The 55,831-nt window shown below is 65.4% G+C and carries 52 protein-coding genes and 2 tRNA genes (2 of these 54 running past the window's edge); 25 read left to right on the plus strand and 29 right to left on the minus strand.

The genetic code is table 11. From position 1 onward, the window contains the following. The 5 genes from C7H85_RS00260 to C7H85_RS00280 all read left to right on the plus strand — a co-directional run. Positions 1-91, plus strand: the end of a protein-coding gene (locus C7H85_RS00260; RefSeq protein ID WP_106727727.1) for a Gfo/Idh/MocA family protein. It extends 1,082 nt beyond the left edge of the window; 91 of the gene's 1,173 nt are visible here — the last part of the coding sequence; its start codon lies beyond the left edge, outside the window; the stop codon is at positions 89-91. 66 nt (positions 92-157) lie between these two features. Further along, entirely contained in the window at positions 158-1,003 is an 846-nt protein-coding gene (locus tag C7H85_RS00265; protein WP_106727728.1) for a helix-turn-helix transcriptional regulator, read from the plus strand. 196 nt (positions 1,004-1,199) lie between these two features. After that, the gene (gene iolB, locus C7H85_RS00270; RefSeq protein ID WP_106727729.1) at positions 1,200-2,021 is read left to right on the plus strand and encodes a 5-deoxy-glucuronate isomerase; all 822 of its coding nucleotides are present in this window, start codon (positions 1,200-1,202) and stop codon (positions 2,019-2,021) included. A gap of 60 nt (positions 2,022-2,081) precedes the next feature. Continuing rightward, the gene (gene iolG / locus C7H85_RS00275) at positions 2,082-3,068 is read left to right on the plus strand and encodes an inositol 2-dehydrogenase (protein WP_106727730.1); all 987 of its coding nucleotides are present in this window, start codon (positions 2,082-2,084) and stop codon (positions 3,066-3,068) included. 485 nt (positions 3,069-3,553) lie between these two features. After that, positions 3,554-4,369 carry a TIM barrel protein gene (locus C7H85_RS00280; RefSeq protein ID WP_106727731.1) on the plus strand — a complete coding sequence of 272 codons (816 nt, stop codon included), beginning with the start codon at positions 3,554-3,556 and terminating at the stop codon, positions 4,367-4,369. Between the two features lie 64 nt (positions 4,370-4,433). Here the strand turns inward: C7H85_RS00280 and C7H85_RS00285 are convergent, their stop codons facing one another. The 8 genes from C7H85_RS00285 to C7H85_RS00320 form a co-directional block, all read right to left on the minus strand. Then, positions 4,434-5,315, minus strand: a complete 882-nt coding sequence (locus C7H85_RS00285) for a DMT family transporter (protein ID WP_106727732.1) — start codon at positions 5,313-5,315, stop codon at positions 4,434-4,436. Positions 5,316-5,351: 36 nt separating this feature from the next. Then, complete coding sequence (locus C7H85_RS00290) at positions 5,352-6,371, minus strand: substrate-binding domain-containing protein (RefSeq protein ID WP_106727733.1); 1,020 nt, start codon at positions 6,369-6,371, stop codon at positions 5,352-5,354. Next, positions 6,371-7,282 carry a ribokinase gene (gene rbsK / locus C7H85_RS00295; protein WP_106727734.1) on the minus strand — a complete coding sequence of 304 codons (912 nt, stop codon included), beginning with the start codon at positions 7,280-7,282 and terminating at the stop codon, positions 6,371-6,373. The genes C7H85_RS00290 and rbsK overlap by 1 nt, the downstream gene beginning before the upstream one ends. Before the next feature lie 310 nt (positions 7,283-7,592). Then, complete coding sequence (gene rbsB / locus C7H85_RS00300) at positions 7,593-8,474, minus strand: ribose ABC transporter substrate-binding protein RbsB (RefSeq protein WP_106727735.1); 882 nt, start codon at positions 8,472-8,474, stop codon at positions 7,593-7,595. A gap of 32 nt (positions 8,475-8,506) precedes the next feature. Beyond that, on the minus strand, positions 8,507-9,475 hold the full coding sequence (gene rbsC, locus C7H85_RS00305; RefSeq protein WP_106727736.1) for a ribose ABC transporter permease: 969 nt from the start codon (positions 9,473-9,475) through the stop codon (positions 8,507-8,509). Beyond that, on the minus strand, positions 9,472-10,974 hold the full coding sequence (rbsA, locus tag C7H85_RS00310; protein WP_210433523.1) for a ribose ABC transporter ATP-binding protein RbsA: 1,503 nt from the start codon (positions 10,972-10,974) through the stop codon (positions 9,472-9,474). The genes rbsC and rbsA overlap by 4 nt, the downstream gene beginning before the upstream one ends. Before the next feature lie 7 nt (positions 10,975-10,981). Then, positions 10,982-11,401, minus strand: a complete 420-nt coding sequence (gene rbsD / locus C7H85_RS00315) for a D-ribose pyranase (protein ID WP_106727737.1) — start codon at positions 11,399-11,401, stop codon at positions 10,982-10,984. Positions 11,402-11,578: 177 nt separating this feature from the next. Next, positions 11,579-12,595 carry a GGDEF domain-containing protein gene (locus tag C7H85_RS00320; RefSeq protein WP_158260042.1) on the minus strand — a complete coding sequence of 339 codons (1,017 nt, stop codon included), beginning with the start codon at positions 12,593-12,595 and terminating at the stop codon, positions 11,579-11,581. Positions 12,596-12,740: 145 nt separating this feature from the next. Here C7H85_RS00320 and miaE point away from each other — a divergent pair, with 145 nt between their 5' ends. Next, positions 12,741-13,505 carry a tRNA isopentenyl-2-thiomethyl-A-37 hydroxylase MiaE gene (gene miaE / locus C7H85_RS00325; protein ID WP_245879521.1) on the plus strand — a complete coding sequence of 255 codons (765 nt, stop codon included), beginning with the start codon at positions 12,741-12,743 and terminating at the stop codon, positions 13,503-13,505. A 14-nt stretch (positions 13,506-13,519) separates the two neighbouring features. Here the strand turns inward: miaE and C7H85_RS00330 are convergent, their stop codons facing one another. The 10 genes from C7H85_RS00330 to pspF all read right to left on the minus strand — a co-directional run bounded on the left by C7H85_RS00330 (position 13,520) and on the right by pspF (position 26,349). Further along, positions 13,520-14,125, minus strand: coding sequence for a TetR/AcrR family transcriptional regulator (locus tag C7H85_RS00330; protein WP_106727740.1), 606 nt, complete (start codon positions 14,123-14,125; stop codon positions 13,520-13,522). After that, positions 14,125-15,522, minus strand: a complete 1,398-nt coding sequence (locus tag C7H85_RS00335) for an efflux transporter outer membrane subunit (protein WP_106727741.1) — start codon at positions 15,520-15,522, stop codon at positions 14,125-14,127. The genes C7H85_RS00330 and C7H85_RS00335 overlap by 1 nt, the downstream gene beginning before the upstream one ends. Continuing rightward, on the minus strand, positions 15,515-18,673 hold the full coding sequence (locus C7H85_RS00340; protein WP_106727742.1) for an efflux RND transporter permease subunit: 3,159 nt from the start codon (positions 18,671-18,673) through the stop codon (positions 15,515-15,517). Before C7H85_RS00340 ends, C7H85_RS00335 begins: the two co-directional genes overlap by 8 nt. A gap of 10 nt (positions 18,674-18,683) precedes the next feature. Beyond that, positions 18,684-19,847 (minus strand): efflux RND transporter periplasmic adaptor subunit, encoded by a 1,164-nt coding sequence (locus C7H85_RS00345; protein ID WP_106727743.1) that lies wholly within the window; start codon positions 19,845-19,847, stop codon positions 18,684-18,686. A 259-nt stretch (positions 19,848-20,106) separates the two neighbouring features. Beyond that, the gene (locus C7H85_RS00350; RefSeq protein ID WP_106727744.1) at positions 20,107-20,904 is read right to left on the minus strand and encodes a peptide ABC transporter ATP-binding protein; all 798 of its coding nucleotides are present in this window, start codon (positions 20,902-20,904) and stop codon (positions 20,107-20,109) included. Next, positions 20,901-21,905, minus strand: a complete 1,005-nt coding sequence (locus C7H85_RS00355) for a peptide ABC transporter ATP-binding protein (protein WP_106727745.1) — start codon at positions 21,903-21,905, stop codon at positions 20,901-20,903. Before C7H85_RS00355 ends, C7H85_RS00350 begins: the two co-directional genes overlap by 4 nt. Beyond that, positions 21,905-22,798, minus strand: a complete 894-nt coding sequence (gene sapC / locus C7H85_RS00360; protein WP_106727746.1) for a putrescine export ABC transporter permease SapC — start codon at positions 22,796-22,798, stop codon at positions 21,905-21,907. The genes C7H85_RS00355 and sapC overlap by 1 nt, the downstream gene beginning before the upstream one ends. Then, on the minus strand, positions 22,782-23,744 hold the full coding sequence (locus C7H85_RS00365) for an ABC transporter permease (RefSeq protein ID WP_106727747.1): 963 nt from the start codon (positions 23,742-23,744) through the stop codon (positions 22,782-22,784). Before C7H85_RS00365 ends, sapC begins: the two co-directional genes overlap by 17 nt. Positions 23,745-23,746: 2 nt before the next feature. Beyond that, a complete protein-coding gene (locus tag C7H85_RS00370) occupies positions 23,747-25,348 on the minus strand; it encodes an ABC transporter substrate-binding protein (protein ID WP_106727748.1) in 1,602 nt (533 codons plus the stop codon). 2 nt (positions 25,349-25,350) lie between these two features. Further along, positions 25,351-26,349 (minus strand): phage shock protein operon transcriptional activator, encoded by a 999-nt coding sequence (gene pspF / locus C7H85_RS00375; RefSeq protein WP_106727749.1) that lies wholly within the window; start codon positions 26,347-26,349, stop codon positions 25,351-25,353. A gap of 213 nt (positions 26,350-26,562) precedes the next feature. Here pspF and pspA point away from each other — a divergent pair, with 213 nt between their 5' ends. From pspA to C7H85_RS00405, 6 genes are read left to right on the plus strand one after another with little or no spacing between them, the layout of a single operon-like run. Further along, positions 26,563-27,228: a phage shock protein PspA gene (gene pspA, locus C7H85_RS00380; RefSeq protein ID WP_106727750.1), complete on the plus strand. Its 666-nt coding sequence runs from the start codon at positions 26,563-26,565 to the stop codon at positions 27,226-27,228. Beyond that, positions 27,228-27,461 (plus strand): envelope stress response membrane protein PspB, encoded by a 234-nt coding sequence (gene pspB / locus C7H85_RS00385; RefSeq protein ID WP_106727751.1) that lies wholly within the window; start codon positions 27,228-27,230, stop codon positions 27,459-27,461. Before pspA ends, pspB begins: the two co-directional genes overlap by 1 nt. Continuing rightward, positions 27,446-27,835: an envelope stress response membrane protein PspC gene (pspC, locus tag C7H85_RS00390; protein ID WP_106727752.1), complete on the plus strand. Its 390-nt coding sequence runs from the start codon at positions 27,446-27,448 to the stop codon at positions 27,833-27,835. The genes pspB and pspC overlap by 16 nt, the downstream gene beginning before the upstream one ends. Next, positions 27,832-29,235 carry a YcjX family GTP-binding protein gene (locus C7H85_RS00395; protein ID WP_106727753.1) on the plus strand — a complete coding sequence of 468 codons (1,404 nt, stop codon included), beginning with the start codon at positions 27,832-27,834 and terminating at the stop codon, positions 29,233-29,235. The genes pspC and C7H85_RS00395 overlap by 4 nt, the downstream gene beginning before the upstream one ends. Next, positions 29,232-30,230 (plus strand): YcjF family protein, encoded by a 999-nt coding sequence (locus C7H85_RS00400; protein WP_106727754.1) that lies wholly within the window; start codon positions 29,232-29,234, stop codon positions 30,228-30,230. The genes C7H85_RS00395 and C7H85_RS00400 overlap by 4 nt, the downstream gene beginning before the upstream one ends. 10 nt (positions 30,231-30,240) lie before the next feature. Beyond that, positions 30,241-30,885 carry a tellurite resistance TerB family protein gene (locus C7H85_RS00405; RefSeq protein WP_106727755.1) on the plus strand — a complete coding sequence of 215 codons (645 nt, stop codon included), beginning with the start codon at positions 30,241-30,243 and terminating at the stop codon, positions 30,883-30,885. Positions 30,886-30,889: 4 nt separating this feature from the next. On the opposite strand, the gene C7H85_RS00410 is transcribed toward C7H85_RS00405, so the two are convergent. After that, positions 30,890-30,965, minus strand: a tRNA-His gene (locus tag C7H85_RS00410). A gap of 6 nt (positions 30,966-30,971) precedes the next feature. Next, positions 30,972-31,048, minus strand: a tRNA-Arg gene (locus C7H85_RS00415). 184 nt (positions 31,049-31,232) lie between these two features. Between C7H85_RS00415 and folD the strand changes: the two genes are divergently transcribed. Together folD and C7H85_RS00425 are read left to right on the plus strand one after the other, a co-directional pair. After that, positions 31,233-32,090 (plus strand): bifunctional methylenetetrahydrofolate dehydrogenase/methenyltetrahydrofolate cyclohydrolase FolD, encoded by an 858-nt coding sequence (folD, locus tag C7H85_RS00420; protein ID WP_106727756.1) that lies wholly within the window; start codon positions 31,233-31,235, stop codon positions 32,088-32,090. A gap of 9 nt (positions 32,091-32,099) precedes the next feature. Beyond that, positions 32,100-32,915: an ion transporter gene (locus C7H85_RS00425; RefSeq protein ID WP_106727757.1), complete on the plus strand. Its 816-nt coding sequence runs from the start codon at positions 32,100-32,102 to the stop codon at positions 32,913-32,915. Positions 32,916-32,959: 44 nt separating this feature from the next. On the opposite strand, the gene C7H85_RS00430 is transcribed toward C7H85_RS00425, so the two are convergent. The 3 genes from C7H85_RS00430 to cysS form a co-directional block, all read right to left on the minus strand. Beyond that, the gene (locus C7H85_RS00430; protein WP_106727758.1) at positions 32,960-33,361 is read right to left on the minus strand and encodes a hypothetical protein; all 402 of its coding nucleotides are present in this window, start codon (positions 33,359-33,361) and stop codon (positions 32,960-32,962) included. A 307-nt stretch (positions 33,362-33,668) separates the two neighbouring features. Further along, entirely contained in the window at positions 33,669-33,950 is a 282-nt protein-coding gene (locus tag C7H85_RS00435; RefSeq protein ID WP_146140392.1) for a hypothetical protein, read from the minus strand. A 110-nt stretch (positions 33,951-34,060) separates the two neighbouring features. Continuing rightward, positions 34,061-35,440, minus strand: a complete 1,380-nt coding sequence (cysS, locus tag C7H85_RS00440) for a cysteine--tRNA ligase (protein WP_106727760.1) — start codon at positions 35,438-35,440, stop codon at positions 34,061-34,063. Between the two features lie 146 nt (positions 35,441-35,586). On the opposite strand from cysS, the gene C7H85_RS00445 reads away from it, so the two are divergent. From C7H85_RS00445 to C7H85_RS00455, 3 genes are all read left to right on the plus strand, one after another. After that, the gene (locus C7H85_RS00445) at positions 35,587-36,084 is read left to right on the plus strand and encodes a peptidylprolyl isomerase (RefSeq protein WP_106727761.1); all 498 of its coding nucleotides are present in this window, start codon (positions 35,587-35,589) and stop codon (positions 36,082-36,084) included. A gap of 71 nt (positions 36,085-36,155) precedes the next feature. After that, positions 36,156-36,893, plus strand: coding sequence for a UDP-2,3-diacylglucosamine diphosphatase (gene lpxH, locus C7H85_RS00450; RefSeq protein WP_106727762.1), 738 nt, complete (start codon positions 36,156-36,158; stop codon positions 36,891-36,893). Further along, the gene (locus C7H85_RS00455; RefSeq protein WP_281257563.1) at positions 36,887-37,258 is read left to right on the plus strand and encodes a diacylglycerol kinase; all 372 of its coding nucleotides are present in this window, start codon (positions 36,887-36,889) and stop codon (positions 37,256-37,258) included. The genes lpxH and C7H85_RS00455 overlap by 7 nt, the downstream gene beginning before the upstream one ends. A 217-nt stretch (positions 37,259-37,475) precedes the next feature. On the opposite strand, the gene tyrR is transcribed toward C7H85_RS00455, so the two are convergent. Continuing rightward, the gene (tyrR, locus tag C7H85_RS00460) at positions 37,476-39,032 is read right to left on the minus strand and encodes a transcriptional regulator TyrR (protein WP_106728578.1); all 1,557 of its coding nucleotides are present in this window, start codon (positions 39,030-39,032) and stop codon (positions 37,476-37,478) included. 231 nt (positions 39,033-39,263) lie between these two features. Between tyrR and C7H85_RS00465 the strand changes: the two genes are divergently transcribed. The 3 genes from C7H85_RS00465 (at position 39,264) to ccoG (ending at position 42,812) form a co-directional block, all read left to right on the plus strand. Beyond that, positions 39,264-39,824 carry an acyl-CoA thioesterase gene (locus C7H85_RS00465; RefSeq protein WP_106727764.1) on the plus strand — a complete coding sequence of 187 codons (561 nt, stop codon included), beginning with the start codon at positions 39,264-39,266 and terminating at the stop codon, positions 39,822-39,824. Between the two features lie 25 nt (positions 39,825-39,849). After that, on the plus strand, positions 39,850-41,283 hold the full coding sequence (locus C7H85_RS00470) for an aminotransferase-like domain-containing protein (protein WP_106727765.1): 1,434 nt from the start codon (positions 39,850-39,852) through the stop codon (positions 41,281-41,283). Between the two features lie 131 nt (positions 41,284-41,414). After that, positions 41,415-42,812, plus strand: a complete 1,398-nt coding sequence (ccoG, locus tag C7H85_RS00475) for a cytochrome c oxidase accessory protein CcoG (RefSeq protein ID WP_106727766.1) — start codon at positions 41,415-41,417, stop codon at positions 42,810-42,812. Between the two features lie 102 nt (positions 42,813-42,914). Here the strand turns inward: ccoG and C7H85_RS00480 are convergent, their stop codons facing one another. The 4 genes from C7H85_RS00480 to betI form a co-directional block, all read right to left on the minus strand. Then, complete coding sequence (locus C7H85_RS00480; protein ID WP_106727767.1) at positions 42,915-43,181, minus strand: DksA/TraR family C4-type zinc finger protein; 267 nt, start codon at positions 43,179-43,181, stop codon at positions 42,915-42,917. Positions 43,182-43,263: 82 nt separating this feature from the next. Then, the gene (gene betA, locus C7H85_RS00485) at positions 43,264-44,946 is read right to left on the minus strand and encodes a choline dehydrogenase (protein WP_106727768.1); all 1,683 of its coding nucleotides are present in this window, start codon (positions 44,944-44,946) and stop codon (positions 43,264-43,266) included. 130 nt (positions 44,947-45,076) lie between these two features. Further along, complete coding sequence (betB, locus tag C7H85_RS00490) at positions 45,077-46,540, minus strand: betaine-aldehyde dehydrogenase (RefSeq protein ID WP_106727769.1); 1,464 nt, start codon at positions 46,538-46,540, stop codon at positions 45,077-45,079. After that, a complete protein-coding gene (gene betI / locus C7H85_RS00495; protein WP_106727770.1) occupies positions 46,531-47,133 on the minus strand; it encodes a transcriptional regulator BetI in 603 nt (200 codons plus the stop codon). The genes betB and betI overlap by 10 nt, the downstream gene beginning before the upstream one ends. 291 nt (positions 47,134-47,424) lie before the next feature. Between betI and fdhA the strand changes: the two genes are divergently transcribed. The 5 genes from fdhA (at position 47,425) to fdhD (ending at position 54,637) form a co-directional block, all read left to right on the plus strand. Continuing rightward, on the plus strand, positions 47,425-48,624 hold the full coding sequence (gene fdhA / locus C7H85_RS00500) for a formaldehyde dehydrogenase, glutathione-independent (RefSeq protein WP_106727771.1): 1,200 nt from the start codon (positions 47,425-47,427) through the stop codon (positions 48,622-48,624). Between the two features lie 326 nt (positions 48,625-48,950). Further along, positions 48,951-49,442, plus strand: a complete 492-nt coding sequence (locus C7H85_RS00505; protein ID WP_094039493.1) for a formate dehydrogenase subunit gamma — start codon at positions 48,951-48,953, stop codon at positions 49,440-49,442. Further along, on the plus strand, positions 49,442-50,983 hold the full coding sequence (locus C7H85_RS00510) for a formate dehydrogenase beta subunit (RefSeq protein ID WP_106727772.1): 1,542 nt from the start codon (positions 49,442-49,444) through the stop codon (positions 50,981-50,983). The genes C7H85_RS00505 and C7H85_RS00510 overlap by 1 nt, the downstream gene beginning before the upstream one ends. Continuing rightward, positions 50,983-53,832 (plus strand): formate dehydrogenase subunit alpha, encoded by a 2,850-nt coding sequence (gene fdhF, locus C7H85_RS00515; RefSeq protein ID WP_106727773.1) that lies wholly within the window; start codon positions 50,983-50,985, stop codon positions 53,830-53,832. Before C7H85_RS00510 ends, fdhF begins: the two co-directional genes overlap by 1 nt. 13 nt (positions 53,833-53,845) lie before the next feature. After that, the gene (fdhD, locus tag C7H85_RS00520) at positions 53,846-54,637 is read left to right on the plus strand and encodes a formate dehydrogenase accessory sulfurtransferase FdhD (RefSeq protein WP_106728579.1); all 792 of its coding nucleotides are present in this window, start codon (positions 53,846-53,848) and stop codon (positions 54,635-54,637) included. A 307-nt stretch (positions 54,638-54,944) separates the two neighbouring features. Here the strand turns inward: fdhD and C7H85_RS00525 are convergent, their stop codons facing one another. After that, positions 54,945-55,831: the 3' portion of an HAD family hydrolase gene (locus C7H85_RS00525; protein ID WP_106727774.1), read on the minus strand. It continues 178 nt past the right edge of the window; 887 of the gene's 1,065 nt are visible here — the last part of the coding sequence; its start codon lies off the right edge, out of view — the gene reads right to left on this strand; the stop codon is at positions 54,945-54,947.

The raw sequence follows: 55,831 nt of genomic DNA on the forward strand, positions 1-55,831 counted from the left end.
CGGCATCGAGGCCGGGGTGGCAGGGGTGCGCTGGGTGGAAAACTGCGTGCGCTCGGCGGACCAGGGCGCGGTGTGGGTGGATTACCGCTAGGGGTGGGCTTGCGCCGCGCGCTCCCCGGGGACAAGATAAGCGGGTGTGCCCACCAGGAGAGACGGCGTGATACAGCATTTTGTCAGCGGCAAACGCCGGGGCCGGCTGGAGCTGGAGCAGCCGGCCGAGCTGATGTACCTCTGCCTGGCCGACGCCGGCGATACCCGGCTGCCCCGCGCCATGCACCGGCACGACGACCGGGTGGAGATCGTCTTTATCCGCGAGGGCAGCGGCACCCATGTCATCGACGGTCGCGCCTACCGTACCGGGCGGGGCGATCTGCTGATCTACAACGGCGGTGTGTTGCATGACGAGTCCGCCAACCCGGGCGAGGGCATGAGCGTCTACTGCTGCGCCTTCACCAACCTCAAGCTTAAAGGCCTGCCCAAAAACACCCTGAGCCGCGGTCGGGTGCGGATCCCCACCGGCGAGCGCCATGGGGAATTCGACGGCCTGTTCGGGCTCTTGCATGCCCAGATCCGTTCCGAGCACAAGCTCAGCCTGGCCTGCTGCGATCACCTGCTGCAGGCGCTGCTGCTGATGGTGTTCAGCCTGATCGACGAGCAGGACGCGGAGGAGGAGGCGGCCCGCTACGAGCTGGGCGAAAGCGTCAAGCGCTATATCGACCGGCACTACCAGGACGAGCTGGATCTCGGCCGCCTGTCCGAGGCGCTCAACATCAGCCCCTATTACCTCGCCCACCGCTTCAGGCAGAGCGTGGGTTGCTCGCCCATCCAGTACCTGATCCGCCGGCGCATCGGCGAGGCCCAGACCCTGCTGATCAACACCGGGCTCAGCGTCACCGACATCGCCCTGCTGGTGGGCTACGACAACCCCAACTACTTCAACACCGCCTTCCGGAAGGTGGTGGGCATCCCCCCCGGCCGGTACCGCCGGCAATACCTGGAATAGCCTTCCCGCGCGCCGGCCCCGTGCCAGCCTGCTCCAAACCGGCCCGCGCCGGCCGACGAGGTTAACGAATTGTGTCGCCAGTCACAGTTCCGCCAAAGAGCGTTTGGATTTTTAAATTCACAATTTCACCAAACGAAATAAATGTTTTATTATCACTTCCAACAGAATCAGTCATTCACCAACCAGGGGGAAGCGGATGTCCAAATTATTATCCAAGCGCCGACAAGCGGACGGCCAGGGCGCCATCCAGCGCATCACGCCAGAGTCGGCCGGCTGGGGCTATGTGGGCTTCGAGGTGTATGAGCTGGAAGCCGGCCAGAGCCTGAGCCAGGAGACCCTGGACCGGGAAGTCTGCCTGGTGCTGGTGGCGGGCAAGGCCAGTGTGCGCACAAAAGAGCTGAACGTCGGCTCCATCGGCGAGCGGATGAGTCCCTTCGAGCGCAAGAAGCCCTACGCGGTTTATGTGCCCAACGACGATCATTTCACCGTCACCGCCGACACTAAAGTAGAGCTGGCGGTATGCAAGGCGCCGGGTTTCGGTAACTACCCGGCGCGGCTGATTGCTCCCGCGCAGATCGATGCCGAGCATCGCGGCAAGGGCCACAACCAGCGCTATGTGCACAACATCCTGCCCGACACCGCCGAGGCGGACAGCCTGCTGGTGGTGGAGGTGTTCACCGACGAGGGCTGCACCAGCTCCTACCCGTCCCACAAGCACGACCGGGACGCCGAGCCGGGCGAAACCTACCTGGAAGAGACCTATTACCACCGCTTCGATCCGCCCCAGGGGTTTGCCCTGCAGCGGGTCTATACCGACGATTTCGAGCTGGACGAGTGCATGGCGCCCTACAACCAGGACGTGGTGCAGGTGCCGAAAGGCTACCACCCGGTGGCCACCATCGCCGGTTACGACAACTACTACCTGAACGTGATGGCCGGGCCCACCCGCAAGTGGCGCTTTACCTGGGAGGCCGATCACGCCTGGGTGAATTCCGATAACTATCCCAGAACCAAGTAAGTTGCCCAACAGCAACTCACCCAAAACAAGCAAGTCAACACAAGGACAAGGAGAGGGTAAATGATTAATGTGGCATTGATTGGCGCCGGCCGCATCGGCCAGGTGCATTCGGCGAATATAGTGGCGCATCCCGAGAGCCGGCTGGTGGCCATCGTGGATCCCTTTCCGGAGGCGGCCCAGAGCCTGTCCGAGAAAACCGGCGCACCGGTGAAGACACTGGAAGAAGTGATGGCCGACCAAAGCATCGACGCCGTGGTCATCGGCTCGGCCACCGACACCCACGCCGACTTTATCGAGCTGGCGGCGCGCAGCGGCAAGGCCATCTTCTGCGAGAAGCCGGTGGATCTCAGCCTCGAGCGGGTGCAGGCCTGCCTCGAGGTGGTGGAGGAGTGCAAGGTGCCGCTGCTGGTGGGTTTCAACCGCCGCTTCGATCCCAACTTCGCCGCCGTGCGCAACCGCTACCAGCAAGGCCAGATCGGCAAGGCCGAGTCGGTGCTGATCGTGTCCCGGGATCCGTCGCCGCCCCCGGTGTCCTACATCCAGCGCTCCGGCGGCCTGTTCCGCGACATGACCATCCACGACTTCGACATGGCCTGCTACCTGGTGGACGAGCCGGTGGTGGCGGTGACCGCCCGCGGCAGCTGCGTGGTGGACCCGGCCATCGGTGAGGCCGGCGATATCGACACCGCCGTGGTCACCCTGGAGTTCGCCTCCGGCGCCCTGGGCACCATCGTCAATACCCGCCGCTCCGGCTTCGGTTATGACCAGCGCATCGAGCTGCTGGGCGCCGAGGGCATGCTCAGGGCCGAGAACCAGCTGGAAAACACCGTGCTGCTGGCCAACGAGCAGGGCACCGGTGTGGCCAACCCCCAGTATTTCTTCCTGGAACGCTACAGCGCCGCCTACAAGACCGAGTGGGCCCACTTCGTGGACGTGGCCCTGGGCCGGGCCCAATGCCTGAGCGGCGGCAAGGAAGGCGAGCAGGCCCTGCGCCTGGCCGACGCGGCGGTGGAGTCCTACGCCACCGGCAAGACGGTTCGCCTGTAAGGAAAGGGCCCGCGCCAGATAACCGGTGTGCCGGCCCCATCCGTAGGGTCGACTTCAGTCGACCAAAATACGGCGCCGGGGCCTGGGCTGGTCCCATGTAGGGTCGGCTTCAGTCGACCAAAATACGGCGGAGGGGCCTGGGCTGGTCCCATGTAGGGTCGACTTCAGTCGACCAAAAAACGGCGCCGGGGTCTGGGCTGGTCCCATCCGTAGGGTCGACTTCAGTCGACCAAAAAACGGCGCCGGGGTCTGGGCTGGTCCCATCCGTAGGGTCGACTTCAGTCGACCAAAATACGGCGCCGGGGCTGGGCTGCCCCTATCCGTAGGGTCGACTTCAGTCGACCAAAAAACGGCGCCGGGGTCTGGGGGGGGCCACTGAAGTGGACCCTACAGCGGACTCTGCAGCGGCTCCCATGGGTCATTTTGCTATCGGTTGCAAAAGGGCCGGGTGGCGGGATTTATTTTTTATTATCAGGAGTAAACACATGACCATGGATGTTTCCCAGCCCTTTACCCTGGCGGTCTGTGCCGAGATGGTGTTTCTCGATCTGCCGGTACTGGAGCGTATCAAACATATTCACCAGCAGGGCTTCCAGGTCGAGATCTGGGACTGGACCCGGCACGACATCCCGGCGCTGGCGGCGAGCGGGGCGACCTTCTCCTCCATGACCGGCTATGTCACCGGCACCCTGGCGGACGACGAGGGCGCCACCGAGCTGCTGCGCACCGCCGCCCAGTCGATACCGGTGGCGAAAGAGCTGGGCATTCCCCGGTTGAACCTGCACGGCACCGGCCTCGACAACCAGGGCCTGCCGGTCAAACCCTGTGCGCAGGTAACCGGCGCCATGTGGCTCAAGGCCGCCGACACCCTCAACCGGCTGGCGGATCTGGGAGAACGGCACGGGGTGACCTTCGTGCTGGAAAACCTCAACACCGAGGTGGACCACCCCGGCGTGCCTTTCGCCAAGGGCCAGGAGGTACTGGAGCTGGTGGCGGGGGTGAACCGGCCCCGGGTGAAGATGATGCTCGATCTCTATCACGCCCAGATCGGCGAGGGCAACCTGATCGAGCTGATCCGCCGCAGCGCGCCCCATATCGGCGAGATCCAGGTGGCGGACGTGCCCGGCCGCTGCGAGCCCGGCACCGGCGAGATCAACTATCCCGCCATCGCCCGGGCGCTGTATGAGGTGGGTTACCGGGGCAATATCGGCCTGGAAGCCTTCGCCTCCGGCGATTCGGAACTGGCCCTGCGCCGCTTCCGCGAAGCCTTTACCCTGCCGGCGGAACTGCTGTCCCGCTGAGGCGATGCGTTATTGAGTCTGTTTTTTGTTTCTCGATGGGTTTCAGATCGTTTGGGTCTGAGTTTTACGCCTGCTCTGTGAGCAGGCGCTTTTTTTGCGCCCGCCGGTCGAGCACGCTTTTTACCCCCATCGCCAGCAGCACCATGGCGCCGCCCAGCAGGCCCTGATCCGTGGGGCGCTCGGCCAGGAACAACCATACCAGCAGGGTGCCGAAGACGGTTTCCAGCAACAGCAGCAGGCTCACTTCCGCCGAGGGCAGGTACAGCGGCCCCTGCTGGATCAGGGTGAAGCCCGCCGGCATCAGCACCAGGCATAACAGCAGCAGCCAGCCCAGGTTGGCGGCGTCGGGCAGCATCACCCCGCCGCTCCAGGCCAGGGCCAGCAGGGCGGTGGCCAGGCCGCCCAGGGTCAGCATGGGGCTCATGTCCACCCCGGGCCGGCTGCGCGCCAGGGTCAGGTTGCCGGCCAGTCCCACCGCCGCCATCAGTGCCAGGGCATTGCCGAGCAGGGAGCCTTCGCCGGTTTCGTCGAGCACGATCAGCGAAATCCCCGCCAAGCAGGCGCCGATGGCCAGCCAGGTGCGCAGGGGCAGCCGTTCATGCAGGAACACACGGCTGAGCAGGGCGGCGATCAGCGGCGCCGAGGCCAGGATCACCAGCACGTTGCCGGCCCTGGTAAAGTGGTTGCCGAGCACAAAGCCGATGGTGCTCATGCTGAACAGCAGGGCGCAGCCCAGGCCCGCCGGGCCGCAGGCCAGGTAGGCGCGAAACCAGTGGCGGCGGTAGCGGGCCACCACGATAAGCCAGAACCCCAGCACGTTGAGCAGCCCGCGCCACAGCACCAGCTGATCGGCGGGAATACTGATGATGCGCAGCAACAGGGCGTCAGGGGAGATGATCAGCACCCCCAGGGCGGTGAGCAGCAGTCCTTTCTGATGGTGGTCCATAACCTGGATTCATTAGTGGCCGGCAAAGCAGCGATGCTACCCAAGCCGGCGGGGAATGGCCAGTGCGGCACTGCTCTCCCGCACCACCAGCTCCGGGGTCAGGGTCAGTACCCGGCGGGGGCTGTCCGGCGCCTGGATACGGGCCAGCAGGGTGTCCACCGCCAGGGCGCCCAGTCTGGCCTTGGGCTGCTCTATGCTGGTGAGCGCCGGCACCAGGTAGCGGGCCAGCTCGATATTGTCGTAGCCGACCAGGGACATGTCCTGCGGCACCTTGAGGCCCGCATCGGCCAGGGCCCGCAGGGCGCCCACCGCCATCATGTCGTTGCCCACGAACACCGCCGTGGGCCGCTCGGATCTCTCCAGCAGCCGGGCCATGGCCGCCTTGCCGCCGGCCAGCTCGAAGTCGCCCTCGGCTATCCACTCGGGGCGCACGGCCAGGCCGGCCTGCTCCATGGCGGCCCGATAGCCCGCCAGCCGCTCCTCCGCCGCCCGCTTGCCCGTGGGACCGGTGATGCAGCCGATATGACGGTGGCCGAGGCTGATCAGATGCTCGGTGGCGAGCCGTCCGCCCTGCTGGCCCGAGTCCTGGATCAGATCCGCCCCCAGATCCATGGGGCCCCAGTCCGCCAGCACCAGCGGTACGCTGGGGTAGCGGTCGAACACCTTCGCCCCCAGGTGGGCCTGGGTACACATCAGGATGACGCCGTCCACCCGCTTTTGCAGCAGCATCTCCATGCTGGCGTTGAGCCGGGCCTTGTCGCCCCGGGTGTTGCACAGCACCAGGCTGTAGCCGAGCTCGAAGCAGCGTTGCTCCACCCCCTGCACCACCTCGGCGAAGAAGGGATTGGCGCTGGTGGTGACCAGCATGCCTAAAGTTCGGGTCTGGTTGACCTTGAGGCTGCGCGCCAGCGCCGAGGGGGCGTAGTGGAGGGTCTCTATGGCCGACTCCACCCGTTCGGTGATCTCCGGGCTGACGAAGCGGGTCTTGTTCAGCACATGGCTGACGGTGGAGGTGGATACCCTGGCGAGCTTCGCCACGTCCTTGATGGTGGCCATCAATGTTGCTCCAGCAGGGCCTCGATCTCGGCCCTGAAAGGCACCGAGGTCTGGGCGCCGGGGCGGGTCACGGAAATGGCCGCCGCCGCCTGGGCGAAGCGCACCGCCTCGGCCAGCGGCCGACCCTGTTGCAGGGCGGCGACCAGGGCGCCGTTGAAGGTGTCGCCCGCCGCCGTGGTGTCCACCACCTGCACCGAAAAGCCCGGCACCCGCCGGCCGTCGCCCCGTTCGCTCAGCCAGACGCCGCGTGCGCCCAGGGTGACGATGACGACCTCGATGCCCTTGGCGTGCAGCGCCCCGGCCGCGGCGGCCGCGCCGGCGTCGTCGTTCACCGCCACCCCGGTGAGCCGTTCGGCTTCGGTCTCGTTGGGGGTGATGAGGTCCACCAGCGCCAGCAGCTCGTCCGGCAGGGAGCGGGCAGGGGCGGGGTTGAGCACCACCCGGGCGCCGTGGGATTTGGCGGCGCGGGCGGCGGCCAGGTTGGTCTCGAGCGGGATCTCCAACTGCAGCAGCAGTTGCTCGCAATTCAGGGCGGCGGCGTGGCGTTGCAGCCGGGACGGGGTCAGCTCGCCGTTGGCGCCGGCGGCCAGCGCTATGGTGTTTTCGCCGGCGTCGTTCACCTGGATCAGCGCCACCCCGGTGTTGACGCCCTCGACGGTGTCGATGGCGGCGGTGTCGATGCCGTCGGCGGCGAAGCCGGCCACCAGGCTGTCGGCCAGGGCGTCCTCGCCCACGCAGGCGACGAAGCGGGTGGTTGCACCGGCGCGGGCGGCGGCCACCGCCTGGTTGGCCCCCTTGCCGCCGGGCACGATGCGGTAGTCGCGGCCGGTGAGGGTTTCACCGGGACGGGGAAACTGGGGCAGCCGGATCACATGATCGATATTGATGCTGCCTGCTACGGTCAGGGTCATGGTTGTTACCTTGTAGTTAGGGGGATGGCAACATCGTCTGTGCTCTCCCTATCGGTCGACCAAAGGGCCAGCGCCACCGACACGCCGCAAGTACGTCCATGTAGGCTCGCACATGCCATCTGACCGCCAGGGATGGCGGGAATGCCGAAAATGCAGGAGCAATTTTCGGCCATGGCATGTGACTGTCGGTGGAGCCGGTCCCTTTGCCCGCCTGTTTTAGCATGGGTGTTGCCTGCTGGTGTGCACTACCTGAGGTATTCCACCGTGGCAGCTCCGGCGCGGGCGGCCAGGTCTTGCCCGGCCGGCCATCTTACTGGCTGATCACCTGCAGCGGAACCGGGATATGGTCGGCCACGGTCTCGCCCTTGAGCACCTTGTCGGCGGTTTCCACCGCGATGGCGCCGATGGCGTCGGGCTGTTGGGCGATGGTCGCCGCCAGTCGGCCGCCTTCCACCGCCTTGATGCCGTCCTCGGTGCCGTCGAAGCCGACGATCAGCACGTCTTTCTTGTTGGCGGCCTGCAGGGCGCGCATGGCACCCAGGGCCATTTCGTCGTTCTGGGCGAACACCGCCTGCACGCCCGGGTTACCGGTGAGCAGGTTTTCCATCACATTCAGGCCCTTGGTGCGGTCGAAGTCGGCGGGCTGGCTGGCCAGCAGGGTCAGGCCATGCTCGGCCACCGCCTGGGCGAAACCTTCGCCGCGCTCGCGGGCGGCGCTGGTGCCGGCGATGCCTTCCAGCTGGATCACCTGGGCGTCGAGGCCCACCTTGTCGGCGATAAAGTCACCGGCCATCTTGCCGCCGGCCACGTTGTCGGAGGCGATATGGGACACCACCTCGCCCCGGCTGGCGGCGCGATCCAGGGTCAGCACCGGCAGGCCGGCACCGTTGGCCAGGCGGATGGCGTTGGCCACGGCGTCGGAGTCGGTGGGGTTGATCAGCAGCGCCTTGGTGCCGCGCACGCCCAGGTCTTCCACGTTGGCCAGCTCCTTGGCGGGATCGTTCTGGGAGTCGAGCACGATCAGCTTATAGCCGAGCTCGGCCGCCTTCTGCTCGGCCCCTTCCTTCATGGTGACGAAGAAGGGGTTGTTGAGGGTGGAGATCACCAGCGCCAGGGTGTCCTGGGCGTAGGCGCCGGCGGTCAGGGTGGTGCCGACGAGCGCGGTGGCCAGCAGGGTGGTCAGTTTTTTCATGGTTCGGCTTCCTTTTCTTGTGTTGCGTAGGGTTACTTGTTCTTGTTGTCCACCAGCACCGCCAGCAGGATCACCGAGGCCTTGGCGATCATCTGGTAGTAGGAGGAGACGTCCAGCAGGTTCAGGGCGTTGTTGAGAAAGCCGATGATCAAGGCGCCGATCAGGGTGCCCATGATGGCGCCCTTGCCGCCGGCCAGGCTGGTGCCGCCCAGCACCACGGCGGCGATGGCGTCCAGCTCGTAGGTGGTGCCGGCGGTGGGCTGGGCCGAGGACAGCCGGCTGGTGACGATGATGGCCGCCAGCGCCGACAGCATGCCGCAGATGGCGTACACCCCCATCTTGACCCGGGCCACGTTGATGCCCGAGAGCCGCGCCGCCGCCTCGTTGCCGCCCACCGCGTAGATATAGCGGCCGAAGCGGGTGTGGTTGAGCAGATACCAGGCGCCGAGGAAGGTCATGCCCATCAGCCACACCGGCACCGGAATGCCGAATACATAGCCGGTACCGAACCAGGCGAAGAGGTCGGCCTGATCGGTAAAGCCGGTGGAGATGGGCCGGCCGTCGGTATAGACCATGGTGACGCCGCGCAGCAGGGTCATGGTGACCAGGGTGGCGATAAAGGCCTGCACCCGGCCCTTGGCAACGATAACGCCGCTCACCCCGCCCAGGGCAAAACCGGCCAGCAGCACCGCCGGCAGGGTGATGAAGATGGACAGCTCCATCGATACCATGCTGGCGGCGAAGGCGCCGCACAGGGCCAGCACCGAGCCCACGCTGAGATCGATGCCGGCGGTGAGGATCACCAGGGTCATGCCCACGGCGATGATGGCGTTGACCGAGGTCTGGCGCAGTATGTTGAGCAGGTTGTCGAGGGTGAAGAAGTTGGGACTCAGCATGGAGACCACCGTAATCAGCACCAGCAGGGCGATCAGCGACTTTTGGGCGATCAGCCATTCCTTGCTGAACCAGCGGCGATCGGAATTGAGGGCAGGGGCGTTCATGGGGTTACCTCTTGTTGGGCCTGGCCGACGGCGGCGGCCAGCAGTTGTTCCTGGGTGGCCCCGAGGGCCGGGAATTCGCCATTGATGCGGCCTTCGCGCATCACCAGAATACGGTCCGAGATGCCCAATACTTCCGGCATGTCGGATGACACCAGCAGAATGGCCATGCCTTCCTGTTTGAATCGGTTGATAAGCTGATAGATTTCCTTCCTGGCGCCGACATCCACGCCGCGGGTGGGCTCGTCCAGGATCAGCACCTTGGGTCGGGTCATCAGTCCCTTGGCGATGGCCACCTTCTGCTGGTTGCCGCCGGAGAGGTTGCCGATCAGCTGCTCCCGGCCCGGGGTCTTGATGTTGAACAGCCGGATGAAGTCGTCCACCGCGGTGCACTCGGCGTCGTGATCGAGCTGCGGCCCCCGGCTGAGTTCGGCCAGGGCCGACAGGCTCATGTTGACCTTGACCGACAGCCCCAGGATGAGACCGTCGCCCTTGCGGTCTTCCGAAATATAGGCAATGCCCGCCGCCAGCCCCTGTTGGGGTGTTTTGGCATGATAGGGCCTGCCCGCCAGCCGCACGCTGCCGGCGGTGCGGGGCAGGGCGCCGCACAACAGTTTCATCAGCTCGGTACGGCCGGCGCCCATCAGCCCGGAAAAGCCGAGGATCTCGCCCTGGCGCAGGGAGAAACCCGCGTCCTTCACCCCGGCGCCGCACAAGCCGCCCACTTCCAGCACCACCGGCCCCGGCGGCACGGCCAGGCGCGGGTACTGCTCGTCCAGCCGCCGGCCCACCATCATCTCGATAAGGCGGTCCTCGTCGATGTCCGCCACCGCCTCCTCGCCGATCCACTTGCCGTCGCGCAGCACCGTCACCCGGTCGCAGATCTCGAAGATCTCCTTGAGGCGATGGGAGATATAGACGATGCCGCAACCGGCCTGGCGCAACTCTTCAATCACCCGGAACAGGGCCCGGGTTTCGGTATCGGTGAGGGCGTCGGTGGGCTCGTCCATGATGATGACGGCCGCCTCGAACGACAGCGCCTTGGCGATCTCCACCATCTGCTGGGCACCGATGCTCAAGTCGCCGACCCGGGTCTTGGGGGAGTGGCGGATCTGCAGCCGGTCCAGTAACTGCTGGGCGTCGGCATAGAGCCGGCGCCAGTCTATTTTTCCGACCGCGTTGACCGGCTCGCGGCCGAGGAAGATGTTCTCGGCAATGGTCAGCTCGGGTAACAGGTTCAGCTCCTGGTGGATGATGCCGATGCCCGCCTGCTGGGATTCGCGCGGCCCACGGAAACGGCAAGGCCGGCCCCGGTAGCGGATCTCACCCGCGTCCAGCGGGTAGATGCCGGTCAGCACCTTCATCAGGGTGGACTTGCCGGCGCCGTTTTCGCCCATCAGCGCCATCACCTGGCCCGGATAGACGTTGAGCCCGGCCTGATCCAGCGCCTTGACCCCGGGAAAGGCCTTGTCGATACCGGCAAGGGACAGTATGGGTTCCATGATCACCTCAGAAGGGCACGCCGGCGCGCAGGATGATATTGGCGTAGGGGGTGCATTCGCCGGTGCGCACCACCGCCCGGCTGTGGCCGTTCCGCCGCTTGAACTGCTCATGCGTCACATAGCTTACCGCTATCTCCCTGCCCTGGGTTTCGGCCGCCCCGGCCACCTGTTCCAGCAGCCGCCGGTGCAGCTCCGGGCTCGTGCTCTCGATCTTTTCCGCCAGCAGTACGGCGTCCAGTTGCAACTCGGTGAGCAGCGCCGCCAGGGTGTCTTCCAGCCCGGGCAGGCCGGGACAGACCGCCAGATCGATGCGCTCGACCCCGGCGGGGATGGGCAGGCCGGCGTCGGCCAGGGTGATCTCGTCGGTGTGGCCTAGGCTTGCCACCAGCGCGGATAAATGACTGTTCAGCAGAGTGGTTTTCTTCACGGTACCGCCTTGTCTCAGGGGCCGAGGAGCCCGAAAGTTAACCTAAAATTGCGAACGAAACGGTTACGCAATCGATTCGATAGCCTGATTGTAGATAAAAACATGGATATTGTTAGCAGCAGGAGGAAGAACTGCGAGGCGGATCAAAAAAGTGGAACACGGGGTCAGGGGGGGAAGTCAGTCTTCCCCCACCACCTTGTTTCTTTCCCCCTTGGCCCGGTACAGGCAGGCATCGGCACGCTGGATCACCTGTTCCAGGAGATCGCCCGGGCGGCAGACGGCCACGCCGAAGCTGCCGGTGAGATGGATGTCCTCGCAGAAACGGGCCTCGGCCAGGGTGTGGCGCAGGCGCTCGCTCAGCCGCAGGGCGTCGGTGGCGTCGGTGTCGGGCAGCCAGAGGATAAATTCCTCGCCGCCCCAGCGGGCCAGCAGATCCTGGCGGCGCAGGTGGGGGCGGAGCAGCTCGGGAATGGCCTGCAGCAGCCGGTCGCCGGTCTGGTGACCGTGGCGGTCGTTCACCGCCTTGAAGTAGTCCAGATCCAGCAGCACGATGGCCGACGGATGCTGTTCGTCCCTGTGCCAGCGCTGGCTGAGGATCTGATCGAAATGGCGGCGATTGTACAGGCCGGTGAGGTAATCGGTGCCGGCCTGCTCCCGGGAGAGGGCGAGCTGCTGGGCGAGGGCGGCATTGGTGTCGGCCAGTGCCCGGGTGCGCTCTTCGACCTTCTGCTCCAGTTCCCGGTTGAGCCGTTCCAGGTGAGCCTGATGGCGGCGTTGCTCTTCCTCGGCCTGTACCTGCCGGTGGATGTCCTGATGGGCGCCCAGCATGCGGATGGGCTCGCCGTGCTGGTCGTATTCCACGAACCTGGCCTGGTCGTGCAGCCAGATATAGTGGCCGTCGGCCCTGCGGAAGCGGTAACGGGCACTGAACAGGGAGGCCTCGCCGTCGAGATAGCGCTGCATGGCGGCCATGGTGGCCGGGTGGTCGTCGGGATGGATCAGGTTGAGCCAGGTGTCCACCGTTTCCGGCAGGCTGAAGGGCTCGTAGCCCAGCATCAGGTACCAGCGGGCGCTGCGTTTCACAGTGCCGGTGAGCCGGTCCCATTCCCAGATGCCGTCGCTGACGATATCGAGTGCCAGCTGCAGGGTACTCTCGACCGAGCGCAACCGCTCCAGCTCGGCATCACTTTTCATCGGCGTTCCCTGCCTGCAGGAACCATCGGGCCGGAACCCTGCATTTTGGGGCTGCCGCCACCGAATCGAATTGATAAACTGCATCAATCAATAACATCGCCACCTGCCACCCCTGCACGGGTTATTATTTTTGGAATCCAGTCCCTTGAATACAGAGTTTAGCCAGTTATTGGCCCCCATCCTTGGTTTTCTGCATTGTGCCACGCCCGACGAATGGCTGGCCGAGGCGCGCAAGCCCGAGCACCTGGCCGCGCTGCTGGTGGATCACGCCAACTGCGAGATGAAGGCGGCGATGAGCGCCCACCGTCTGGTGCGCCGCTATTGCCTGCCGAAGGACAAGCGCAAGCTGTTGCCCAACCTTGATTTCTACAAATCGCTCGACGCCCTGCCGGAGAAGGGTGAGGTGCTGGGCAAGCAGGCCCTGACCGAAGACAACCGGCGGGTGTTCGACGAGCTGGCCAAGAACGAACTGCTGGTGAAGATGGTACGGCTCATCCAGGAAGAGCTGCACCACTTCGAGCAGGTGCTGGAGATCATGGCCGCGCGGGACATTGCCTACGCCACCCTGTCCGCCTCCCGCTACGCCGGCGGGCTGTTGCGGCATGTGCGCACCCATGAACCGGCGGCCATCGTCGACCGGCTGATCATCGGCGCCTACATAGAGGCGCGCTCCTGCGAGCGTTTCGCCCGGCTGGCGCCCTGGCTGGACGACGAGTTGGCCCGCTTCTACCTGTCGCTGCTGCGCTCGGAGGCGCGCCACTACCAGGATTACCTGGGCCTGGCGCGGGACTATGCGGGGCGGAGCATCGATGATCGGGTGGCGTTTTTCGGGGCAAGGGAGGCGGAGCTCATCACCTCGCCGGATGACCAGCTCCGCTTTCACAGCGGGGTGCCCACCGGGAGCCACTGAGCCGCGTCGGGGCCCTATGGCGCGGGTTGCAGCAACAGCGGCAGCAGCAGCTCCAGCCCGGCTTTCAGCTGCGCCGCATCCAGGTCGGGCTCGCGGCTGCGGCGCACCACCATGCCCTCCCACAGGCACTGGATCATCAGCATCACCCGGCCGGCGCGTTCGGCGGGCAGGGCCAGGCCGCCCTGCTCCCGGGGGCGGGTCAGCCACCGGGTGAATTCCTGGCGCAGGGTACGATCCGAGGCCCGCACCGCGGCGGCCACGGCCAGATCGCGCGAGGCCTCGGCGGAAAGCTCCAGAAACAGCGAGGGGTTCATGCCGTCGGGGCGGCAGGGGGCGCCGCCGAGGGCGTCCATGAACACCGGCAGCAGCAGCTCGGCCCCGCCGTGCAACTGGCCGATGTCTTCCCGCACCCGCTGCAGTTGCTGGGCGATGATCGCCAGCACCAGGTGGTGCTTGTTATCGAAATAACGGTAGATCAGCCCCGGGCTCATCTGCGCTTCCCTGGCCAGCTCGGCCATGCTGGCGCCGTGAAAGCCGTGGCGGATAAAACAGCGGCGGGCGGCGCAGAGGATGCGCGTCCGCTGCTCCCGGGCCCGGGCTTGTGAGGTCGCCGATTTCATCAGTCCACCGCTTGCCAGCCGCCGCCCAGCGCCTTGTACAGGTTGACGCGGTTGCTCTGCTCCGCCAGCCGGGTATTGATCAGCGCCTGCTCGGCCTGGTACAGGGTCCGCTCGGCGTCGAGCAGCACCAGGTAGCTGTCCCGGCCGGCGTCGTAACGGGCGCGGGACAGCTGCTCGGCCCGGCCGGCGGCGGCTACCAGCGCCTGCTGCGACGCCTGCTGCTCGGCCAGGCTGCCGGTCAGCACCAGGGCGTCGGCCACCTCGCGAAAGCCGCTCTGGATGGCGTTTTCATAGTCGGCGAGGGCGATATCCCGCTCCGCCCGGGCCATGCCCAGGGCGGCGCGCAGGCCGCCGCCCTGGAAGATGGGCAGGCTCAGCTGGGGCATGAAGCTCCAGATGCGGGTACCGCCGTCGAACAGGCTATCCAGCTCGCTGCTGGCGGTGCCGATGCTGCCGGTCAGCCGGATCGAGGGGAAGAAGGCGGCCCGGGCGGCACCGATATTGGCGCTGGCCGCCTGCAGGGCGTATTCCGCCTGCTGCACGTCGGGCCGGCGCAACAGTACCTCGGAAGGCAGCCCGGCGGGCAGCGGTTGCAGGCCGCTCACCTCGAACGCCACCTCCTCGGGCAGCAATTCGGGCGCTATCGGCGCCCCCACCAGCAGGGTGAGGGCGTTGATGTCCTGGGCCACCTGCCCGCGGAACCCGGCCAGATCGGCGCGGGCGGTTTCCACCGAGGTCTGGGCCTGGCTCAGATCCAGCCCGGACACGGCACCCAACTGGTGGCGCCGCTCGCTCAGCTCCAGCGCCCGCTGCCGGTTGTCGAAGGTGTCCTCGGCCAGCTGCACCAGCCGACGATCGGCGGCCAGGGTCAGGTAGGCGTTGGCCACTTCCGCCACCAGGCTGAGCTGGGCGGCGCGGCGCGCCTCTTCCTGGGCCAGGTACTGGTTCAGCGACGCCTCGCTCAGGTTGCGCACCCGGCCGAACAGGTCCAGTTCGAACTCGGCGATGCCCAGGCTGGCGCTGTACTGATCGGTCACCCCGTTGGTGGTGGTCAGCCGGCCCCGCTCCAGGCCGCCGCTGGCGGCGACGGACGGCAGCCGGTCGGCGCGTTCGATACGGTACTGGGCGCGGGCCTTTTCCACGTTGAGCAGGGCGACCCGCAGATCCCGGTTGTTGGTCAGCGCCTGTTCGATCAGGCTTTCCAGGCGCGGATCGGTGAAGAAGTCGCGCCAGCCGATGTCGGCCACCGCGGTGTCTCCGCCGTGGGTGGCGGCGGGAATGGGCCAGTCGGCCGCCAGTTGCGGGTTGGCGGCCGGCACCGCCGGCGCCAGGCTGGCACAGCCGGACAACAACAGGCCGGTGGCCAGCGCCAGGCCGGTCAGCACGGGTTTAGTCATATTGGGTCTCTCCTGGCTGCGGCGCAGCGTCGACGGTGGCGGCTTGTTGTTTGCGGCCGAACAGCCGCTGCACCACCACAAAGAATAACGGGATGAAGAACAGCCCCAGCAGGGTACCGGCCAGCATGCCGCCCAGCACCCCGGTGCCGATGGCGTTCTGGGCGCCGGAGCCGGCGCCGCCGGCGAGGGCCAGGGGCAGCACCCCCAGGCCGAAGGCCAGGGAGGTCATCAGTATCGGGCGCAGCCGGTCGCGCACCGCCGTCATGGTGGCCTGGACCAGGCCCAGGCCGTGTTTCTCCAGGTTTTCCTTGGCGAATTCCACGATCAGGATGGCGTTCTTGCTGGTCAGGCCCACCGTGGTGAGCATGGCCACCTGGAAGTAGACGTCCCGCTCCATGCCCATCAGGCTGGCGGCCAGCACGGTGCCGAGGATGCCCAGGGGGGCGACCAGCAGCACGGCGGTGGGCACCGTCCAGCTTTCATAGAGGGCGGCCAGGCACAGGAACACCACCAGCAGCGACAGGCTGTACAGCATCGGCGTCTGGGAGCCGGCCTGGCGCTCCTGGTAGGACAGCCCGCTCCATTCCATGCCGATGCCGGCGGGCAACTGGCTCACCAGGCGTTCCACCTCCAGCATGGCCTCGCCGGAGCTGACGCCGGCGGCGGCTTCGCCGTTGATCTCCATGGCGGGCACGCCGTTGTAGCGCTCCAGCCGCGGCGAGCCGTAGTCCCAGTGGGAGCTGGCGAAGGCGGAGAAGGGCACCATCTCGCCGGCGCCGTTGCGTACCGACCAGCGGTCGAAGTCTTCCGGCACCATGCGGAAGGGGGCGTCGGCCTGCAGGTACACCTTCTTGACCCGGCCCCGGTCGATGAAGTCATCGATATAGCTGCCGCCCCAGGCGGTGGACAGGGTGGCGTTGATGTCCGCCATCGACAGCCCCAGGGCGCCGGCCTTGCGCTGATCGATATCGAGGCGGAACTGGGGGGTGTCGTTCATGCCGTTGGGGCGCACGCCGGTGAGCAGCGGGCTTTCGCCAGCCATGCCCAGCAGCTGGTTGCGGGCGTTCACCAGGGCGTCGTGGCCCAGGCCGGCGTTGTCCTTCAGGTAGAACACGAAGCCGCCCGAGGTGCCCAGCTCCGGCATGGCCGGGGGGGCGAAGGCGAAGGCCATGGCGTCCTTGAACTGGCCGAGTGCGGCCATGGCCCGGCCGGCCACCGCGTTCACGCTAAGCTCCTCGCTTTCCCGCTCGGACCAGTCCTTGAGCTTGATAAAGGCCAGGCCCATGTTCTGGCCGGTACCGCCGAAGCTGAAGCCCTGCACGCTGAACACCGAGGACACCGCCTCTTTCTCATTTTCCAGGAAGTGGTCTTCCAGCTTCATGATCGACGCCATGGTCCGCTCCTGGGTGGCGCCGACCGGTGCCTGTACCTGGGCGAACAGGATGCCCTGATCTTCCGGTGGCAGGAAGGCGCTGGGCAGGCGCAGGAACAGCACCACCATTACCGCCGCCAGGGCCAGGAAGATCAGCATGAAGCGCTTGCCGCGGGTCACCACGCCGTGCACGCCGCCCTGGTACTTGCCGCTGGCGCGATCGAAGTTGCGGTTGAACCAGCCGAAAAAGCCGGTGGTGCCGTGATGCTCGCCCTTCTTCAGCGGTTTGAGCATGGTGGCGCACAGCGCCGGGGTCAGCACGATGGCCACCAGCACCGACAGCGCCATGGCCGAGACGATGGTGGCGGAGAACTGCCGGTAAATGACCCCGGTGGAGCCGCCGAGGAAGGCCATGGGCACGAACACCGCCGACAGCACCAGGCCGATGCCCACCAGGGCGCCGGTGATCTGGTCCATCGACTTGCGGGTCGCCTCCAGCGGCGACAGCCCTTCCTCGCTCATGATCCGCTCGACGTTCTCCACCACCACGATGGCGTCGTCCACCAGCAGGCCGATGGCCAGCACCATGGCGAACATGGTCAGCATGTTGATGGAGAAGCCGAGCGCGGCCAGTATCCCGAAGGTGCCGAGCAGCACCACCGGCACGGCGATGGTGGGGATCAGGGTGGCACGGAAGTTCTGCAGGAACAGGTACATCACCAGGAACACCAGCACGATGGCTTCGATCAGGGTGTGGATCACCCCTTCGATGGAGACCTTGACGAAGGGGGTGGTGTCGTAGGGCACCACCGAAGTCATGCCGGCGGGGAAGAATTGCTCCAGCTGTTCCAGGGTCTGTACCACGCCGGCGGCGGTATCCAGGGCGTTGGCGCCGGTGGCGAGCGACACCGCCACCCCGGCGGCGGGCTTGCCGTTATAGCGGCTGATGAAGTCGTAGTTTTCGGCGCCCAGCTCTACCCGGGCCACGTCGGCCAGGGTCAGGCTGGAGCCGTCGGCGTTGCTGCGCAGCACGATGTTGCGAAACTGCTCCGGGGTCTGCAGCCGGTCCTGGGCGGTGATGGTGGCGTTGAGTTGCTGGCCCGGCACCGCCGGGGCGCCGCCGAGCTGGCCTACGGCCACCTGGGCGTTTTGCGCCTGGATGGCGGCGATCACCTCGTCGGTGGACAGCGAATAGGTGTCGAGCTTGTTCGGATCCAGCCAGATGCGCATGGCGTATTCGGAGCCGAACACCTGCAGCGAGCCCACCCCGGGTACCCGGCTCAGCGGGTCGACCAGGTTGGCGTTGATGTAATCGGCGATATCGTCCTTTTCCATGCTGCCGTCTTCCGACACGAAGCCGAGCACCATCAGAAAGCCGCTGCTCGACTTGCTGACTTCCACCCCCTGGCTCTGTACGGCCTGGGGCAGCAGTGGCATGGCCAGCTGCAGCTTGTTCTGCACCTGTACCTGGGCGATGTCCGGATCCACCCCATTCTCGAAGGTCAGGGTGAGCGAGGCGCGGCCGCTGGCCTGGCTGGTGGCGGACATGTACAGCAGGCCGTCCAGCCCCTTCATGTTCTGCTCGATGATCTGGGTCACCGAGTCTTCCACCACCTTGGCGGAGGCGCCCGGGTAGGTGGCGTCGATGGTCACCGCCGGCGGCGCTATGGTCGGGTACTGGGAGATCGGCAGCTGGCTGATGGACAGCGCCCCCGCCAGCATGATGATGATGGCGATCACCCAGGCGAAGATGGGGCGATCGATAAAGAAACGGGCCATGGGGATCTCCTTAAGACTGGTGGTCGCCGGCGTGTTCGGCTTCGATCACGCGCACTTCGGCGCCGGGCCGGACTTTCTGCAGGCCTTCGATGATCACCCGGTCGCCCGCTTCCAGCCCACCTTCCAGCAGCCATTGATCGCCCAGGGTCCGGCTCACTTCCACCGTCCGCTGTTCGACCAGGTTGTCGCCGTTGACCACCAGGGCGGAGGCGTTGCCCTTGGGATCCCGGGCGATGCCTTGCTGGGGTACCAGCAAGGCATCGGCCCGCTCGCCCCGGCCGAGCTCGGCGCGTACATACATGCCCGGCAGCAGCAGCTGATCCGGATTGGGCACTTCCACCCGCAGCAGGAAGCTGCCGGTGCTTTCGTCGACGGTGGCTTCGCTGAACGCCAGCCGGCCCTGGTGTTGGTAGGGAGTGCCGTCTTCCAGCACTATGGTCACCGGCACGTCGTCGGTGGTGCTGAGGGTGCCGGCGGCCAGCTCCCGGCGCAGCCGGAGCAGTTCGCTGCTGGACTGGGTCAGGTCGACGTAGATGGGATCCAGCTGCTGGACCGTGGCCAGGGCCTCGGCCTGGTTGGCGGTGACCAGGGCGCCCTGGGTGACCGCGGACTTGCCGATGCGGCCGTCGATAGGGGACGTGATACGGGCGTAGTCGACCCGGATCTGGGCGCTGCGCAGGGTGGCCTGGGCGGCGGCGAGATCGGCCTCGGCTTGACGCAGGGTAGCGACGGCGGTTTCGTTGTCCTGGCGGCTGACCGCGTCTATCTTCACCAGTTCGGCGGAGCGGGCGGCGTTGAGCCGGGCCGAGGTGAGGGTGGCGTCGGCCCGGGCCAGGCTGGCGCGGGCGGCGGCCAGCTCGGCCTGGTAGCTGGCGTCGTCCAGCTGGTACAGCGGTTCGCCGGTCTTGACCGGGCCGCCTTCGGTAAACAGCCGTTGCTTGACGATGCCGTCCACCTGGGGCCGCACCTCGGCGGTGAGGAAGGCGGCGGTACGGCCGGGCAGCTCCCGGGTCAGGGTCAGGCTCCGGGGCTGCAGTGTGGTCACCACCACCTCGGGCGGCGGGGCGCTCTGGGCGGAGGCCTGGGCGGCGGACTGGCCGTCGCAAGCCATCAGGCCGAGGCCTGACAGCACTCCGACCAGGACCAGACGGGGCGGAAAGGTGCGCAATGACATAGTGGGTCTCGCTTGCATGCTGGATGTGGTTATCGGGAATCGGAAGCAAAGAATGAACGATCATTCATTTCGTAAAGAATGAACGATCATTCATTCAATTTCAAGCGACAATTTGGTGTCAGCCGGCCAGGATAGAGCCCCGACGCAGGCGCCCGGCCCGGCCGGCACAAGCCGGAGCGCGCTACGCACGAAGGCAGGCGGGCCGCCTGCGGGCCATTCGGGCAAGGGTCATCAGGTGCGGATGCCGGTGGGGAAGGACTCAGTCGTTCTGGTGCCAGCGGTATTCGTTGTTGTAGCTTTGCAGCAGGCGCAACCCCTGCTCGCTTTGGGGATTGGCCAGCACCTTGTGGCTGGGGCCGGCCTCCACCACGTGGCCTTCGTGCATCAGGATCACCTGGTCGCTGATATGGCGCACCACCCCCAGATCGTTGGCCACCAGGATGTAGGACAGCCCCAGGGTGCTCTGCAGGCCGAGCAGCAGGTTGATGATCTGGGAGCGTACCGAGACGTCCAGGTTGGAGATGGTTTCGTCGGCCACGATGATCTTAGGCGAGAGGATCAGCGCCCGGGCCAGGGCCACCCGCTGCTTCTGGCCGGTGGAGATCATCTGCGGGTAGAAGTGGTAGTGGTCCGGCAGCAGGCCCACCATGCGCAGGGTGTCGATGACCAGAGCTTCCCGCTGCTCGGGGCCGAGATCGGTGTTGAGGCTGAGCGGCGCCTCCAGGATCTGGCCGATGCGGCTGCGCGGGTTGAGCGAGGTATTGGGGTCCTGGAAGATCATGCGCAGCAGCTTGCAGCGTTTTTTGTCGTCACCGGCCTCGATCTTTTCGCCGTCGATGTAGATGCTGCCCTGGGTCGGCGGCATCACCCCCGCCAGCACCTTGGCCAGGGTGCTCTTGCCGGAGCCCGCTTCGCCCATCAGCGCCAGGGTCTGGCCCCGCTCCAGGGTGAACGACAGGGGGTGGAAGGCGGTCTTGTGTACCCGGCGGAACAGGCCGCTCTGGTTGACGAATACCTTGCTGAGATTATCGACCTTGAGCAGCGGCACCTGGCTCATCGCGGTTTACCCTTCTTCTGCATATTGAGCGGGAAATGGCAGTAGTAGATATGGCCCTTCACCTTGGCCAGGGGCGGGGTGATCACGCACTGCTTCTGGGCGTTGGGGCAGCGGGGCCCCAGCCGGCAGCCGATGGGCAGATTCTGCAACGGCGGTATTACCCCCGGCAGGGTGCTGAGCCGGGACTTGTGCGGCAGGCTGCCGTCCAGATCCGGCATCATCTGCAGCAGGGCGGCGGTATAGGGATGGTGGGGCCGTTGCAGGATCTGCTCCCGGCTGCCGGACTCCACCGTCTGGCCGCAGTACATGATGGTGATGTTGTGGGTCAGCCGGGCGATGGCGGTCATGTCGGTGCTGATCAGCAGTATGGTGGTGCCCGAGAGCTTGTTCACCCGCTCCAGCAACCGCAATATCTGCGCCTGGTTGGTGGCCTCCATGGCGTTGGTGGGCTCGTCCGCCACCAGCAGCTTGGGCTGGTTGGCGATGGCCATGGCGATCATCACCTTCTGGCACACCCCCTCGGAGAGCTGGTAGGGGTAGGCGTTCATCACCGTCTTGTGATCGCGGATGCCGACCCGGTGCAGCAGGCCGACGGCCTGCTTGCGGCGCCACTGCCAGCGTTGCCACCACTTGCCCTGGAAGGCCCGGTCGGGAATGGCCTCTTCCAGCTGGGCGCAGATCTTTTCCGACGGATCCAGGCAGCTGGAGGGCTCCTGGAACACCATGGCGATGTCCCGCCCCATGATGCGCCGCCGCTCCTTGGGCGACAGGCTCTGCAGATCGATGTTGTCGAGATACATGCGATCGGCGGTGACCCGCCAGGTGTCCTTTTCGATGCCGACGATGGTCTGGGCCACCAGGCTCTTGCCCGAGCCCGATTCGCCCACCAGGCCGCGGATCTCGCCGTCCGCCAGGGTCAGGCTGAATTTGTCCACCGCCTTGACCATGCCCTGGGGCGTGTCGATTTCGATGGTCAGGTTGCGAATGTCCAGCAGCGGCATCAGTTCATTACCTCGTTGATGGCCTGGCGCAGGCCCTCGCCCACCATGTTGATCACCAGCACGCTGAGCAGGATGGCCAGGCCCGGCAGGGTCACGGTCCAGGGCGCCAGGTATACCAGCTCCATGGCGTCCGACAGCATGGCGCCCCATTCCGGGCGCGGCGGCTGGGCCCCCAGGCCGAGAAAGCCCACGGCGGTGATGTCCAGGATGGCCGCCGACAGCCCCCGGGTGGTCTGGCTGACGATGGGGTCGCTCAGGTTGGGCAGTACCCCAAACCTGAGTATACGCCAGCGGTTGGCGCCATCGAGGCGCAGGGCGGTGATGTATTCCTTCTGCATCTCCGCCGACACCGCGTTGTAGATGGCCCGCACAAACTGCGGGATCTGCGCCAGGGTGATGGCCAGCAGGGTGTTGTACAGGCCGGGCCCGAGAAAGGCCACGAAGATGATGGCCAGCAGCAGCGAGGGAATGGACAGCAGGGTATCGAGCAGGTGATTGAGGATACTCGACTGGAGCCCCTTGCTCATGCCGCCGAGGATGCCGATGCCGCCCCCTGCCAGCAGGGCTACCAGCACCACCAGCACCCCGTTGCCGAAGGTCAGCCGGGCACCGGCGATCAGCCGCGACAGCAGGTCGCGCCCCAGATCGTCGGTACCGAGGAAGAAGTCGATATTGCCCTGATCCGACCAGGACGGCGGCAGCAGCAGCGCCTGATTGAACTGCTCGTAGGGATGGTAGGGCGCCAGCCAGGGGCCGAACAGGGTCAGCAGCACCAGCAGCCCCAGCCCCCACAGGCCGGTCATCGCCAGGGTGTTCCGGCGAAACAGCTGCCAGGCCTGCTCCAGCGGCGAGCGCACCCGGATTTCCGGATAAATGTTAGCCCTGCTTGGCATAAAGGGCTTTCCTCCTGGTGGGGTAGATCAGGGTGGAGAGGATATCCACCGTCACGCTGGCGACGATGGTGAAGGTAGCGATGGCCAGGGTGCCGCCCTTGATGGCAGCATAATCCTGCAGCGCGATGCTGGTGATCAGCCAGCGGCCCAGGCCGGGCCAGTCGAACACGATTTCGGTCATCATCGCCGAGGTGAGCACGGTGCCGAGCTGCAGTCCCAGGGTGGGAATGGTCATGGGAAAGGCGTTGCGCAGGCCGTGGCGCAGTATCACCTGGGTTTCGCTCAGGCCCTTGGTCAGGGCGGCGCGGATGTAGTTCTGCTTCAGCACTTCCAGCAGGGCGCTGCGGATCTGGCGGATCACCTCGGTGGTCGGCACTATGGCCAGTACCAGGGCGGGCAGCACCAGGTGCCTGAGGGCGTCGACAAAGGCCGGCCAGCGGTAGCGGCTGTCGGTCAGCAGCGAGTCGATCACCATGATACCGGTGACCGGCCTGACGTCGTACAGCAGGCTGAGCTGGCCCGAGACCGGCAGCCAGCCCAGGTTGAGCGAAAAGAACATCACCAGCAGCAGCCCCAGCCAGAACACCGGCACCGAATAGCCCACCAGGGTGCCGGTGAGGATCAGGGTGTCCTGCCAGCGGCCCTGGCGCAGGGCGGCGAGGGTGCCGATGGGCACGCCTACGATCAGCGAAATGAGGAAGGCCGCCAGGCACAGCTCCAGGGTGGCGGGAAAGTACTGGCCCAACGCGCCCAGCACCGGCATGCCGGTGGCGCTGGAAATGCCGAAGTCCCCGGCCAGCAGCTGGCCGACGAACACCAGGTAGCCGGACCAGAAGTCGCCGCTGTTGTCGGTGAGCAGGTTGCGCTCCAGGCCGTAGGCGATCAGGGTGAGTACCAGCAGGGTGGAGAACAGCAGGTTGAGGCGGCGCAACAGGTAGACCAGCATCACTACTCCTTGTAAGCCTGGTGGAAGGCCACGCCGCCGAAGGGCGGCAGGCGCAGGCCCTTGACCTGGCTGCGGTAGGCCTGCAGTTTGAGGCTGTGGATCAGGGGGATCAGCGGCAGGTCCTGGTACGCCAGCTCCTGGGCCAGGTGGTAGTGCCGGATGCGTTCGGCCAGGCTGGGCGCGGCCAGAGCCTGTTCCAGCTGCCGTTCGAACAGCGGATGACACCAGCGGCTGGTGTTGGTGCCGGTGGCCACGGCCTGGCAGCCGAGCAGGTTGCGCAGCAGGTGGTCCGGATCCGGGGTATCGGCGGACCAGCCGGTCAGCACCGCGTCCTGACCGCCTTCTCTCAGATCCCGGCGCAGCACCTGCTCTTCCAGGCTGAGCAGGCGCACCCGGATGCCCAGTTCGCTCAGCTGGCGCTGGATCAACTGGCCGGTCTTGAGCCCGTCCGGGTTGAAGGTGCTGGCCCCGGCGGGCACCAGCAGGGTCATGGCGAAGCCCTCGGCCACCCCAGCCTGCTCCAGCAGCCAGCGGGCCCGGTCGATGTCCGGCAGCGGCGCCAGCAGGTTGGGATGATAGCCCCAGGACACCGGCGGCAGCAGGGATTCGGCCAGCGAGCCGATATCGAAGTAGACGGCGTGCAGGATGTCTTCCCGGGACAGCGCCAGGCCGATGGCCTTGCGGACCCGGATATCGTTGAACGGCGGCTTCTCGGTATTGAGCGCCAGCACCGACACGCTCATGCCGGTGGCCTGGGCCAGCTCCAGCCCGGAGTGCCGGGTGATCACCGACAGCTGGCTGGCGCCGGGGTAGGCCATGACATCGCACTCGCCGGTGAGCAGCTTGGCCAGCCGCTTGGACGACTTGGGGGTGATGTCGAAGATCAGCTGGTTGAGCCGGGCGCTGCCGCGCCAGTATTCCGGGTGGCGGTGGTAGCGGATGAATTCGTCGGTGCGGTACTGGGCGAGCTTGAAGGGTCCGGTGCCCACCGGCTGCTGATCGAGCAACTGCGGGCTGCCCTGGTCGAGCAGTTGCCGGCCGTATTCCGCCGACAGGATCACCGCGTAGTCGGTGGCCAGGTTGGCCAGGAAGGAGGCGTCGGGGCGGGACAGGATGAACTCCACTTCGTTGTCGCCGAAGGCGCGCACCTCGCGGATCAGTTCCGCCCAGCCGATGCTGTCGAAGAACGGATAGCGGCCGCCGCTGACCGGGTGATAGGGGTGATCCGGATCGGTCAGCCGCTTGAAGGTAAACACCACGTCTTCGGCGGTCAGCGGCCGGCCGGGGCTGAACCAGTCGGTGTGATGAAAGGAGACCCCGGGCCTCAGGGTAAAGCGATAGCGCAGCCCGTCTTCGCTGCGCTGCCAGTTGATGGCCAGGGCGGGCACGGGCTGCTGGTTGTTGGGATCGAGGTCGAGCAGCCGGTCATAGAGCTGATGGGCGGTGGCATCCAGGGTCACGGTGGAGGTGACCAGCTGCGGGTTGAAGGTCAGCGGCGCGCCCTCGACACAATACAACAGGCTTTCCCGGGCCAGTTGCCGGGTACCGCTGTCGCAGCCGGCGAGCAGCATCGCGGGCAGCAGGTAGCAGAGCCATAAACGCATGCTTAGTCCTTGTGTTCCGCCCCGTCCCCCAAGGGTAACAGGGAAGCATATTTTCGTATCAGGCCGCGCAGCTGATGGTAACTCAAGCCCAGCAGCTCCGCGGCCTGGCGCTGATTATAACGGGCCTGGACCAGGGCGGCCCGCAGCAGTTCCGTTTCCTGCCCGGCCAGGTGGGCCTTCAGATCGAGCGGCAGCCCGGCCCGGGCCGGCGAGGCGGCCGGGCTGGTCGGCCGCCAGGGCGAGGCGAAGGGATCCAGGCACAGGGCCGCCAGCGGCGCCTCCGACTGCCCCTGCCGGTACAGGCTGCGCTCGACCACGTTTTTCAGCTCGCGCACATTGCCCGGCCAGGGGTGGCTCAGCAGTTGCCGGCGCACCGCCGGACTGAAGCCGGCGAACAGCGGCCAGCCCAGCTCCATGCACAGGTTGACGGCGAAGTGCTCGGCCAGCAGCAGGATATCGGTCTCCCTGGCCCGCAGGGGCGGCAATGTAACCACATCGAAGGCCAGTCTATCAAGCAAATCGGCGCGGAATTCCGCTTTTTCGACCAGCGCCGGCAAATCCTGGTTGGTGGCGCAGATCAGGCGCACATCGACCGACACCGGCTGGCTGCCGCCGACCCGTTCGAACTCGCCGTATTCGATGGCCCGCAGCAGTTTTTCCTGCACCCGGGCGCTGGTGGTGGCCAGCTCGTCGAGGAACAGGGTGCCGCCGTCGGCCCGCTCGAAGCGCCCCAGGTGACGCTTCTGGGCGCCGGTAAAGGCGCCGGCCTCGTGGCCGAACAATTCCGACTCCAGCAGGGTCTCGGCCAGGGTGGCGCAATTGATGGAAATAAAGGGCTGTTGCCAGCGGGGGGAGAGGTAATGCAGGCGGTGGGCGAACAGTTCCTTGCCGGTGCCCCTTTCCCCCACCACCAGCACCGGCTTGTCGAGGGGCGCGAGCGCCGAGACCTGCTCCAGCACCGTCAGCAGGTGATTGGACTGACCGATCAGCTCATTGTCCATGATTGAAGCAAGAAGTGGCTAAATTTGCTAAATAGTAGTGTGATTAACCAGGTTTGGCCAGTGGCGTGTCGGGCGGGTTTTTAATTTTTTACTGTTTTATCAATGAATTAATGATTTTTATCGGGTTGGCATATAACTTGTTATCTAGAGATGAAGCGAGCGGTGTCCGCAACGGGCGCCATTCATCATCCCCAGTCACAGGAGTTCAGCGTCATGAGCATTTTTTCACGAATGGCGGATATCATTAATGCCAACCTCAATTCACTGCTGGATAAGGCCGAGGATCCGGCCAAGATGGTCCGGCTGATCATCCAGGAGATGGAAGACGAGCTGGTGCGCGAGCGCTCCAACCTGGCCCGTTTCCTGGCCGAGAAGAAGGATCTGCTGCGCCAGACCGAGCGGCACCAGGAGCGGATTGCCGAGTGGCAGGAGAAAGCCGAACTGGCCCTGTCCAAGGGGCGCGAGGATCTGGCGCGGGCGGCGCTGTTGGAGAAGAGCAAGCAGAGCGAGCTGCTCAAGGCGCTGGAGCACGAGCGCGGTGCGGTGGAAGAAGGCATGAACAAGCTGACCGACGCCATCGCCGCCCTGGAGGCCAAGCTGGTCGACGCCCGCGCCCGCCAGCAGGCGATGCAACTGCGCGAGCGCAGCGCCCAGAGCCGCATCAATGTGCAGGAGCGGGTGCGGCGCAGTGAAAACCAGTCATCCATCGACAAGTTCGACCGCATGGAGCGCAAGATCGACGAACTGGAAGCCAAGGCCGATCTCTATACCCAGAGCAAGGGGCTGGACCAGGCCTTTGCCGAGCTGGAGGTGGACGACGCCATCAGCCGTGAACTGGCCAGCCTCAAGGCCAAGATGAACAAGAGCGAGGGCAACTGATGTCGGAACTGGCCTGGGCCCTGGTGGCCCCCCTTAATATCTTCCTGTTTCTGGTGGTCCCGGTCTGGCTGGTGCTGCATTACCGCAGCAAGCGGCGGCTGGACGAGGGGCTGGGCGAGTCGGCCCGCCAGCGACTGGAACAGGCCCTGCAACAGGCGGATCAACTGGCCGAACGGGTGGAAACCCTGGAGCGGCTGCTGGATCAGGAGGTCCCCGGATGGCGTCGACCCTGATAAACCTCTATCGTGATAAGCGTAACGGCAAGCTCGGCGGCGTCTGTGCCGGCATCGCCCGCCAGGCCGGGGTCGAGCCCTGGCTGGTGCGCATCCTGGCGCTGACCGGCCTGGTGTTCGCCAGCTTCCTGACCCTGGTGCTCTATATCGCCGCCTGGCTGCTGCTCGACGACCGGGCCCCGGCGCCGGACGCCGAGCCGGCGCACATCAAGAGCGCCGGCTGGCAGTCTGGGTTGTCGCCCCGGGAGGCGCTGGACCGGCTGGAAAGCCGGCTGCGCCGCCTGAACGGCCGGGTGGCGGAGATGGAACAGCTGGTGACCTCCCGGGAGTTCCGTCTGCGCCGCGAGTTCAACGATTTGCGCGAGGATAAATGAGCAGGACAGCACTGGAGCAGTGGCGCAACAAGGCCGGCGCCTGGGTACAACGGGGGCTGGATCAGCGGCTGCGGCTGGCGGTAACGGGCCTCAGCCGCAGCGGCAAGACCGCCTTCATCACCAGCCTGGTCAGCCAGCTGGAACACGCCGGGCTCGATGCCCGGCTGCCCCATTGGCCGCCGGCGGCCCAGGGGCGGCTGCTGGGCATCAAACGGGTGCCGAGCCGGCACCATCATGTGCCCGCCTTCGGCTACGAGGCGGCGCTCGATCAGCTCTCGGCCCGGCCGCCGGCCTGGCCCGAACCGACCCGGGGCATCAGCGAGATCACCCTGGCCATCAAGTACCAGCCCGGGAACCGGCTCAAGCGCAAGCTCAACGACACCGCCACCCTCTATCTGGAAATCGTGGACTACCCGGGCGAATGGCTGCTGGACCTGCCGCTGCTGGCGATGAGCTATGCCCAGTGGAGCGAACAACAGCGCGGCCTGCTGCAGGACGAGGTGCTGGCCGCCCTGGCCGGGCCCTGGCTGCAGGCGGGAGCGGCCATCGCCCCGGACAGCCCCGCCGACGACGCCCGGCTGGCGCCGCTGGCGGCGGCCTATACCCGCTGGCTGCTGGACAGCAAACGCGAGCGCGGCGCCTACCTGGTGCAGCCCGGGCGTTTCGTGCTGCCCGGCGAATACCAGGGCGCGCCCATGCTGCAGTTCGTGCCCTGGGTGTGGGGCACGGTGCCGGCCGGGCTCGACGACCGCCATCATTACGGCATGATGGAAGCCCGTTTCGAGCATTACAAGAAGCACCTGGTTGCCGGCTTCTACCGGGATTTCTTCGCCGGCTTCGATCGCCAGATCGTGCTGGTGGACTGCCTGACCGCGCTCAACCGCGGGCCCGACAGCTTTGCCGAGCTGAGCCGGGCGCTCAACGCCATCCTGCAGAGCTTCGAATACGGCAAGAGCGGCTGGTGGCAGCGGCTCTTTGCCCCGCGCATCGACAAGCTGCTGTTCGCCGCCACCAAGGCCGATCACCTGACCCCGGATCAGCACGGTCGCCTGGCCCGGCTGCTCAACACCCTGGTGCGCGGTGGTCATCGCCAGGCGCGGCTGGCGGGCATCGACATCCACACCCTGGCGCTGGCCTCCATCAAGGCCACCAGCAGCGGCCAGGTCAGCCACCGGGGCGATACCATTCCCGCCCTGCAGGGGCGGCGGCTGGACGATTTTGAGCCGGTCACCCTCTACCCGGGCGAGGTGCCGGAATCCCTGCCCGATGCCGAGTTCTGGCAGCGCCAGGGCTTCGATTTTACCGAGTTCGCCCCGCCGCAGTGGCACAAGGATCAGCCGCTGCCCCATCTGCGCCTGGATCAGGCGCTGGCCTTCTTGTTGGGAGACAAAGTATCGTGAGTTTAAAGGGCAAGGTGATCCTGGATAAACCGCTGGCGGCGCCTGCCGCCGAGCCGCTGCGGGCGCAGCAGACCCTGGCGGAGGACGATTTCATCGAACTGGACGACGCCCCGGAGCCCGGGCTGGCCGCCGGCCTGCGCCCCCGGCGGCGGCACCGGCTGTGGTGGAGCGGGGTCGCGCTGTTGCTGGCGCTGCTGGTCGTGCACTCGGCCATCACCCTGTGGCAGACCTGGCAGGACAGCCGGCTGCTCGGGGCGGCCTGGAGCCTGGCGCTGGGGCTGCTGGCGCTGGCTGCCCTGGGCAGTCTGTGGCGGGAGCTCAGGCTGCTGCGCCGGCTGGAGCGGGTGTCGCGGCAACGGGCGTGGGCCGAACAGCTGCTGGTGGAGCAGGGCAGCGGCCGGGCCCGCGCCTTCTGCGAGCAGTTGGCGCACCAGAGCGGGCTGGACCGTTCCGATGCCTACCAACGCTGGCTGCACAGCCTGGACGAGCAGGAGCAGGACGCGGAGGTGTTGACGCTGTACAGCCGGCAGGTGCTGAGCGTGCCGGACCGGCAGGCCCGGGCCCGGGTGCTGAAATGGTCCGGCGAGGCGGCGGTGATGGTGGCGGCCAGCCCCCTGGCGGCGGTGGACATGCTGCTGGTGCTGTGGCGCAACCTGCGCATGATCGAAGACATCACCGGCTGCTACGGCATCCGGCTGGGGGCCCTGAGCCGGCTGCGGCTGTTGCGCAGCGTACTGCACAACATGCTTTATGCGGGGGTGTCCGAGGCCGCCATCGACATGGGCATGGATCTGCTCGGGCTGGAGCTGGCGGGGCGGCTGTCGGCCCGGGCCGGGCAGGGCGTCGGCGCGGGCCTGCTCACCGCCCGCCTGGGATTGCAGACCATGGATCTGTGCCGCCCGGTGCCCTGGCAGGGGGACGAGAAGAAACAACTGGGAGGCATCCGCCGGGCCCTGATCGACAAGGTGGCCCGGCTGATGACCAAAAGCGAGTAAGGAGACGAACATGAATGCGGAAAAGTTGATCGGCCAGTTCCTGGGCAATAACGCCGGCTTCGGCAAGGGCGCCGCCACCGGTGGCATCCTCGGCCTGCTGCTCGGCAGCAAGAAGGGTCGCAAGATGGCGGGCGGCACCCTCAAGTATGCGGGGTTGGCCGCCGCCGGGGTCATGGCCTGGAAGGCCTACCAGAACTGGCAGCAGGGCAAGTCGCCGGCCCAGGCCGACGGCGCCAGCGGCGCCGATCTGCAACGGCTGGATCCGCGCTTTTCGCCCGACGCCCCCGCCGCCAACGGCGAATCCTTCCAGCTCTCGCTGATGCGGGCCATGATAGGGGCGGCCAAGGCCGACGGCCACGTGGATGGCGCCGAGCAGCAACGGATCTTCGAACAGGTGGAACAACTGGGGCTGGCGGCGGATGAAAAGGCGCTGGTGTTCGACATGCTGTCGGCGCCAGTGGCGCTGACGGATATCGTGGCTTCGGCCCGGGGGCCCGAGCAGGCGGCGGAGCTGTATCTGGCCTCGCGGCTGGTGATCGATCCGGATCAGGCGGCGGAACGCGCCTATCTGCAGGCACTGGCGCACAGGCTCAATCTGCCCGCAGAGCTGGTGGCTCATCTGGAAAAACAGGCGGAGCAGGGGATAGGGGAATAAGAGCTGGGGTGACCGACGGGGCTCGAACCCGCGACAACCGGAATCACAATCCGGGACTCTACCAACTGAGCTACGGTCACCACGAATGGCGCGCCCTGCAGGACTCGAACCTGCGACCATCCGCTTAGAAGGCGGATGCTCTATCCAGCTGAGCTAAGGGCGCTTTTTTACATTTACCCAGCGGTCTGGCCACTGCGTAACGGGGCGGCATCATACCGATTTGCACCTGTGGGGTCAACGGCTTTATCCGGCCCGTCCGGGCGGATAAAGCCGGTGGTGCTCGCTTATCAAAGCCCTGAAAAAATGCGACAATCTGCGCAGGTTTATCAAGGTGAGAATCAACGCAGATGTCAGCTCAAATAATCGATGGAAAAGCGATTGCACAAGCGGTGCGCAGCCAGGTGGCCGCCCGGGTGGCCGAACGGAAAAGTGCGGGCCAGCGCGCGCCCGGCCTGGCGGTGATCCTGGTGGGCGCCAATCCCGCGTCCCAAGTGTACGTCGGCAGCAAGCGCCGGGCCTGTGAGGAAGTGGGCTTCATCTCCAAATCCTACGATTTGCCCCAGCAGACCACCGAGCAGCAATTGCTGGATCTCATCGACGAGCTGAACCGGGACGCCAGCATCGACGGTATCCTGGTGCAACTGCCGCTGCCGGCCCATATCGACAGCACCCTGGTGATCGAGCGCATCCACCCGCACAAGGACGTGGACGGTTTTCACCCCTACAACGTCGGCCGCCTGGCCCAGCGCATTCCGGCGCTGCGCCCCTGCACCCCCAAAGGCATCATGACCCTGATCGAACGCAGCCACATCAAGACTCATGGCCTCAATGCCGTGGTGGTGGGCGCCTCCAACATCGTCGGCCGGCCGATGACCCTGGAACTGCTGCTGGCCGGCTGCACCACCACCACCTGCCACCGCTTCACCGAGGATCTCAGGGGCAAGGTGGAAGGGGCCGATCTGCTGGTGGTGGCGGTGGGCAAGCCCAACTTCATCCCCGGCGACTGGATCAAGCCCGGCGCCGTGGTGATCGACGTGGGCATCAACCGCCTGGACGACGGCCGTCTGGTGGGCGACGTGGAATACGCGGTGGCCGCCGAGCGCGCCGCCTACATCACCCCGGTGCCCGGCGGGGTCGGCCCCATGACGGTGGCCTCCCTGATTGAAAACACCCTGATCGCCTGCGAGCGTTATCACGACCAGTAAGGTGCGCCGATGAAGTGGCCCGACAAGGATGTGCTGTATACGGTGATCTTCGGTACCGAAACGCCGGCGGGCCGCCGCTTCGACATCGCCCTTATCATCACCATTCTGCTGTCCATCGCCGTGTTGTTCCTGGATTCCATGGGAGCGGTGCGAGAACGATTCGGCACCCTGCTGTACGGCCTGGAATGGTGTTTTACCCTGCTGTTTACCCTGGAATTCGGCCTGCGCGTCTATTGTGCCCAGAATCGTGGCGCCTATATAAAAAGCTTCTACGGCATCATCGATCTGCTGGCGGTATTGCCCACCTACCTGGCGATTTTCATTCCCGGTGCCAGTTACCTGATGATGGTGCGCCTGCTGCGGGTATTGCGGATCTTCCGCATCCTCAAGCTGATGCGTTACGTCAACGAGGCCAACGTGCTGTTGCGTTCGCTCAATCAGAGCCGGCGCAAGATACTGGTCTTTTTCAGTACCCTGTTTATTCTGGTCACCCTGTTTGGTTCACTGCTGTATGTGGTGGAAGGGCCCGACAACGGTTTTACCAGCATTCCCACCAGCATCTACTGGGCCATCGTCACCATTACCACCGTCGGCTTCGGCGATATTACCCCGCAAACGCCCCTGGGGCGGGGAATTGCTGCCGTAACCATGCTGATGGGCTATGCCATTATCGCGGTGCCGACCGGTATTATTACCGCCGAGCTGGGACGGGAAATCCGCCGCGAATACGACGTTCGCCATTGCCCGCAATGCGACAAGGGCGGTCATGATCGCGACGCCAGATACTGCAAGCACTGCGGTGGCGAAATGGAACAGCAGGAATAAAAAAGGGGCCGCAGCCCCTTTAATGTTTCGCTTGCATGGCAATATTATTGCTGTTCTTCCTCGGCCATCATGTCATTTACTTTACGCTCGGCCTCGGCGGCAGCCTCATCCATGGCGTCGCCCATTTCCTCCGCCTGCTGGCTGGCGGCATCCATGGCGTCCTGCGCGGCCTGATCCATGCTTTCGCCCATTTCTTCGGCGCTCTGCATGGCGTCTTCGGCAGCCTGATCCATGCTTTCACCCATCTCTTCCATCGTGCCTTGCTCTTCGGCACCCGCGGCCTCGGCGGCGTCGTCGGCCATCTGCTCGCCTTGTTCCTGAACATTTTCGATGGCTTCGTCGACGTTTTCCCCGGCCTGTTCGGCAGGGCCCTGATTGTCACAGGCAGCCAGACCAAAAGCGGTGACGGAAGTAAACAGCAGAACTTTAAGCAGTGATGTATTCATATAGGCTCCCTAGATCTCAAAGGTCGCGGCGCGCCGCGCTTAAGTATTTGCACTATTAGTAATAGCGTACCCGTCGGGAAAAAGACAGGGAGAAAAAGCCGGGAAAGTGACGGTGTCTCTAATTTTTTCCTTTATAGATCATGGGATAATGTTTTTGGACGAAGCCTGTTGACGCACCCGCGGCCACCGGAAAGGGCTACTCATATGACTAACCCTGTCATTTGCACGGTAAAACGAGGCTGTGACGGCGATAACAAGGCAGCGCTGGATGATATGCATGGCTGCCTCAATGGGGAAAACCCGGCGACTATTCGATGAGGGTATTGTCCAGGATTTCATTCAGGCGATCATCCGCCTCTTTGGACGCCTCTTCCACCGCCTTTTCGAATTCCTGTTTTTGCTGTTCGAGCGCTTCCGGATCGGGCTCGGTGCGGACCCCGTTGTTTTCCATTCGCGCCGGCTCTGGCTGGTTTTCGACGACCTGTTCAATATTGTCGCCGATATCGGCGGCCGGACCTTTTTCTTCACAGCCACTGAGTCCCAGGGTAAAGATCAGTGCCAGCAACAGGGGGGGGGTTATTTTCGGCATCACGGGCTCCTTAATGGCATCGGCCATGTTGATTATGGGCGGGAAGGGTAAAAAGTCAGGGCACCATTATGGTGCCCATGATTTTTTTTTCAACCGCCGGGCGGCCCGGGTTATTTGCGGCGCCAGCGGGTACCCTCGGGGCCGTCTTCCAGCACGATGCCCATCTCGGTCAGCTTGTTCCGGGCGGCATCGGCGGCGGCCCAGTCCCTGGCCTGGCGGGCATCGAGCCGGGCCTGGATCAAGCGTTCGATTTCGGCCACTTCATCCTGGCTGCCCGCGTCACCGCGCAGGAAGTTTTCCGGATCCTGGCCGAGCAGGCCCAGTACCCCGGCCAGTTCGCGCAGGCGGGCGGCGAGGCCGGCGGCGGCCTCGTCGTCCTGGCCCTTCTGCCGGTTGATCTCCCGCGCCAGGTCGAACAGCACCGAGTAGGCCTCGGGAGTGTTGAAGTCGTCGTCCATCGCCGCCCGGAAGCGGGCCACGAATTCCTCGCCGCCCCGGGCCTCGACCAGCGGCAGATCGCGCAGGGCGGTATAGAAGCGCTCCAGCGCCGCCCGGGCCTTGTTCAGGTTGTCGTCCGAGTAGTTGAGCTGGCTTCGGTAGTGGCCGGACAGCAGGAAGTAGCGGATGGTCTCGCCGTCGTAATGCTTCAGTACGTCGCGGATGGTGAAGAAGTTGCCGAGCGACTTGGACATCTTTTCCTGATCCACCATCACCATGCCCGAATGCATCCAGGTGTTGACGTAGGGGCTGTGGTTGGCGCAGCAGCTCTGGGCGATTTCGTTCTCGTGGTGGGGGAACTGCAGATCCGAGCCGCCTCCGTGGATGTCGAAATGCTTGCCCAGATGCTTGCCGTTCATGGCCGAGCACTCGATGTGCCAGCCCGGACGGCCCGGGCCCCAGGGGGATTCCCAGCTCGGCTCGCCGGGCTTGGACTGTTTCCACAGCACGAAGTCGAGCGGGTTGTGCTTGGCCTGCTCCACTTCCACCCGGGCACCGGCCTGCAATTGTTCCAGGTTCTGGCCGGAAAGCCTGCCGTAGTCCTTGAAGCTGCTCACCTCGAACAGCACGTCGCCGTTGTCGGCCACATAGGCGTGGCCATCGGCAATCAGGTTTTCCACCATGTCGATGATCTCGGGAATATGCTGGGTGGCCTTGGGCTCGATATCGGGACGGGCGATGTGGAGGGCGTCGAAATCCTTGTACATCTCGGCGGTGAGGCGTTCGGTCAGGGCATCGCAGCGTTCCCCGTTTTCGGCGGCACGTTTGATGATTTTGTCGTCGATATCGGTGATATTGCGCACGAAGGTCAGGTCGTAACCCAGGTAGCGCAGGTAGCGGGTGACCACGTCGAAGGCGACGAAGGTGCGGCCGTGGCCGATATGGCAGAGATCGTAAATGGTGACACCACAGACGTACATGCCGACCTTGCCGGGCACCAGGGGGGTGAATTGTTCTTTTTGTCGGGTCAGGGAATTGTAGATTTTCAGCATGATTCCGGGTCTTGGTGGTGAATGTTGGTCTGTGCGTATTGAACCTTTAATGGGCATTCGGTGCAAGCCTTGCGGCGGCAGGGGTTCGCTAACGCGGCGGCTTGCGTTAAAATCGATTCCTGAACCTACTATCTGGATACGTAATTATGGTCACACTGCACACTACCTACGGCGACATTACCCTCAACCTGTTCGCCGACAAGGCCCCGGACACCGTTGCCAACTTCCTGCAATACTGCCGCGACGGCCACTACGACAATACCCTGTTCCACCGGGTGATCGACGGTTTCATGATCCAGGGCGGCGGCTACGGCCCGGGTTTTGAAGAAAAGGAAACCCGCGCGCCGGTGAAAAACGAAGCCGCCAACGGCCTCTCCAACAAGGTGGGCACCGTCGCCATGGCCCGTACCATGGAGCCGCATTCCGCCACCGCCCAGTTCTTCATCAACGTCAACGACAACGATTTCCTGAACTTCAAGTCCGCCACCAGCCAGGGTTTCGGCTACTGCGTGTTCGGTGAAGTGGCGGAAGGCATGGACGTGGTCAACAAGATCAAGGGCGTGGCCACCGGCACCCGTGGCTATATGCACCAGGATGTCCCGGTGGACGACGTGCTGATCACCGGCGTGACCGTCGGCGAATAGGCCTCCCGGCTGTTTGAAGCAATGCCCGCCCCGGCGGGCATTGTTGTCTTCGTATCCAGGAATTACCATTCATGCCCTGTACCCTCTTTATCGCCGATCTGCACCTGAGCACCGGGCGTCCCGACATCACTGCCGCCTTCCTGCGTTTTATGGAGGAAGAGGCGGTGAATGCCGAGGCGCTCTATGTGCTGGGCGATCTGTTTGAATTCTCGATCGGTGATGACGAACCGAGCGAGCTGAACCGGCAAGTGGCGTCGGCCTTTCGCGCCTGCAGCGAGCAGGGCACTCCCGTTTATTTCATCCATGGCAACCGGGATTTCATGGTGGGCCGCCGCTTCGCCCGGGAAGCGGGCATGACCCTGTTGCCCGAACACCGGGTCATCGATCTCTACGGCAAGCCTGCGCTTATCATGCACGGCGACACGCTGTGCATCGACGATGCCGGCTACCAGCGTTATCGTCGCATTACCCGCTGGGCCTGGCTGCAGTGGCTGTTTTTGCGCCTGCCGCTTAAGTTCAGACTCGATATCGCCGACGGCATCCGCGGCAAGAGCGCCCAGTCCAAGCAGGACAAGGTGATGCAGGTGATGGACGTTAACCCGGCCGAGGTGGCGCGGCAACTGCGGTTGAACGAGGTGGACTTGCTGATCCACGGCCATACTCACAGGCCCGCCATCCATGATCTCACCATCGGCGACCGGCCGGCCCGGCGCATCGTGCTCGGCGACTGGTACACTCAAGGCAGCGTGCTGGCGGTCACCCCGCAAGGGATGGCGTTGCAGAGCAGGGCTTTCGAGGAGCAATCATGAAACCCGGCAAGACAGGACTGACTCGTATCATCTCCGCCGGCGGCTATTCGCTGCAGGGCCTCAAAAGCGCCTACCATAACGAGGCGGCCTTTCGCCAGGAATGCTGGCTGGCGGGGGTATTGCTGCCCCTGGCCATCTGGTGGGAGGTAGGGCTGGTGGCCAGGCTGCTGCTGATCGGCAGCCTGCTGCTGGTGCTGGTGGTCGAGCTGCTCAACTCGGCGGTGGAGGCGGTGGTGGATCGCATCGGCCCCGAGCATCATGAACTGGCGGGGCGGGCCAAGGACATGGGCTCGGCCGCCGTGTTGCTGACCCTGCTGCTGGCGGTCCTGACCTGGGGGCTGGTGCTGCTCGACTACCTCGCCTGAGCGCCAGACAACCCACCCGTAGAGTCGACGCCAGTCGACCAACCCCCGGCGTTGTTGGCGGAATGGTCCGTTGAAACGGACCCTACAGAGGGCCCTATGGCAGGATCGGTGCATCCTGTAAGGATCGAATTTATTCGACCAAAGCATGGCACCAGTGTTGGAGTGGTCCGTTGAAACGGACCCAGCGGAGGCAACACGCCACGCCGGGGCCTTGCCGTCACTTCTGCCTACTGTGCTTGCCGATACCGTAATCCTTGAGCTTGTTGGCGATGGCGGTGTGGGAGATATTGAGCCGCTTGGCCAATTGGCGGGTAGAGGGATATTCCGGGTAGAGCCGCTCCAGCAGCAGGCGCTCGAAGCCTTTCACCGCCTCTTCCAGCGAGCCGTCGCACAGGGTATCCAGCCCCTGCAGGCCGTTCTGCTCGGGCAGCGACAGGGCCGGCAGACTCAGCTCGTCCCCTTCCAGCAGGCTGATGGCCCGGTACAGGCTGTGCCGGAGCTGACGCACGTTGCCCGGCCAGGGGTAGTGCTGCAGGTAGTCGCCCAGGGCGCGGGACAGGCGGGGGCGGGGCCGCTCCAGCTCGGCGGCGAAACGGGTACAGAAATGCTGGGCCAGGGGAAGGATGTCCTTCTGCCGCTCGCGCAGCGGCGGCACCCGCAGGTTGAGCACGTTGAGCCGGTAGAACAGATCCCGGCGGAACTGGCCGCCTTGCACCAGGGTGGCCAGATCCTGCTGGGTAGTGCAGATAACCCGGATGTCCACCTTCACCTCCTGCTCGTCGCCCAGGCGACGGAATACGCCGTCCTGCAGCACCCGCAGCAGCTTGAGCTGCAGCAGGGCCGACATCTCGCCGATCTCGTCCAGCAGCAGGGTGCCGCCGTTGGCCTGCTCCAGCACGCCGCGCTTGCCCTGGGTGTTATGGCCGAAGGCGCCCGGGGCATAGCCGAACAGCTCGTTTTCGGCGGCGTCGTCGGGAATGCTGGCGCAGTTGAGCAGGATGAAGGGCCCTTCGCCGCGCAGGCTGGCGTGGTGGCAGGCCCGGGCCAGCAATTCCTTGCCGGTGCCGGTTTCGCCCTGGATCAGCAGGGGGGCATCCAGGGTGGCCAGGCGGCGGGCTTCGTGGATCAGCGTCGTCATGGCCGGGCTCTGGGCGAGCAGGGCATCGAAGGAGTGGCTTTCCCGCTCGCGCATCACCTTGAAGTGCTGGCCCACCCGGTAGGCGGACTTGAACACCACCACGGCGCCGGCCAGGCTCTGCTCGCCGGACTCTTCCGTGACCCAGATTGGCAGAAAATCGGCCAGGTAGGGTTCGCCGTCGATCACCACCTTCTCGCTCAGGGGCTGCGGGCTGGCCTGCTCCAGCCAGCGGCTCACATAAACTCCCCGAAAGCGGGGCCCCAGGGGCTGGCGCAGCAGGTCGCGCTGACTTTCGGCCAGCAGGGCGCAGGCGGCGTCGTTGGCCAGGGTGATGCGGCCTTTGGTGTCCACCGCCACCACCGCGTCGGGCAGCGCCTTGAGCAGGGCCAGGATGGCGTTGTGCTCCCGCTCCGAGGGCATGCAGGGGATAGTCTTGACGTCGTGGACCCCGGGAATGCGGCGGATGGCCGGCATCAGGTGCTGCAGGGCGGTAAAATCCAGGGTGGGGAAGTTCAGGTAGATGATGCCGCTGATATCGATCTCGATGCCGCGCAGATCGATCTGGTGTTCCACCAGAATGTCCAGCAGCTCCCGTGTGAGTCCTAATCGGTCCTGGCAGGTTACTTTTAAACGCATCATTTGGCTCTGAAGAATCGCTCAAGCTGTAAATAATACCTTACAGCCGGTGCCGGTTCGAGCCCCCGCCGCGGCATGGGGGCGGGCCGGGGCAATAAAGCACGATTTTTTAAAAACAAGTAGTTTACCTGGCCGCCCGGGTCAGACATGCTAAGGCCCGTTGCCGCAAAATGCGGCATTGAATGAAAAACACACATCAAACCCAGAAAAGCACAAGACTCAGGTGAAGTAATGAACGAAGCGGGTTTCAGAACGGTCAAGTCGTCCCAGGTTATTCTCAAAGAGCTGATGGTGCCATCCTATGCCAACTTCGGCGGCAAGGTGCATGGCGGGGTCATTTTGTCGCTGATGGACAAAATCGCCTATACCTGCGCCGCGACCCACGCCAAGGGTTACTGCGTGACCGCCTCGGTCGACTCGGTGGATTTCGTCAACCCGGTGGAAGTGGGCGAGCTGCTCACCCTGTATGCCTCGGTCAACTATGTGGGCAAGAGCTCGATGGAAGTAGGTATCAAGGTGGTGTCGGAAGACTTCAAGAATGGCATCGTCAAGCACACCAACACCTCCTACTTCACCATGGTGGCGCTGGACGAGGAAACCCGTAAACCCAGCCAGGTGGCTGGCCTTATCCTTGAAGACGAAGAGGAAATCAGCCGCTTCGTGATGGGCAAGCTGCGCAAGAAGCTGCGCCGGGCGCACCAGCAGGAGATTGCCGATATCCGCCAGGCGTTGGATGTGGGGCCGGACATGGCCGAGCTGAAAGGGGAAAACTGCCAGCTGGGGGGGCTTTGAGCTACGAGGGCCGGGGTTGAAGGGAATGCCGGCCGGGCGGGGCGCCGGGGCCAAGTACGAGCAACTGGCCTGGCAGCTGCGCGAGCAGATCCGGGCCGGCACCTGGCGGGTCGGCGATCGGCTGCCGTCGTTGCGACAGAAGGCGGAGCAGTCCGGATTCAGCCTGATGACGGTGCTCAGCGCCTATCAGTTGCTGGAAAGCCAGGGTTGGATAGTGTCCCGTCCCCAGTCCGGCTACTTTGTGGCCCCGGCCAGGGAGTCGGCCCGTGAGACCCTGCCCCGGCAACGGCTGCAGCCGTTGCAAGAGGTGGACATCAACGCCTTTATCTTCGATCTGCTGCAGGCCGGCGACGCGCCGGACTGTGTGGCCCTGGGCTCCGCCTTTCCCGACGCGTCTCTGTTTCCCCGCCAGCAGTTAGCCCGCGCCTTGGCCCGGGTGGCCAGGCAGATGCTGCCGACGGGCACCCGGGCCAACCTGCCGCCCGGCTGCGAACCGCTGCGCCGCAGTATCGCCCAGCGCTACGCCGCCCGGGGCATGGACGTCTCGCCCGATGAAATCGTGATCACCTCCGGGGCGCTGGAAGCACTCAACCTCAGCCTGCAATCGCTCACCGCCCCCGGCGACTGGGTAGTGGTGGAATCCCCGGCCTTCTACGGTGCCTTGCAGGCGATAGAGCGTCACCGGCTGAAGGCGGTGGCGATCGCTACCCATCCCCGGGACGGCATGGATCTGGACGCCCTGGAGCAGGCGTTGTGCCAGTATCCGATCAAGGCCTGCTGGCTGATGACCAACTTCCACAACCCACTGGGCGGCACCATGCCGGATGCGGGCAAGCAGCGGCTGCTGGCGCTGCTGGCCGAGCACCGGGTCGCGCTGATTGAAGACGATGTGTACGGCGAGCTGTACTTCGGTGCCGGGCCGCCGTTGCCGGCCAAGGCCTGGGATCGCGAGGGTCGCGTGCTGCACTGTGGTTCTTTTTCCAAAACCCTGGCGACGGGATTTCGCATCGGCTGGGTGGCGGCCGGTCGGCAGGCGCAGGCCATTCAGCGGCTGCAACTGATGAGTACCCTGTCCACCAGCGCACCCATGCAACTGGCCCTGGCCGACTATCTCGCCGGTCACCATTACGACAAACATCTACACACCCTGAGGCGCACCCTGGAGCAGCGCAAGCACGCCTTTTACCGGGCCATCCAACGGGTTTTTCCGCCCTCGGCCCGGGTACATTACGCCGAAGGCGGCTATTTCCTGTGGATTGAACTGCCGGAGCAGATCTGCACCACCCGGCTGTACTGGCGGGCCCTGGAAGAAGGTATCACCATAGCACCGGGACGCATGTTCGCCACCGATGAGCGCTACCGGCATTGCTTCCGGCTCAATGCCTCCCTGTCCTGGAATTCCCGCAACGACGCCGCCATCCGCCGGCTGGCAGAGCTGATCGGCGAACAGCTGGCCTAGTCCGGCTGTTATGTAAGCCGGCGCACAGACCGCAACTGTTATGGTCGATTTACGGCCCACTGTTTATGTCGCACCGTCTGCTCCCATGCTCTACTGCCCGGCGAATTCTTCCCAGCCGCAATGTGAGTCCCATGGAAACATCATCCCAACGCATCGAGGTGCAACAGTTCATCCCTTCTTCTGGCAGCAGGCCTATCGACCAGGGCCATGTCTATGTGCGCGCCCAGCAAGGGCGCTGGCAGCGCTGGCGGCAACGCCTGGGCTGGGCGCTGATGCTGCTGTTCCTGGCCGGCCCCTGGCTGCGCTGGAACGGCCGGCAGGCGATATGGCTGGATCTGGAGCAACAGCGCTTTTACCTGTTCGGCGCCACCATCTGGCCCCAGGATCTGACCCTGCTGGCGCTGCTGCTGATGGTGGCGGCCTTCGCCCTGTTCTTCGTCACCGCCTTGCTGGGGCGGGTCTGGTGCGGCTACCTCTGTCCGCAGACGGTATGGACCTTCTGGTTTATCTGGGTGGAGGAACGGTTCGAGGGCAGCGCCAACCAGCGCCGCCGGCTGGACCAGGCTGCCTGGAGCCCGGTAAAGGTCGCCCGCAAGGGTGGCAAGCACCTGGCCTGGCTGCTGATCGCCCTGCTGAGCGGCGTGACCTTTGTCGCCTATTTCGTGCCGGCAACCGAGCTGGCCAGGGGCCTGCTGGCGTTCTCCGCCGGCCCCTGGACCAGCTTCTGGGTGTTGTTCTTCACCCTGTGCACCTACCTCAATGCGGGCTGGATGCGCACCATAATGTGCACCCATATGTGTCCCTATTCCCGCTTCCAGTCGGCCATGTTCGACCGGGATACCCTGACCGTCACCTACGACGCCCGCCGGGGCGAAAGCCGGGGGCCGCGCGCCCGCAAGGCCGACCCGAGACAGCTGGGGCTGGGAGACTGCATCGACTGCCACCTCTGCGTGCAGGTCTGCCCCACCGGCATCGACATCCGCGACGGCCTGCAGTACGAGTGCATCAACTGCGGTGCCTGTGCGGATGCCTGCGATCAGACCATGAGCGGCATGGGCTATGCCCCCGGGCTTATCCGCTACGCCAGCGAGCGGGAGCTGGCCGGGGGCCAGAGCCGGCTGCGGCGGCCCCGGCTGCTGGGCTACGGCCTGATGATGGGTCTCGCGCTGGGGCTGCTGGCCTACGCCGCCCTGAGCCGCCCGCCGCTGGCGCTGGACGTGCTGCGGGATCGCAACCAGCTGTACCGGGAAACGGCCGAAGGGCAGGTAGAGAACAGCTATACCCTCAAGCTCGCCAACAAGACCCAGCAGCATCGGCATTACCAATTGCGGGTGGAAGGCGCGGACGGCCTGCACTGGCTGGGTGAGCAGGAAATAGAAGTTGCGCCCGGCGAAAGCCTGAGCCTGCCGGTCAGCCTGGCCGCCGACCCTTACCTGCTGCCCGGCCATATGCAGGCGGTGACCTTCGTGGCCGGCGACGGCCAGGCCGAGGTGCGCACCGAAAGCCGGTTCTTCAGCGGGGGAAGGTGAGGGGAGGCAACAAAAGGGCCCATTCGGGCCCCAATATCAGGCCGGCACCGGACCGGTTTGCCCGCCCGCTGGCGGCGTTGCCACTCCTGGTCCATGTGCGGCTCAGCGTAGCAGGCTGTCCTTGCTGGCGCGGCGGTTGATGCTGTCACGACCCTGAGGTGATTTTTCCTGACCGGCCTGGCAGTCGATGCACAGCCGCACTCCCGGCACCGCCCGGCGGCGGGCCTCGGGAATGGGGGCGTCGCATTCCTCGCAGTGGCTCAGGCTGTCGCCGGCAGCGAGCCGACTTCTGGCATTCTGCACCGCCTCTTCCACACTGGCGTCTATCTGCTCCTGCACGGCACCGTCCCGTGCCCATCCTCCGGCCATGGTGTTTCCCCTGTTTTTGCTGGACTCTGCGCCATCTTGGCACCGGCTACCCGGCGGTGCTGTGCGCCGGGTAGCAAAAACGTCAGTCCAGCACCCGGGCCGGTTTGCCCGCCCGCTGGCGGCGTTGCCACTCCTGGTCCATACCCACCTCGGCGGTGGAGGGAGCCAGCGGCGCCTTGCCCCGGATCAGATCTGCGGCCCGCTCCGCCGCCATGATGGTGGGGGCGTTGAGGTTGCCGTTGGGAATGGTGGGGAAGATGGAGGAGTCCACCACCCGCAGGCCCTTGATGCCGCGCACTTTGGCTTCCGGGTCCACCACCGCCAGGTCGTCGGTGCCCATGCGGCAGGAGCAGGAGGGGTGGTAGGCGCTTTCCACCGACCGGCGCACGAAGGCGTCGATCTCCTCGTCCGTCCTGACCTGCTCGCCGGGCTGGATTTCCGCGTCCCGGTAGGGGTCCATCGCCGGCTGGTTGATGATCTCCCGGGTCAGGCGCACGCAGGCGCGAAAGCCCTCGCGGTCTTCCTCGTGCTCCAGGTAGTTGAAACGGATGCGCGGTGCGGCCTTGGGGTCGGCGCTGGCCACCTGCACGAAACCCCGGCTCTTCGGCTTGTTGTGGCCGATATGCACCTGGAAGCCGTGGCCGGCGAAGGCCTCGCGGCCGTCGTAGCGCATGGCGGCGGGCAGGAAGTGGTACTGCAGATCGGGCCATTCCACCCCGGCCTTGGAGCGAATAAAGCCGCAGGACTCGAAGTGGTTGGTGGCGCCCAGGCCGTCCTTCTTCAGCAGCCAGCGGCTGCCGATCAGGAACTTGTTCCACCAATCCAGCTTGCCGTTGAGCGAAATCGGCTCTTTGCAGCGGAACTGGAAGTAGAACTCCAGGTGGTCCTGCAGGTTCTCGCCCACCCCGGGCAGCGCGTGCTTCAGCTCGATGCCGGCCGATTCCAGGGTCTCCCTGGCGCCGATGCCGGAGAGCTGCAGCAGGTGTGGCGAGCCGATGGGGCCGGCGCTGAGGATGACCTCCTTGCTGACCCGCACCTCCTGCACCTGGCCGTTGCGCTCATAACGCACGCCCACCGCCCGCTTGCCGTCCAGCAGCACCTTGTGCACCAGGGCGTGGGTGATCACGGTCAGGTTGGCGCGGCCCATGGCCGGGCGCAGGTAGGCGTTGGCGGTGGACCAGCGTACGCCGTTCTTTACCGTCATGTGCATGGGGCCGAAGCCCTCCTGCTGGCGGCCGTTGTAGTCGGCGGTGTGGAAGTAACCGGCTTCCACCCCGGCGTCCACAAAGGCCTGATACAGCGGGTTTTGCATCCGGTTGCCGTTGTTGACCCCGAGCGGCCCCTGGTCGCCGCGGTAGTCGTCGCCGCCGAAGGCCCAGCTTTCGGCCTTCTTGAAATAGGGCAGGCAGTGGGCGTAGTCCCAGCCCTCGGCGCCGTGCTGTTGCCATTCGTCGAAGTCGCGGGCGTGGCCGCGCACGTAGACCATGCCGTTGATGGAGGAAGAGCCGCCCAGTACCTTGCCGCGCGGGCAGTGCATGCGACGGTTATCCAGGAAGGGCTCGGGCTCGGTCTCGAACTGCCAGGCGTACTTCTTGGTGTTCATGGGGATGGACAGGGCGGTGGGCATCTGGATGAAGATGCTCTTGTCGCTGCCGCCGGTTTCCAGCAGCAGCACGGTGTGCTGGCCGTCCTCGGTGAGGCGGTTGGCCAGCACGCAGCCGGCGGAGCCCGCGCCCACGATGATATAGTCGAATACGTTATCCATTGCGTTACCTCGTCTGGATTTGGTCGACTGAAGTCGACCCTACGGGGCCAGGTCGCTCCCGCTGTGTGCTGTCGGGCCCATTTCAATGGGCCGTCCCTGGTCGACTGAAGTCGACCCTATGGGCTGGCCCTTAAAACGGACTTTCCAGCTTGTTCATGCCCACGTACACCGCCTTCAGTTGGGTGTAGTGATGCAGGGTGGCCAGGCCGTTTTCCCGGCCGATGCCGGACAGCTTGTAGCCGCCCACCGGCATCTCGGCGGGGGAGGCGCCGTAGGCGTTGATCCAGCAGATGCCCGCCTGCAGCCGGTGGATGACCCGGTGCGCCCGGCGGATGTCCTTGGTAAAGACGCCGGCGGCCAGGCCGGTGTCGGTGTCGTTGGCGCGCGCCACCACCTCTTCTTCACCTTCGAAGGTCAGCACCGACATCACCGGGCCGAAGATCTCTTCCCGGCAGAGGGTCATGTCGTCGCGGCAGTCGGTGAAGATGGTCGGCGCCACGAAGTAGCCGTTGGGGGCCGAGGCCGGACGCAGGGCTTCGCCGCCGTGGACCAGGGTGGCGCCTTCTTCCACGCCCTTCTGGATATAGCCCAGCACCTTGTCGTAGTGGGCCTTGGAGATCAGGGCGCCGAAGTTGGTGGCCGGATCCAGCGGGTCGCCGGCCACCATGTTGTTGCGGGTGCGCGCCAGCAGCCGCTCCATAAAGGCCGGGTAGATGTCGTTATGCACGAACACCCGGGTGCCGTTGGTGCAGATCTCGCCCTGGGTGTAGAAGTTGCCGAGCATGGCGGCGGACACGGCGTCGTCCAGATCCGCGTCGTCGAAGATGATCAGCGGCGACTTGCCGCCCAGCTCCATGGTCACGTCCTTCAGCGAGCCGGCGGCGGCGGCCATCACCTTCTTGCCGGTGCCCACCTCGCCGGTGAAGGACACCTTGGCGATGTCCGGGTGCCAGGTCAGCCAGGCACCCACGGCGCCGTCGCCCTGTACCACGTTGAACACCCCGGCGGGCACCCCGGCTTCGATAAAGATCTCGGCCAGCTTGAGCGCGCCCAGGGGGGTTTCCTCCGAGGGCTTGAAGATCATGGCGTTGCCGCAGGCCAGCGCCGGGGCGGCCTTCCAGCAGGCGATCTGCAGCGGGTAGTTCCAGGCGCCGATGCCGGCACAGATGCCGAGCGGCTCCCGGCGGGTATAGTAGAAATCGCCGCCCAGGCTCTGCTGGTTGCCCTCGATGGCGGGGGCGAGCCCCGCGAAGAACTCGATGCTGTCGGCGCCGGTGACCACGTCCACCACCGAGGCTTCCTGCCAGGGTTTGCCGGTGTCCAGCACCTCGATGCGGGCCAGCTCGTCGTTGCGCTCGCGCAGCAGGGCCACGGCCTTGTGCAGGATGCGGGCGCGCTCCATGCCGGTCAGGGCCGACCACTGCGCGAAGCCGCGGCGGGCGGAGGCGATGGCCTGCTCCTTGATCAGCTCGTCGGCCACTTCCACTTCATAGATGGCCTCGCCGGTGGCGGGGTTGACCACGGTGAAGGTGTCGCCGGACTCGTTGGCCAGATAGCGGCCGTCGATAAAATTCTGGTATATCGTCAATGACATGCGTTCACTCCATGCTGCCGTAGCAGGTCCATGATGAATTTCTTGCACAATTGTTCGCCTTCCCGGAAGTCCCGGTCCGGCTCGGTGCTGAGCGCGCTGCGCAGCCAGAAGCCGTCGATCAGGGCGGCGGTCTGGCGGGCGGCAAGCTTTGCCTGCTCCGGCCCCAGCAGGGGGCGGAAGGAATAGCGCAGGTTGCTGATCAGCCGCTGGCTGTTCACCTGTTGCAGCCGGGCCAGGCGCGGGTCGTGCATGGCCTGGGCCCAGAAGCTCAGCCACGACTTGGTGGCCGGGCGCGAGCGCTGGAACTCGGTGAAGTTGGCTTCCACTATCCGCAGCAGCCGCTGCTGCGGGTCGATGTCGGCGCTGGCGCGACTGAGTAGCGCCTGTTTCAGCTCATCCAGCAGTTGCCGGACGGTCGCTTCAATCAGCTCCTGCTTGCCACCGAAATAGTGGCTGATGATGCCCGACGACATCCCCGCCAGCCGGCTGATGCTGTTGATGGTGGTGTTCTGCAGGCCATACTCGGCGACCGAGGCCAGGGTGGCGTCGATCAACTGTTTCCTGCGGGTATCCTTGATTCCGGTAATAGGCATGATTTTTATTAATTGAACGTTCAATAAAAATAAGCCTAAGGACAGTTCCTGAAATGATCAAGCGAAAATTTAGCCAGCGGCGGACCCTCCCTTGCCAAAGGCGGCGGCCTCAATACTGTTAACGACCTTGATGTCTTGTTTTGACAAGTGGGTGTCTTAATCAGCAATGTTGCAAAAGGGTTTCGGCAGTCTACTGGGAGCCTGCCGGAGGAGGCGATACGACCTCCCGGCTCGGCACGTACCGGCCCGTCGCCGGGGCGTCAAACCCGTCAAGCAAGAAGGATGCTGAACATGTGTGCAATACACGGTAACAGGGGTGTGGTCTATACCGGACCCGGCAAGGTCGAAGTCCAGTCCATCGCCTTCCCCGAGCTGTCTCTGGGGAACAGGGCCTGCCACCACGGGGTGATCCTCAAGGTGGTGTCCACCAACATCTGCGGCAGCGACCAGCACATGGTGCGCGGCCGTACCACGGCGCCCTCCGGCCTGGTGCTGGGCCACGAGATCACCGGCCAGATCATCGAATGCGGCCGCGACGTGGAATTCCTCAAGGTGGGCGACATCGTCTCGGTGCCCTTCAACATCGCCTGCGGCCGTTGCCGCAACTGCAAGGAAGGCAAGACCGGCATCTGCCTGAACGTGAACCCGGCCCGTCCCGGCGCCGCCTACGGCTACGTGGACATGGGCGGTTGGGTCGGCGGCCAGTCCGAATACGTGATGGTGCCCTACGCCGACTTCAACCTGCTGAAGTTCCCGGACCCCAACCAGGCCCTTGAGAAGATCCGCGACCTCACCCTGCTGTCGGACATCTTCCCCACCGGCTTCCACGGCTGCGTCACCGCCGGCGTCGGTCCGGGCTCCACCGTCTACATCGCGGGTGCCGGCCCCGTGGGCCTGGCCGCGGCCGCCTCCGCCCAGTTGCTGGGCGCCGCCTGCGTAATTGTCGGCGACATGAACCCGGACCGCCTGGCCCAGGCCCGCAGCTTCGGCTGCGAGACCATCGACCTGCGTGAAGACGGCTCCATGGAAGACAAGCTGGAAGCCATCCTGGGCGAGCGGGAAGTGGACGCCTTCGTCGACTGCGTCGGCTTCGAGGCTCATGCCTGCGGCTGCAACCATGGCAAGGAAGCGCCGGCCACCGTGCTCAACTCGGCCATGGCACTGACCCGGGCCGGCGGCCAGATCGGCATTCCCGGCCTGTATGTCACCGAGGATCCGGGTGCGGCGGACGAGGCGGCCCGGGAAGGCGCACTCAGCATGCGCTTCGGGTTGGGCTGGGCCAAGTCCCACTCCTTCCATACCGGTCAGTGCCCGGTGATGAAATATCACCGCCCCCTGATGCAGGCCATACTGTTCGATAAGGTCCAGATCGCCAAGGCGGTGAACGTGCAGGTGATCACCCTGGATCAGGCGGTGCAGGGCTACGCCGATTTCGACGGCGGCGTGGCGAAGAAATTCGTGATAGACCCCCACGGCATGGTCGCGGCCTGAGCCGTAGGGTTCGTTTTAACGGACCGCCCCGGCATCGGCGCCGGGGTTGGTCCGATGCAGGGTCCACTTCAGTGGACCCTTGTACAGCCGGCGCCGGGGTTGGTCACGATGTAGGGTCCACTTCAGTGGACCATTGTGCAGCCGGCGCCGTGGTTTGGTCACGATGTAGGGTCCACTTCAGTGGACCATTGTGCAACCGGCGCCGTGATTTGGTCGACTGAAGTCGACCCTTACAAGGTCCGCCGCAGGGCCTGTTACAAGGGACCACCCGATACCGCGGAGCGGGCCCTCCGCCTGACGTTTACTCGATATAACAGGTTGATACTATGGAAGATAAGCAAACAGCAATGGACCACACCCTTGAGCAACTGGTCGGCTCCCTCAAACACAAACCCGGCGCCCTGTTGCCTATCTTGCACAGTATCCAGGACCATTTCGGCTATATTCCCGACGCCGCCACCCCCATCATCGTTCGCGAGCTGCGCATCACCGCCGCCGACGTACACGGGGTGGTGAGCTTCTACCATTACTTCCGCACCGAACAACCGGGCCGGCACGTGGTGGAAATCTGCCGCGCCGAGGCCTGCCAGGCCCGCGGCGCCCGCGAGCTGGAGCGCCATGCCAAGGCCAGCCTGGGCATCGACTACCACCAGACCACCCCCGGCCGCGACATCACCCTGAAGGCGGTGTACTGCCTCGGCAACTGCGCCTGCGGCCCCTCGGTGCGGGTGGGCAAGCAGATCAAGGCGCGCATGACCCCGGCCCGGTTCGACGCCCTGGTAAACGAACTGACCACCTACAAACTGGAGCTGAACTGATGAGCCTGCGCATCTTCGTTCCCTACGAGACCACGGCCCTGTCGCTCGGCGCCGAGGACGTGGCGACCCTGATCCGGCGCGAGGCCGATGCCCGCGGCCTCGACATCGAGCTGGTCCGCAACGGCTCCCGCGGCCTGTGCTGGCTGGAGCCCCTGGTGGAGGTGGACGACGGCCGCGGCCGCCGCGCCTTCGGCCCGGTGGCGCCGGAAAACGTGGCCTCGCTGTTCGAGCGCGGCTTTGGCGACGACCATCCCCTGGCCCTGGGGCCGACCGGGGAGATCCCCTACCTCAAGCGCCAGCAACGGGTGACCTTCGCCCGCATCGGCGTCACCGATCCGGTGTCGCTGGCGGACTACCGGGCGCTGGGCGGTTTCGACGGCCTGGAAAAAGCGATCCACCGCACGCCCCAGCAACTGGTGGACACGGTCAAGGCCTCGGGCCTGCGCGGCCGGGGCGGGGCGGCCTTTCCCACCGGCATCAAGTGGCAGACGGTGCTGGACGCCAGGGGCGCGCAGAAATACATCGTCTGCAACGCCGACGAGGGCGACTCCGGCACCTTCGCCGACCGGCTGGTGATGGAGTCCGATCCCTACATGCTGATCGAGGGCATGATCATCGCCGGGCTCGCCGTGGGCGCCACCCAGGGCTATATCTACCTGCGCGAGGAATACCCCCTGGCCGATGAGCTGCTCAATATCGCCATCGAGCGGGCCCGGACGGCCGGCTACCTGGGTGAGGACATCCTGGGCAGTGGCTGCGCCTTCGAACTGGAAGTACGGCTCGGCGCCGGCGCCTACATCTGCGGCGAGGAAACCTCCCTGCTCGAGAGCCTGGAAGGCAAGCGCGGCATGGTGCGCGCCAAGCCGCCGCTGCCGGCCATCGTCGGCCTGTTCGGCCAGCCCACGGTGGTGAACAACGTGCTGAGCTTCGCCGCCGTGCCCTCCATCCTGAGCGAGGGACCCGAGCATTACGCCAGTTTCGGCTATGAGCGCTCCAAGGGCACCCTGCCGTTCCAGCTGGCCGGCAACCTCAAACGCGGCGGCCTGGTGGAGCTGGCCTTCGGCCACCGCCTGCGTGAACTGATAGAAGACTTCGGCGGCGGCACCGAGAGTGGCCGGCCGGTACGGGCGGTGCAGGTGGGCGGGCCGCTCGGTGCCTACCTGGCGCCCGGGCAGTTCGACACCCTGCTCGACTACGAGGCCTTTGCCACCATCGGCGCCGTGCTCGGCCACGGCGGGGTGGTGGTGTTCGACGAGTCCGTGAATATGGCCGAGCAGGCCCGTTTTTCCATGGAATTCTGCGTCGAGGAGTCCTGCGGCAAATGCACCCCCTGCCGCATCGGCGCCGTGCGCGGGGTGGAGGTGATCGACCGTATCGTCGCCAACGACCGGCGCGAGGCCAACCTGGCCCTGTTGGAGGATTTGTGCGACACCATGATGCAGGGCTCGCTCTGCGCCATGGGCGGCATGACGCCCTTCCCGGTCAAGAGTGCATTGCAGTATTTTCCCGAAGATTTCCACCGCCAGGGAGGCGAAGGCTGATGGTTGAGCATTTTTATCCCGAAAAAGACCTGGGTACCCCGGCCGTCGAGTCGGCCACCCTGGTCACCCTGAACATCGACGGCGTCGAGGTGGCGGTGCCCGAGGGCACCTCGGTGATGCGCGCCGCCGCCCTGGTGGACATCAACATCCCCAAACTGTGCGCCACCGACAGCCTGGAGGCCTTCGGCTCCTGCCGGCTGTGCACGGTCGAGATCGAAGGCCGGCGCGGCTTTCACGCCTCCTGCACCACGCCGGTGGCCGAGGGCATGGTGGTGCGCAGCCAGAGCCAGGCCCTGGCCAAGCTGCGCCGCAACATCATGGAGCTCTATATCTCCGATCACCCGCTCGACTGCCTGACCTGCCCGGCCAACGGCGACTGCGAGCTGCAGGACATGGCGGGCGACGTGGGCCTGCGCGAGGTGCGTTACGGCTTTGCCGGCGAGAACCACCTGTCGTTGGGCAAGGATGAGTCCAACCCTTATTTCACCTTCGACGCCAGCAAGTGCATCCTCTGCTCCCGCTGCGTGCGTGCCTGCGGCGAGGTGCAGGGCACCTTCGCCCTCACCATCCAGGGCCGGGGCTTCGACTCCCAGGTGTCCACCGGCAAGCACAGCGACTTTATCGGCTCCGACTGCGTGTCCTGCGGTGCCTGCGTGCAGGCCTGCCCCACCGCCACCCTCACCGAAAAGTCGGTGATCGAGCAGGGCCAACCCGAGCACAGCGTGATCACCACCTGCGCCTACTGTGGCGTGGGCTGCTCCTTCAAGGCGGAGATGAAGGGCGACCAGCTGGTGCGCATGACCCCCTGGAAGGGCGGCCAGGCCAACCACGGCCACTCCTGCGTCAAGGGTCGCTTCGCCTTCGGCTACGCCACCCATAAGGACCGGCTGACCACGCCGATGATCCGCGACCATATCGACCAGCCCTGGCGGGAGGTGAACTGGGACGAAGCCATCGGCTTCGCCGCCCGGCGCCTGCGCGAAGTTCAGGCCAGGCACGGTCGCCACAGCGTGGGCGGCATTACCTCTTCCCGCTGCACCAACGAAGAAACCTACCTGGTGCAGAAGCTGGTGCGGGCGGCGCTCGGCAACAACAACACCGACACCTGCGCCCGGGTGTGTCACAGCCCCACCGGCTACGGCCTCAAGATGACCCTGGGCGAGTCGGCGGGCACCCAGGACTTCGATTCGGTGCTCAAGGCCGACTGCATCCTGGTGATCGGCGCCAACCCGACCGATGCCCACCCGGTGTTCGGTTCCCTGCTGCGCAAGCGGCTGCGCCAGGGCGCCCGGTTGATTGTGGCGGATCCGCGCTACATCGACCTGCTCGACAGCCCCCATACCGGAGCGGCCATCCACCTGCCGATCCGTCCGGGCACCAACGTGGCGCTGGTCAACGCCCTGGCCCACGTGATCGTCACCGCCGGGCTGGAAGACCACGACTTTATCGCCGGCCGCTGTGCCCCCGAGGAATACCAGGCCTGGCGCGAGTTCATCCTGGATCCGCGTCATGCCCCCGAGGCGATGGCGGACATCATCGGCGTGCCCGCCCGGCGCATCCGCGAGGCGGCGCTGCTCTATGCCAGCGCCGGCAACGGCGCCATCTACTACGGCCTGGGGGTCACCGAGCACAGCCAGGGCTCGACCACCGTTATGGGCATCGCCAACCTGGCCCTGGCCACCGGCAATATCGGCCGGCCCGGGGTGGGGGTGAACCCGCTGCGCGGCCAGAACAACGTACAGGGCTCCTGCGACATGGGCTCCTTCCCCCACGAGTTGCCCGGCTACCAACCGGTGAACGACGCCGCCGTACGCGGACGCTTCGAGTCCGCCTGGGGCGCGACCCTGGATCCCGAGCCGGGCCTGCGCATTCCGCGCATGTTCGACGCCGCCATCGAGGGCCGCTTCAAGGCCATGTATGTGCAGGGGGAGGACATCGCCCAGTCGGATCCCAACACCCAGCACGTGGAGGCGGCGCTGCGCTCGCTGGAACTGCTTATCGTGCAGGATATTTTCCTCAACGAAACCGCCAAGTTCGCCCATGTGATCCTGCCCGGCGCCACCTTCCTCGAGAAGAACGGCACCTTCACCAACGCCGAGCGGCGCATCAACCGGGTGCGCAAGGTGATGACCCCCCTGGCGGGCAAGGAGGACTGGCAAGTGACCATGGACCTGTCCAACGCCCTGGGCTACCCCATGCATTACGATCACCCCTCCGAGATCATGGATGAGATCGCCGCCCTGACCCCGTCCTTCACCGGGGTCAGCTACGACAAGCTGGAGCGGCTGGGCAGCATCCAGTGGCCCTGCAACGCCGAGCATCCCGAGGGCATGCCGGTGATGCACGAAGAGCAGTTCCCCATCGGCCAGGCGCGGATGGTGGTGACCGAGTTCATTCCCACCACCGAGCAGGTGAGCGAGCGCTATCCGCTGCTGCTGACCACGGGGCGGATCCTCAGCCACTACAACGTGGGCGCCCAGACCCGACGCACCGACAACAACGTGTGGCACGACGAGGACGTGCTGGAAATACACCCCCACGACGCCGCCACCCGTGGCATCGCGGACGGCCAGCCGGTGAGCATCGACAGCCGCACCGGGCGTACCGTGCTGCGGGCGCAGCACAGCACCCGGATGCAGCCGGGGGTGGTGTACACCACCTTCCACTTCCCGCACAGCGGGGCCAACGTGATCACCACCGACAACTCGGACTGGGCCACCAACTGCCCGGAATACAAGGTGACGGCGGTGCAGGTGACGCCCGAGGCGCCCCAGGCGCTGTCGGACTGGCAGCAACGCTTCTACGACTTCAATCGGGAGCAGCTGGCCCATGCCGGGCAGGGAGACTGAGGAGGACGAGCCCATGGCACAAGGTAAACCAAAAGCCTCGGCTCCCGAACCCGGCCTGGTGGCAGCCCGAGTGGGCCGCCTCAGTGGTGGCCAGGGCCAGGACTGGGTGGCGGAAGAGGTGCCGGTGGCCCTGGTGTACAACGGCATCTCCCACGCGGTGATGATGGCAAGCCCTCTGGATCTGGAGGACTTTGCCTTAGGGTTCAGCCTCACCGAGGGCATCGTCGAGCGGCCGGGGCAGGTCTACGGGGTGGAGGTGAAAGCCGACCCCAGGGGCCTGCGGCTGGAGATAGAGCTGGCGGCCGAGTGTTTCTTCCGGCTCAAGGCCCGCCGGCGCAGCCTGAGTGGGCGCACCGGCTGTGGCCTGTGCGGCACCGAATCCCTGGCCGAGGCGGTGGCGCCGGTGTGCGCCGTCAGCCCCGGCCCGGTGCCGGAGCGGGCGGTCATCGACCGCGCCTTTGCCGAGCTTCGCCACCAGCAGCCGCTGCATTACCAGAGCGGCGCCACCCACGCGGCGGCGGGGTTCGACGGGGAGGGTAACTTGCTGGCGGCGCGGGAAGACGTGGGCCGGCACAACGCCCTCGACAAACTGGTGGGCGCCCTGGCGCGCCTCCAGGTCACACCGGCTTTCGTGATCGTCACCAGCCGGGCCAGCTATGAAATGGTGCACAAGTGCGCCGTGCTCGGCGCCGCCACCCTGGTGGCGGTGTCGGCCCCCACCTCGCTCGCCATCGACCAGGCCCGCGCCGCCGGGCTCAACCTTATCGGCTTCGCCCGCCACGGCGACGGCGTTATCTATACCTGACCGGGACATGCCGATATCGCCCGGCATGTCTTGTAGGGTCGATTTCAATCGACCAACATCAACACCGCGCCGGGTTTTGGTCGAATAAATTCGACCCTCAGACACCTCCATCCGTAGGGTCGATTTCAATCGACCAACATCAGCACCGCCGCCGGGTTTTGGTCGAATCAATTCGACCCTTGACACCTCCATCCGTAGATACTCGATTTCAATCGACCAACATCAGCACCGCCGCCGGGTTTTGGTCGAATAAATTCGACCCTACAGACACCTCCATCCGTAGGGTCGAACTGCCTGTGAAGGCGGCTTACTGGTGGTGGATATCGTCGGGTTTGACAATAATCCAGTTCTTGTCCGCGTCGGCCGGCAGCCCCAGTCTGGCCTGGGTGGCGGCGGCGTCCTTCGCCCAGCCGGTGATGTGCTGGGTGTACTTGCCCTTGCGGTCCACCCACAGCCGGATGCCGCCCTTGTCCACGTCGGTGGCATTCAGCAGCATGTAGCCGTCGGAGCCGGAGGTGTCGCCGGCCACCAGCACCGGTTTGCGCCACTGATCGATCCAACCGATGATGCTGCCGAGCTTGCCTTCGTACCAGGTCATGGGGTTCATCAGGTAGGGGGTCAGTTCGAGCGGCAGGTTGGCCTCGGGCTCGTATTCCCCGGCCTTGATCTGCAGGCGGGAGCTGGTCAGCTCGCCGGTTTCCCGGTTTTTCAGCAGCATGTTCACCCCGATAACGTTCTCCGGCTTGACGTTGTAACCGTATTTGGGGTCGCTCGCGATCATGCGCACGATTTCCTCGCTGGCCGCCGTCATCACATACACCTCGATGCCGTTTTCCTGCAGCCGGTTGTAGAGCTGCTGCATGCCGGCGAAGATCTTCGGCGGCGTGACATGGCCCTCGACCACCTGGTCGCCGTCGTAATACTGGATGGGGATGGGCTCGCCATGGGCCATGACCTCGTCCACGTAGCCCTTGAGCTCGGCCAGGGTGAAGCCGGAGAAGATCTGGGCCACCCAGGGGTAGCACACCAGGTCGTCGATCTCGCACAGGCGGTAGTAGTAACTGTTCAGGCTTTCCTGGTGCTCCGCCGTGTCCTTGAAGGGAATGAGCTTGAGAGACGCGTCCATGGTCTCCCGGGTCAGCAGGCCTTTCATCTCCAGGTAGGGCAGCAGGGATTCTTCGATATCAAACTGAT

Origin of the sequence: Zobellella endophytica (genome assembly GCF_003012775.1) — a bacterium.
GTDB classification, from domain to species: domain Bacteria; phylum Pseudomonadota; class Gammaproteobacteria; order Enterobacterales; family Aeromonadaceae; genus Oceanimonas; species Oceanimonas endophytica.

What these genes read in the sequence shown, in the direction of transcription:
- iolB (WP_106727729.1), top strand. Translation starts at nt 1,200, where the DNA reads ATGTCCAAATTATTATCCAAGCGCCGACAAGCGGACGGCCAGGGCGCC.
- iolG (WP_106727730.1), top strand. Translation starts at nt 2,082, where the DNA reads ATGATTAATGTGGCATTGATTGGCGCCGGCCGCATCGGCCAGGTGCAT.
- C7H85_RS00280 (WP_106727731.1), top strand. Translation starts at nt 3,554, where the DNA reads ATGACCATGGATGTTTCCCAGCCCTTTACCCTGGCGGTCTGTGCCGAG.
- C7H85_RS00285 (WP_106727732.1), bottom strand. Translation starts at nt 5,315, where the DNA reads ATGGACCACCATCAGAAAGGACTGCTGCTCACCGCCCTGGGGGTGCTG.
- C7H85_RS00290 (WP_106727733.1), bottom strand. Translation starts at nt 6,371, where the DNA reads ATGGCCACCATCAAGGACGTGGCGAAGCTCGCCAGGGTATCCACCTCC.
- rbsK (WP_106727734.1), bottom strand. Translation starts at nt 7,282, where the DNA reads ATGACCCTGACCGTAGCAGGCAGCATCAATATCGATCATGTGATCCGG.
- rbsB (WP_106727735.1), bottom strand. Translation starts at nt 8,474, where the DNA reads ATGAAAAAACTGACCACCCTGCTGGCCACCGCGCTCGTCGGCACCACC.
- rbsC (WP_106727736.1), bottom strand. Translation starts at nt 9,475, where the DNA reads ATGAACGCCCCTGCCCTCAATTCCGATCGCCGCTGGTTCAGCAAGGAA.
- rbsA (WP_210433523.1), bottom strand. Translation starts at nt 10,974, where the DNA reads ATGGAACCCATACTGTCCCTTGCCGGTATCGACAAGGCCTTTCCCGGG.
- C7H85_RS00320 (WP_158260042.1), bottom strand. Translation starts at nt 12,595, where the DNA reads ATGAAAAGTGATGCCGAGCTGGAGCGGTTGCGCTCGGTCGAGAGTACC.
- C7H85_RS00330 (WP_106727740.1), bottom strand. Translation starts at nt 14,125, where the DNA reads ATGAAATCGGCGACCTCACAAGCCCGGGCCCGGGAGCAGCGGACGCGC.
- C7H85_RS00335 (WP_106727741.1), bottom strand. Translation starts at nt 15,522, where the DNA reads ATGACTAAACCCGTGCTGACCGGCCTGGCGCTGGCCACCGGCCTGTTG.
- C7H85_RS00340 (WP_106727742.1), bottom strand. Translation starts at nt 18,673, where the DNA reads ATGGCCCGTTTCTTTATCGATCGCCCCATCTTCGCCTGGGTGATCGCC.
- C7H85_RS00345 (WP_106727743.1), bottom strand. Translation starts at nt 19,847, where the DNA reads ATGTCATTGCGCACCTTTCCGCCCCGTCTGGTCCTGGTCGGAGTGCTG.
- C7H85_RS00350 (WP_106727744.1), bottom strand. Translation starts at nt 20,904, where the DNA reads ATGAGCCAGGTGCCGCTGCTCAAGGTCGATAATCTCAGCAAGGTATTC.
- C7H85_RS00355 (WP_106727745.1), bottom strand. Translation starts at nt 21,905, where the DNA reads ATGCCGCTGCTGGACATTCGCAACCTGACCATCGAAATCGACACGCCC.
- sapC (WP_106727746.1), bottom strand. Translation starts at nt 22,798, where the DNA reads ATGCCAAGCAGGGCTAACATTTATCCGGAAATCCGGGTGCGCTCGCCG.
- C7H85_RS00365 (WP_106727747.1), bottom strand. Translation starts at nt 23,744, where the DNA reads ATGCTGGTCTACCTGTTGCGCCGCCTCAACCTGCTGTTCTCCACCCTG.
- C7H85_RS00370 (WP_106727748.1), bottom strand. Translation starts at nt 25,348, where the DNA reads ATGCGTTTATGGCTCTGCTACCTGCTGCCCGCGATGCTGCTCGCCGGC.
- pspF (WP_106727749.1), bottom strand. Translation starts at nt 26,349, where the DNA reads ATGGACAATGAGCTGATCGGTCAGTCCAATCACCTGCTGACGGTGCTG.
- pspA (WP_106727750.1), top strand. Translation starts at nt 26,563, where the DNA reads ATGAGCATTTTTTCACGAATGGCGGATATCATTAATGCCAACCTCAAT.
- pspB (WP_106727751.1), top strand. Translation starts at nt 27,228, where the DNA reads ATGTCGGAACTGGCCTGGGCCCTGGTGGCCCCCCTTAATATCTTCCTG.
- pspC (WP_106727752.1), top strand. Translation starts at nt 27,446, where the DNA reads ATGGCGTCGACCCTGATAAACCTCTATCGTGATAAGCGTAACGGCAAG.
- C7H85_RS00395 (WP_106727753.1), top strand. Translation starts at nt 27,832, where the DNA reads ATGAGCAGGACAGCACTGGAGCAGTGGCGCAACAAGGCCGGCGCCTGG.
- C7H85_RS00405 (WP_106727755.1), top strand. Translation starts at nt 30,241, where the DNA reads ATGAATGCGGAAAAGTTGATCGGCCAGTTCCTGGGCAATAACGCCGGC.
- folD (WP_106727756.1), top strand. Translation starts at nt 31,233, where the DNA reads ATGTCAGCTCAAATAATCGATGGAAAAGCGATTGCACAAGCGGTGCGC.
- C7H85_RS00425 (WP_106727757.1), top strand. Translation starts at nt 32,100, where the DNA reads ATGAAGTGGCCCGACAAGGATGTGCTGTATACGGTGATCTTCGGTACC.
- C7H85_RS00430 (WP_106727758.1), bottom strand. Translation starts at nt 33,361, where the DNA reads ATGAATACATCACTGCTTAAAGTTCTGCTGTTTACTTCCGTCACCGCT.
- C7H85_RS00435 (WP_146140392.1), bottom strand. Translation starts at nt 33,950, where the DNA reads ATGCCGAAAATAACCCCCCCCCTGTTGCTGGCACTGATCTTTACCCTG.
- cysS (WP_106727760.1), bottom strand. Translation starts at nt 35,440, where the DNA reads ATGCTGAAAATCTACAATTCCCTGACCCGACAAAAAGAACAATTCACC.
- C7H85_RS00445 (WP_106727761.1), top strand. Translation starts at nt 35,587, where the DNA reads ATGGTCACACTGCACACTACCTACGGCGACATTACCCTCAACCTGTTC.
- lpxH (WP_106727762.1), top strand. Translation starts at nt 36,156, where the DNA reads ATGCCCTGTACCCTCTTTATCGCCGATCTGCACCTGAGCACCGGGCGT.
- tyrR (WP_106728578.1), bottom strand. Translation starts at nt 39,032, where the DNA reads ATGCGTTTAAAAGTAACCTGCCAGGACCGATTAGGACTCACACGGGAG.
- C7H85_RS00465 (WP_106727764.1), top strand. Translation starts at nt 39,264, where the DNA reads ATGAACGAAGCGGGTTTCAGAACGGTCAAGTCGTCCCAGGTTATTCTC.
- C7H85_RS00470 (WP_106727765.1), top strand. Translation starts at nt 39,850, where the DNA reads ATGCCGGCCGGGCGGGGCGCCGGGGCCAAGTACGAGCAACTGGCCTGG.
- ccoG (WP_106727766.1), top strand. Translation starts at nt 41,415, where the DNA reads ATGGAAACATCATCCCAACGCATCGAGGTGCAACAGTTCATCCCTTCT.
- C7H85_RS00480 (WP_106727767.1), bottom strand. Translation starts at nt 43,181, where the DNA reads ATGGCCGGAGGATGGGCACGGGACGGTGCCGTGCAGGAGCAGATAGAC.
- betA (WP_106727768.1), bottom strand. Translation starts at nt 44,946, where the DNA reads ATGGATAACGTATTCGACTATATCATCGTGGGCGCGGGCTCCGCCGGC.
- betB (WP_106727769.1), bottom strand. Translation starts at nt 46,540, where the DNA reads ATGTCATTGACGATATACCAGAATTTTATCGACGGCCGCTATCTGGCC.
- betI (WP_106727770.1), bottom strand. Translation starts at nt 47,133, where the DNA reads ATGCCTATTACCGGAATCAAGGATACCCGCAGGAAACAGTTGATCGAC.
- fdhA (WP_106727771.1), top strand. Translation starts at nt 47,425, where the DNA reads ATGTGTGCAATACACGGTAACAGGGGTGTGGTCTATACCGGACCCGGC.
- C7H85_RS00505 (WP_094039493.1), top strand. Translation starts at nt 48,951, where the DNA reads ATGGAAGATAAGCAAACAGCAATGGACCACACCCTTGAGCAACTGGTC.
- C7H85_RS00510 (WP_106727772.1), top strand. Translation starts at nt 49,442, where the DNA reads ATGAGCCTGCGCATCTTCGTTCCCTACGAGACCACGGCCCTGTCGCTC.
- fdhF (WP_106727773.1), top strand. Translation starts at nt 50,983, where the DNA reads ATGGTTGAGCATTTTTATCCCGAAAAAGACCTGGGTACCCCGGCCGTC.
- fdhD (WP_106728579.1), top strand. Translation starts at nt 53,846, where the DNA reads ATGGCACAAGGTAAACCAAAAGCCTCGGCTCCCGAACCCGGCCTGGTG.